Origin of the sequence: Pseudomonas sp. CF161 (assembly GCF_000416215.1) — a bacterium.
In the GTDB taxonomy this organism is placed as follows: domain Bacteria; phylum Pseudomonadota; class Gammaproteobacteria; order Pseudomonadales; family Pseudomonadaceae; genus Aquipseudomonas.
This window is the reverse complement of record NZ_ATLP01000117.1, coordinates 112,679-166,375: the sequence shown is the minus strand read 5'-3', so window position 1 is coordinate 166,375 and position 53,697 is coordinate 112,679. Positions and strand designations below refer to the sequence as shown.

Annotated in this window: 46 protein-coding genes and 2 pseudogenes (1 of these 48 running past the window's edge); 21 read left to right on the top strand and 27 right to left on the bottom strand. The window is 62.9% G+C overall.

Annotated features, from left to right (window positions below):
• The 4 genes and pseudogenes from CF161_RS28220 to CF161_RS28205 form a co-directional block, all read right to left on the bottom strand.
• Positions 1-370: pseudogene (locus CF161_RS28220) on the bottom strand (hypothetical protein); the annotation flags it as partial.
• Between the two features lie 38 nt (positions 371-408).
• Positions 409-822 (bottom strand): hypothetical protein, encoded by a 414-nt coding sequence (locus CF161_RS28215; protein ID WP_043230606.1) that lies wholly within the window; start codon positions 820-822, stop codon positions 409-411.
• 99 nt (positions 823-921) lie between these two features.
• Positions 922-2,694, bottom strand: coding sequence for an acyl-CoA dehydrogenase C-terminal domain-containing protein (locus CF161_RS28210; protein WP_020300047.1), 1,773 nt, complete (start codon positions 2,692-2,694; stop codon positions 922-924).
• 96 nt (positions 2,695-2,790) lie between these two features.
• Positions 2,791-4,413, bottom strand: coding sequence for an acyl-CoA synthetase (locus CF161_RS28205; protein WP_020300046.1), 1,623 nt, complete (start codon positions 4,411-4,413; stop codon positions 2,791-2,793).
• 181 nt (positions 4,414-4,594) lie between these two features.
• On the opposite strand from CF161_RS28205, the gene CF161_RS28200 reads away from it, so the two are divergent.
• On the top strand, positions 4,595-6,466 hold the full coding sequence (locus tag CF161_RS28200; protein WP_020300045.1) for a PAS domain S-box protein: 1,872 nt from the start codon (positions 4,595-4,597) through the stop codon (positions 6,464-6,466).
• Between the two features lie 4 nt (positions 6,467-6,470).
• Positions 6,471-7,103, top strand: a complete 633-nt coding sequence (locus tag CF161_RS28195) for a response regulator transcription factor (RefSeq protein WP_020300044.1) — start codon at positions 6,471-6,473, stop codon at positions 7,101-7,103.
• Positions 7,104-7,112: 9 nt separating this feature from the next.
• On the opposite strand, the gene CF161_RS28190 is transcribed toward CF161_RS28195, so the two are convergent.
• Positions 7,113-7,721, bottom strand: coding sequence for a TetR/AcrR family transcriptional regulator (locus tag CF161_RS28190; protein ID WP_043230601.1), 609 nt, complete (start codon positions 7,719-7,721; stop codon positions 7,113-7,115).
• The gene (locus CF161_RS28185) at positions 7,708-8,559 is read right to left on the bottom strand and encodes a 3-hydroxybutyryl-CoA dehydrogenase (RefSeq protein ID WP_020300042.1); all 852 of its coding nucleotides are present in this window, start codon (positions 8,557-8,559) and stop codon (positions 7,708-7,710) included. Before CF161_RS28185 ends, CF161_RS28190 begins: the two co-directional genes overlap by 14 nt.
• Before the next feature lie 209 nt (positions 8,560-8,768).
• Here CF161_RS28185 and CF161_RS28180 point away from each other — a divergent pair, with 209 nt between their 5' ends.
• Positions 8,769-9,785, top strand: coding sequence for an AraC family transcriptional regulator (locus CF161_RS28180; RefSeq protein WP_020300041.1), 1,017 nt, complete (start codon positions 8,769-8,771; stop codon positions 9,783-9,785).
• A 74-nt stretch (positions 9,786-9,859) separates the two neighbouring features.
• Here the strand turns inward: CF161_RS28180 and CF161_RS28175 are convergent, their stop codons facing one another.
• Complete coding sequence (locus CF161_RS28175; RefSeq protein ID WP_020300040.1) at positions 9,860-11,749, bottom strand: sigma-54-dependent Fis family transcriptional regulator; 1,890 nt, start codon at positions 11,747-11,749, stop codon at positions 9,860-9,862.
• A 342-nt stretch (positions 11,750-12,091) separates the two neighbouring features.
• Between CF161_RS28175 and CF161_RS28170 the strand changes: the two are divergent.
• The 6 genes and pseudogenes from CF161_RS28170 to CF161_RS28145 all read left to right on the top strand — a co-directional run.
• Positions 12,092-13,131, top strand: a pseudogene (locus CF161_RS28170) (ATP-NAD kinase family protein); the annotation flags it as partial.
• Between the two features lie 39 nt (positions 13,132-13,170).
• Positions 13,171-14,148, top strand: coding sequence for a thiamine pyrophosphate-dependent dehydrogenase E1 component subunit alpha (locus CF161_RS28165; protein WP_020300038.1), 978 nt, complete (start codon positions 13,171-13,173; stop codon positions 14,146-14,148).
• 33 nt (positions 14,149-14,181) lie between these two features.
• Positions 14,182-15,198 carry an alpha-ketoacid dehydrogenase subunit beta gene (locus CF161_RS28160; protein WP_020300037.1) on the top strand — a complete coding sequence of 339 codons (1,017 nt, stop codon included), beginning with the start codon at positions 14,182-14,184 and terminating at the stop codon, positions 15,196-15,198.
• A complete protein-coding gene (locus CF161_RS28155; protein WP_020300036.1) occupies positions 15,198-16,310 on the top strand; it encodes an acetoin dehydrogenase dihydrolipoyllysine-residue acetyltransferase subunit in 1,113 nt (370 codons plus the stop codon). The genes CF161_RS28160 and CF161_RS28155 overlap by 1 nt, the downstream gene beginning before the upstream one ends.
• Positions 16,311-16,403: 93 nt before the next feature.
• Complete coding sequence (locus CF161_RS28150; protein ID WP_256206964.1) at positions 16,404-17,468, top strand: 2,3-butanediol dehydrogenase; 1,065 nt, start codon at positions 16,404-16,406, stop codon at positions 17,466-17,468.
• 127 nt (positions 17,469-17,595) lie between these two features.
• Positions 17,596-18,345 carry a hypothetical protein gene (locus CF161_RS28145; protein WP_020300034.1) on the top strand — a complete coding sequence of 250 codons (750 nt, stop codon included), beginning with the start codon at positions 17,596-17,598 and terminating at the stop codon, positions 18,343-18,345.
• 620 nt (positions 18,346-18,965) lie between these two features.
• On the opposite strand, the gene CF161_RS28140 is transcribed toward CF161_RS28145, so the two are convergent.
• Positions 18,966-20,252 (bottom strand): MFS transporter, encoded by a 1,287-nt coding sequence (locus CF161_RS28140; protein ID WP_020300033.1) that lies wholly within the window; start codon positions 20,250-20,252, stop codon positions 18,966-18,968.
• A 66-nt stretch (positions 20,253-20,318) separates the two neighbouring features.
• Complete coding sequence (locus CF161_RS28135; RefSeq protein WP_020300032.1) at positions 20,319-21,698, bottom strand: M20 family metallopeptidase; 1,380 nt, start codon at positions 21,696-21,698, stop codon at positions 20,319-20,321.
• 118 nt (positions 21,699-21,816) lie between these two features.
• Between CF161_RS28135 and CF161_RS28130 the strand changes: the two genes are divergently transcribed.
• Positions 21,817-22,704 carry a LysR family transcriptional regulator gene (locus tag CF161_RS28130; protein WP_020300031.1) on the top strand — a complete coding sequence of 296 codons (888 nt, stop codon included), beginning with the start codon at positions 21,817-21,819 and terminating at the stop codon, positions 22,702-22,704.
• A 591-nt stretch (positions 22,705-23,295) separates the two neighbouring features.
• Here CF161_RS28130 and CF161_RS28125 read toward each other — a convergent pair.
• The gene (locus tag CF161_RS28125; RefSeq protein WP_020300029.1) at positions 23,296-23,697 is read right to left on the bottom strand and encodes a type II toxin-antitoxin system HicB family antitoxin; all 402 of its coding nucleotides are present in this window, start codon (positions 23,695-23,697) and stop codon (positions 23,296-23,298) included.
• A 32-nt stretch (positions 23,698-23,729) separates the two neighbouring features.
• Positions 23,730-23,912: a type II toxin-antitoxin system HicA family toxin gene (locus CF161_RS28120; protein WP_020300028.1), complete on the bottom strand. Its 183-nt coding sequence runs from the start codon at positions 23,910-23,912 to the stop codon at positions 23,730-23,732.
• 278 nt (positions 23,913-24,190) lie between these two features.
• Between CF161_RS28120 and CF161_RS28115 the strand changes: the two genes are divergently transcribed.
• On the top strand, positions 24,191-24,670 hold the full coding sequence (locus CF161_RS28115; protein ID WP_020300027.1) for a VOC family protein: 480 nt from the start codon (positions 24,191-24,193) through the stop codon (positions 24,668-24,670).
• A 126-nt stretch (positions 24,671-24,796) separates the two neighbouring features.
• Here the strand turns inward: CF161_RS28115 and CF161_RS28110 are convergent, their stop codons facing one another.
• Both CF161_RS28110 and CF161_RS28105 read right to left on the bottom strand, forming a co-directional pair.
• Positions 24,797-25,078, bottom strand: a complete 282-nt coding sequence (locus tag CF161_RS28110; RefSeq protein WP_020300026.1) for a hypothetical protein — start codon at positions 25,076-25,078, stop codon at positions 24,797-24,799.
• A 625-nt stretch (positions 25,079-25,703) separates the two neighbouring features.
• Positions 25,704-27,584, bottom strand: coding sequence for a hypothetical protein (locus CF161_RS28105; RefSeq protein WP_156882744.1), 1,881 nt, complete (start codon positions 27,582-27,584; stop codon positions 25,704-25,706).
• A gap of 600 nt (positions 27,585-28,184) precedes the next feature.
• On the opposite strand from CF161_RS28105, the gene CF161_RS28100 reads away from it, so the two are divergent.
• The 3 genes from CF161_RS28100 (at position 28,185) to CF161_RS28090 (ending at position 31,516) form a co-directional block, all read left to right on the top strand.
• Positions 28,185-28,739 carry a hypothetical protein gene (locus tag CF161_RS28100; RefSeq protein ID WP_020300024.1) on the top strand — a complete coding sequence of 185 codons (555 nt, stop codon included), beginning with the start codon at positions 28,185-28,187 and terminating at the stop codon, positions 28,737-28,739.
• A 589-nt stretch (positions 28,740-29,328) separates the two neighbouring features.
• Entirely contained in the window at positions 29,329-30,576 is a 1,248-nt protein-coding gene (locus CF161_RS28095; RefSeq protein ID WP_043230596.1) for a pyruvate carboxyltransferase, read from the top strand.
• The gene (locus tag CF161_RS28090; protein WP_020300021.1) at positions 30,569-31,516 is read left to right on the top strand and encodes an AEC family transporter; all 948 of its coding nucleotides are present in this window, start codon (positions 30,569-30,571) and stop codon (positions 31,514-31,516) included. The genes CF161_RS28095 and CF161_RS28090 overlap by 8 nt, the downstream gene beginning before the upstream one ends.
• Before the next feature lie 885 nt (positions 31,517-32,401).
• On the opposite strand, the gene CF161_RS28085 is transcribed toward CF161_RS28090, so the two are convergent.
• From CF161_RS28085 to CF161_RS28060, 6 genes are all read right to left on the bottom strand, one after another.
• The gene (locus tag CF161_RS28085) at positions 32,402-33,190 is read right to left on the bottom strand and encodes an amino acid ABC transporter ATP-binding protein (RefSeq protein WP_043230593.1); all 789 of its coding nucleotides are present in this window, start codon (positions 33,188-33,190) and stop codon (positions 32,402-32,404) included.
• A gap of 17 nt (positions 33,191-33,207) precedes the next feature.
• On the bottom strand, positions 33,208-34,449 hold the full coding sequence (locus tag CF161_RS28080; RefSeq protein WP_020300019.1) for an FAD-binding oxidoreductase: 1,242 nt from the start codon (positions 34,447-34,449) through the stop codon (positions 33,208-33,210).
• Positions 34,450-34,499: 50 nt separating this feature from the next.
• Positions 34,500-35,210 carry an ABC transporter permease gene (locus tag CF161_RS28075; protein WP_020300018.1) on the bottom strand — a complete coding sequence of 237 codons (711 nt, stop codon included), beginning with the start codon at positions 35,208-35,210 and terminating at the stop codon, positions 34,500-34,502.
• Positions 35,207-35,926: an ABC transporter permease gene (locus CF161_RS28070; RefSeq protein WP_020300017.1), complete on the bottom strand. Its 720-nt coding sequence runs from the start codon at positions 35,924-35,926 to the stop codon at positions 35,207-35,209. Before CF161_RS28070 ends, CF161_RS28075 begins: the two co-directional genes overlap by 4 nt.
• 108 nt (positions 35,927-36,034) lie before the next feature.
• Positions 36,035-36,790: a transporter substrate-binding domain-containing protein gene (locus tag CF161_RS28065; RefSeq protein WP_020300016.1), complete on the bottom strand. Its 756-nt coding sequence runs from the start codon at positions 36,788-36,790 to the stop codon at positions 36,035-36,037.
• Between the two features lie 12 nt (positions 36,791-36,802).
• Positions 36,803-37,678, bottom strand: coding sequence for a MurR/RpiR family transcriptional regulator (locus CF161_RS28060; protein WP_020300015.1), 876 nt, complete (start codon positions 37,676-37,678; stop codon positions 36,803-36,805).
• A 133-nt stretch (positions 37,679-37,811) separates the two neighbouring features.
• Between CF161_RS28060 and CF161_RS28055 the strand changes: the two genes are divergently transcribed.
• The 4 genes from CF161_RS28055 (at position 37,812) to nahK (ending at position 44,137) form a co-directional block, all read left to right on the top strand.
• A complete protein-coding gene (locus tag CF161_RS28055) occupies positions 37,812-38,843 on the top strand; it encodes an Ldh family oxidoreductase (protein WP_020300014.1) in 1,032 nt (343 codons plus the stop codon).
• 204 nt (positions 38,844-39,047) lie between these two features.
• Positions 39,048-40,232 (top strand): porin, encoded by a 1,185-nt coding sequence (locus tag CF161_RS28050; protein ID WP_020300013.1) that lies wholly within the window; start codon positions 39,048-39,050, stop codon positions 40,230-40,232.
• Between the two features lie 175 nt (positions 40,233-40,407).
• Positions 40,408-41,571: a nitric oxide-sensing protein NosP gene (gene nosP, locus CF161_RS28045; protein WP_020300012.1), complete on the top strand. Its 1,164-nt coding sequence runs from the start codon at positions 40,408-40,410 to the stop codon at positions 41,569-41,571.
• On the top strand, positions 41,501-44,137 hold the full coding sequence (gene nahK / locus CF161_RS28040) for a hybrid sensor histidine kinase/response regulator NahK/ErcS' (RefSeq protein WP_177326813.1): 2,637 nt from the start codon (positions 41,501-41,503) through the stop codon (positions 44,135-44,137). Before nosP ends, nahK begins: the two co-directional genes overlap by 71 nt.
• Positions 44,138-44,288: 151 nt before the next feature.
• On the opposite strand, the gene CF161_RS28035 is transcribed toward nahK, so the two are convergent.
• The 6 genes from CF161_RS28035 to CF161_RS28010 form a co-directional block, all read right to left on the bottom strand.
• The gene (locus CF161_RS28035) at positions 44,289-44,954 is read right to left on the bottom strand and encodes a response regulator transcription factor (RefSeq protein WP_020300010.1); all 666 of its coding nucleotides are present in this window, start codon (positions 44,952-44,954) and stop codon (positions 44,289-44,291) included.
• Between the two features lie 57 nt (positions 44,955-45,011).
• Complete coding sequence (locus CF161_RS28030) at positions 45,012-45,569, bottom strand: PQQ-dependent catabolism-associated CXXCW motif protein (RefSeq protein ID WP_020300009.1); 558 nt, start codon at positions 45,567-45,569, stop codon at positions 45,012-45,014.
• Between the two features lie 127 nt (positions 45,570-45,696).
• On the bottom strand, positions 45,697-46,488 hold the full coding sequence (locus tag CF161_RS28025; RefSeq protein ID WP_020300008.1) for an ABC transporter permease: 792 nt from the start codon (positions 46,486-46,488) through the stop codon (positions 45,697-45,699).
• Positions 46,485-47,228: an ABC transporter ATP-binding protein gene (locus tag CF161_RS28020; protein ID WP_020300007.1), complete on the bottom strand. Its 744-nt coding sequence runs from the start codon at positions 47,226-47,228 to the stop codon at positions 46,485-46,487. The genes CF161_RS28025 and CF161_RS28020 overlap by 4 nt, the downstream gene beginning before the upstream one ends.
• Positions 47,225-48,184, bottom strand: coding sequence for a YVTN family beta-propeller repeat protein (locus CF161_RS28015; RefSeq protein WP_020300006.1), 960 nt, complete (start codon positions 48,182-48,184; stop codon positions 47,225-47,227). Before CF161_RS28015 ends, CF161_RS28020 begins: the two co-directional genes overlap by 4 nt.
• A 30-nt stretch (positions 48,185-48,214) precedes the next feature.
• A complete protein-coding gene (locus CF161_RS28010) occupies positions 48,215-49,399 on the bottom strand; it encodes an ABC transporter substrate-binding protein (protein WP_020300005.1) in 1,185 nt (394 codons plus the stop codon).
• Between the two features lie 182 nt (positions 49,400-49,581).
• On the opposite strand from CF161_RS28010, the gene CF161_RS33495 reads away from it, so the two are divergent.
• The 3 genes from CF161_RS33495 to CF161_RS28000 are packed head-to-tail and all read left to right on the top strand — an operon-like array spanning position 49,582 to position 51,604.
• The gene (locus CF161_RS33495; protein WP_020300004.1) at positions 49,582-49,704 is read left to right on the top strand and encodes a hypothetical protein; all 123 of its coding nucleotides are present in this window, start codon (positions 49,582-49,584) and stop codon (positions 49,702-49,704) included.
• Positions 49,705-49,706: 2 nt separating this feature from the next.
• Positions 49,707-50,966 (top strand): histidine kinase, encoded by a 1,260-nt coding sequence (locus tag CF161_RS28005; RefSeq protein ID WP_020300003.1) that lies wholly within the window; start codon positions 49,707-49,709, stop codon positions 50,964-50,966.
• Positions 50,966-51,604 carry a response regulator transcription factor gene (locus CF161_RS28000; RefSeq protein ID WP_020300002.1) on the top strand — a complete coding sequence of 213 codons (639 nt, stop codon included), beginning with the start codon at positions 50,966-50,968 and terminating at the stop codon, positions 51,602-51,604. The genes CF161_RS28005 and CF161_RS28000 overlap by 1 nt, the downstream gene beginning before the upstream one ends.
• 780 nt (positions 51,605-52,384) lie before the next feature.
• On the opposite strand, the gene CF161_RS27995 is transcribed toward CF161_RS28000, so the two are convergent.
• Both CF161_RS27995 and exaA read right to left on the bottom strand, forming a co-directional pair.
• Positions 52,385-53,044 carry a pentapeptide repeat-containing protein gene (locus CF161_RS27995; protein ID WP_020300001.1) on the bottom strand — a complete coding sequence of 220 codons (660 nt, stop codon included), beginning with the start codon at positions 53,042-53,044 and terminating at the stop codon, positions 52,385-52,387.
• 186 nt (positions 53,045-53,230) lie between these two features.
• Positions 53,231-53,697, bottom strand: partial view of a quinoprotein ethanol dehydrogenase gene (gene exaA / locus CF161_RS27990; RefSeq protein WP_078473730.1) — the 3' end only. It continues 1,429 nt past the right edge of the window; 467 of the gene's 1,896 nt are visible here — the last part of the coding sequence; its start codon lies beyond the right edge, outside the window — the gene reads right to left on this strand; its stop codon occupies positions 53,231-53,233.

The following is a 53,697-nucleotide window of genomic DNA, read 5'->3' as shown; positions in this document are numbered from 1 at the left end:
TCGCCAGCCACATGGCCAGTTCAAGCTCTTTGGGCGGCGGGCTGAAGAGCCGGTTGCCGTTGAAATCATCCGGGTAGTTCAGGCGCCAGCCCAGGGCTATGCACAGCTGCACCATGCCGCCGGCGAACCACGCCAGGCGCGCCCCGGGCAGGCGCAACAGGGCCAGCAGTATCAGGCCGAGGCAGGCCCCGGCCCAGCCTGCCGCGATTGCGGCCGCCCCCATGGAGCCACCGAACAGCGTGCCGCCGATGTCCACGGGGGTCAGCAGCTCCCAGCAGAAGTAGCTGAAGTGGGCCACGATCAGCGCCGCGGTGAGCCCGCTCAGGGCGTCATACAGCCGTAACCACGAAGGGGATTGCAGAGGGGTCATTGATCCTGCTCGGTCGATAAAGAGGGAAAACCCATGGCTCAGGCCAGCAGCGACAGGGTGCCGAGGGCAAACAGCAGCAGCGCCAGGCCGATGCCCAGCAGCGGCACGCGGAACCAGTAGCGCTGCGCCAAAACCAGCATGGCGCCCAGGAACAGCAAGCCGATGGCCAGCAGCAAGGGGGCGTCGAGCAACATGTGCCGATGCAGCAGGCCCAGGTAGCCGTAGACGGCGCCAAACAGCATCGCCCCCAGGCTGTGGCTGGCGTTGAAGCCGATCCAGGCGCGCCACAAGGTGGTCTGCGGCGAGATGGCCGGCGACACGCACTGCATATGCGCGGTCAGGGCCGCGTCGCGGGGCACGAATTTGGCGCTGAAGTAGGTGAGTAACAGGTGCAGGGCGCCGAGCAGCAGCACAATGGCCGCGCTGGCCACGATCAGGGTTTGCGCCAACACGGTCGTTCCTTGGGTGTGTTTGGGGGCGCAAGTATGCCGTGCCCGGCGCCAATTTGCATGGGCAGGCGCCGGGCCCTGCGCCCGACGCCGGATGGCGCTCTAGAACTGGTCGGCGGGCAATTCGAACAACGGGCTGCTGCCGGCGCGAATGCTCTGTTCCAGGCTGAGGATGCGCGGTAGCAGGCGGCTGAAGTAGAAGCTCGCCGTGGCCAGCTTGGCGCTGTAGAACCCCTCATCCTCGGCGCGCCGATGCTCGGCGATCTGCGCCATGCGCGCCCAGAGGTAGGCGTAGGCCACATAACCGAACAGGTGCAGGTACTCGACGCAGGCGCTGCCAATCGCGTTCGGGTCGAGGGCGGCTTGCTGCTGCAGCCAGTCGCTGAGGGTTTCCAGGCGCTGCACCGCGTCCAGCAACGGCGCGGCGTAGGCGGCGCCCGGCAGGTAGGCGTAGGCGCGGATCTCGGCGGTAAACAGGCGCAGCGCCACACCGCCATTGCCCACCACTTTGCGTCCCAGCAAGTCGAGGGCCTGGATGCCATTGGTGCCTTCGTAGATCTGCGCGATGCGCACGTCGCGCACCAGTTGTTCCTGGCCCCACTCGCGGATATAGCCATGGCCGCCGAACACCTGCTGGCCGTGGATGCAGCTGTCGAGGCCGGTGTCGGTGAAAAACGCCTTGGCCACCGGCGTCAGCAGCGCCACCAGGGCCTGGGCGTTGTCGCGCTCGGTCGTCTGGTCGGAGAACTTGGCCAGGTCCAGCTGTTGCCCGACATAACTGGCGAAGGCCCGGCCGCCTTCGGTCATGGCCTTCATGCTGAGCAGCATGCGCCGCACATCGGGGTGGACGATGATCGGGTCGGCGATCTTATCCTTGGCCTGGGCCCCGCCCGGGGCTCGGCTTTGCAGGCGTTCGCGGGCATAGGTGCGGGCGTTCTGGTACGAGGCTTCAGCGCAGCCAATGCCCTGGATACCGATCGACAGCCGTTCGTAATTCATCATGGTGAACATCGCCGCCAGGCCCTTGTTGGCCTCGCCGATCAGCCAGCCGCTGGCGCCGTCGAAGTTCATCACGCAGGTGGCCGAGGCCTTGATCCCCATCTTGTGCTCGATGGAACCGCAGCTCACCGCGTTGGCCGCGCCCAGGGCTCCGTTGGCGCCCACCAGGACCTTGGGCACCAGGAACAGCGAAATGCCCTTGGGCCCGGGCGGTGCGTCCGGCAGTTTGGCCAGCACCAGGTGGATGATGTTTTCGGTCAGGTCCTGGTCGCCGCCGGTGATGAAGATCTTGCTGCCGCTGAGGCGATAGCTGCCATCGGCCTGAGGCTCGGCGCGGGTGCGAATCATGCCCAGGTCAGTGCCGGCATGGGCTTCGGTCAGGCACATCGAGCCGGCCCAGCGGCCTTCGTACAGGGCGGGCAGGTAGCGCTGTTTCAGCTCCTCGCTGGCGTGGGCGTCGATGGCCAGGCAAGCGCCGGAACTCAGGGCCGAATACAGGGCGAAGCTGGAGTTGGCGGCGTAGAGCATCTCTTCGAATTGCACCGCGAGCATCTTCGGCATGCCCATGCCGCCGAACGCCGGGTTGCCGCTCAGGCCCACCCAGCCGCCGGCGATGTAGGTCTGGTAAGCCTGCTTGAAACCCTCGGGGGTGGAGACCTTGCCGGCCAGCCACTGGGCGCCCTGTTCGTCGCCGCTGCGGTTGAGCGGGGCGATCAGGTTGCCGGTGACCTTGGCTGCTTCTTCGAGGATCGCATCGGCGGTGGCGCCGTCGACCGTTTCGGCCAGGGCCGGCAAGCGCGCCCACAGGGCCGGGGCGTCGAACAGTTCATGCAGGACAAAGCGCATGTCGCGCAGCGGAGGGTTGAATTCGGGCATTGCACAAAACCTCGTGTCAGGCGGGGCAGGCGGCCGCAACCGCCTGCTTCAAAAGGGGCCAGGCCGAGTGTCACCAGCCTGGCGTCGCAGGCGCAGTTAGAGCGCCTTGGCCATGTCGCGCAGGACGAACTTCTGGATCTTGCCGGTCGAGGTCTTGGGCAGCAGGGTGAAGACCACGCTGCGCGGGACCTTGAACCCTGCCAGATGCTCGCGGCAGAAGGCGATGATCTCGGCCTCGCGCACCTGCTGGTGATCGGCCTTGAGGGTGATAAAGGCGCAGGGGGTCTCGCCCCATTTTTCATCGGGCCGGGCCACCACGGCCGCTTCCAGCACCGCCGGGTGCCGGTAGAGCACGCCTTCGAGTTCGATGGTGGAAATATTCTCGCCCCCGGAAATGATGATGTCCTTGAGCCGGTCGCGGATCTCCACGTAACCGTCGGGGTGGGTCACCGCCAGGTCGCCGGTGTGGAACCAGCCGCCTTCGAAGGCTTCGGTGGTGGCGCTGGGGTTTTTCAGGTAGCCCTTCATCACCGTGTTGCCGCGCATGAAGATCTCGCCGATGGTCTGGCCGTCATGGGGCGTGGGTTCGAGGGTTTTCGGGTCGGCCACCATCACCCCTTCCAGGGTCGGGTAGCGCACGCCCTGGCGCGCCTTGATCTGCGCCCGCTGCTCCAGGGGCAACTCGTCCCAGGCCGCGTGCCAGGCACACAGGGTCACCGGGCCGTAGACCTCGGTCAGGCCGTAGACGTGGGTGACCTTGATGCCCATTTCTTCCACGGCGCCGATCACTTTGGCCGGCGGCGCGGCGCCGGCGACCATGGCATTGACCGGGTGATCGATGGCGGCCTTGGCCGAGTCCGGCATGTTGACCAGGGCATTGAGCACGATCGGCGCGCCGCACAGGTGAGTGACCTGGTGCTCGCGGATCAGGTGGAGGATCTTCTGCGGGTCGACCCGGCGCAGGAACACATGCACCCCGGCCAGGGCGGTCACGGTCCAGGGGTAGCACCAGCCGTTGCAGTGGAACATCGGCAGGGTCCAGAGGTACACCGGGTGGTTGCCCATGGCCCAGGTCATCTGGTTGCCCAGGGAATTGAGGTAGGCGCCGCGGTGGTGGTAGACCACGCCCTTGGGGTTGCCGGTGGTGCCCGAGGTGTAGTTCAGCGAGATCGCCTGCCACTCGTCATCCGGCCATTGCCAGGCAAAGTCCGGGTCGCCCTCGGCCAGGAACGCCTCGTAGTCCAGCTCGCTGACCGCCTGGCCTTCGCCGTATTCCGGGTCGTCGAGGTCGATCACCAGGGGCGGGTGATCGAGCATGCCGATGGCCGCCTGCACCACGTCATGAAATTCACGGTCGGCGATCAGCACCTTGGCTTCGCCGTGGGCCAGCATAAAGGCGATGGCCTCGGCATCCAGGCGCACGTTGAGGGCATTGAGCACCGCGCCGATCATCGGCACGCCGAAGTGCGCCTCCAGCATCGCCGGGATATTGGGCAGCATCACCGCCACCGTGTCGTTCTTGCCGATGCCGCGTCCGGCCAGGGCCGAGGCCAGGCGTCGGCAGCGGCGGTAAGTGTCGGCCCAGGTGCGGCGGATCGAACCGTGGATCACCGCCGGGTAGTCGGGGTAAACGCTGGCGGTGCGCTCGATGAAACTCAGGGGCGAAAGGGCGATGTGATTGACGGCAGTCGGCGCGAGGCCTTGCTCGTAGATGGACATGGTTCGGGTACCCGGTGGCTGATTATTAGCTCTATGGACCGAGGCTTTTTTAACGGCGCTCGGTGACTTATCCGGGGTCTTTTATATACTGTTTGCCGGTTGGTATGGAAGTACTACCTGAGTTGTATAGTAGTTGTACTATAATCATAATCCGCTGCTCCGGCTCACAGGTTGATCGACGATGCCCAGCTCCACTCCCTTGAACCGCTGGTTGCGCCAGCAACGTGAAGGCCGGCTGCCGGACACGCCCTGGCTTGGCCACGACCCGCAACCCAGTGTGCTGCTGGACGCCCAGGCGCAGCCCCTGGAGCGTAATCCGGCTCTGGAGCAATGGCTGGAAACAGCGGCGCCGTGCACGGTGTCGGCACTGTTGCCGGTCAACCACCCGGCCCTGGTGCGGGCCTGCCTGGAGCAGCAGCGGGCCATCGAAGACGTCGAGGCCCAGTGGGGCGAGCGGATCCTGCTCTGGAGCTTTATCCCCGACCCGCAACGGCAACGGGTCCTGGCCCGCTGCCGTGAAGCCACGGCGCAGATCCACGCCGAGCGCGAGTCGGCCCGGGCCCGGCGCCTGTACCGGCTGATCACCGAAAACACCACCGACCTGATTTCCCGGCACACCCCCGACGGCTGCTTCCTCGATGCCTCGCCGGCGTCCTTTACCTTGCTCGGCTACTGGCCCGAAGAGCTGCGCGGGCGCCTGGCCCGCAGCCTGTTCCACAGCCAGGACCTGGCCGAGCTGATGCAGCGCACCCGCGATGCCCTGGAACAGGACGGTTATCACACCATGACCTACCGCATCCGCCATCGCGACGGCCATTACCTGTGGTTCGAGACCGCCTGCCGCGCCATCCGCGAAACCTACACCGGGGCGGTGGTGGAGGTGGTCAGTGTGTCGCGGGACATCACCGCCCGGGTCCAGGCCGAGGAAACCAAGCGCCGCCTGGCCGAGGTGGTGGAAGCCCATACCGACCCGGTGCTGTTTATCCAGCCCAGCGGCGCCGTCACCTACCTCAACCCGGCAGCCCGGCGCACCCTGGGCCTGACCGCGCGCCAGGAGATGCCCAACCTCGACCGCCTGCTGGCCCCCGAGGCCCTGGCGCGCCTGCAGCGTGAAGGCTGGACCTGCGCCGAGCGCGATGGCCGCTGGAGCCTCGACACCCGCCTGCACCCCGTAGTCGATGGCCAGTCGGTGGCGGTGTCGCTGATGCTGCTGGCCCATCGTTCGGCCAGCGGCGAGCGCTTTTACTCCCTGGTGGCCCACGACCTGACCGAGCGTGAATTGCGCGAGGCCGAGCAACGCCATCACCAGGATGAACTGGCCCACACCGCGCGCCTGGTGACCCTGGGTGAACTGGCCTCGGGCATCGCCCATGAGATGAATCAGCCGCTGGCCGCCGTGGTCAACTACGCCAGCGCCAGCCAGCGTTACCTGCAAGCCCTGGGCAGCCAGCCCCAGGCGGCCGAGCGCGTGGCCCAGGGCCTGGAGCGGATCGTGGTTCACGCCACCCACGCCGCCGAAGTGATCAAGGGCCTGCGCGCCTTCCTGCGCAAGGGCCGGCGGCGCATGGAGGCGCTGGACATCAGCGAAGTGGCCCGGGAAACCGTGCGCTTGTGTGCCTGGGAGGCCGATGCCTGCCAGGTGACGATCAAGCAGCAGTTGCCGGATAATCTGCCGCCGATTTATGCCGACCGGGTGCTGCTCGAACAGGTGCTGCTCAACCTGCTGCGCAACGCCATCGACGCCAACCGCGAGGTGCACCCGGATGCGCCGTCGCGGATCATCCTCGGCGCCCAGGGGCTGCCTGATGGCGGGGTCCAGGTCAGTGTCAGCGACCAGGGCCCGGGCGTCTGTGAGGCGCAGTTGCAGCAGATCTTCACCCCGTTCTACACCAGCAAGGCCAATGGCCTGGGGCTGGGGCTGTCCATGAGCCGCAGCATTATCGAAGGCTTTGGCGGCGAGTTGCAGGCCCGGCCCCAGGCGGTCGGCTTGCAGATGTACTGCCGCTTGCCGGCCCCCGCGCTGGGCGGGGCAACCTCACAACAACAGGAGTAAGGCCATGGCAAATGTGGCGCAGCAGGTGGTGTATGTGGTCGACGATGACCAGGGCATGCTCGACTCCACCGTCTGGCTGCTGGAGTCGGTGGGCCTCAAGGCGCTGCCGTTCACCAGCGGCCGCGAGTTTCTGGACGCCTGTGACAGCCGGCTCAATGCCTGTGTGCTGCTGGATGTGCGCATGCCGGGCATGGGCGGGCTGAATGTGCAGGAAGAGATGCGCAGCCGCGAGTTGCGCCTGCCGGTGATTTTCGTCAGCGGGCATGCCGATGTGCCGATCGTGGTCCGCGCCTTCAAGGCCGGGGCCCATGACTTTATCGAAAAGCCCTACAACGAGCAGTTGCTGCTGGACAGCGTGCAGCAAGCCCTGAGCCACAGCGATGAGCGTCAGCCCGACGCGGGCCTGAGCGCGGTCCAGGCGCGCCTGCAAAGCCTCACCCCACGGGAGAACGATGTGCTGCTGCCGCTGGTGCAGGGGTACAGCAACCGCGAGGTGGCGGAGCAACTGGGGGTCAGCGTCAAGACCATCGACCTGTACCGGTCGCGGGTGATGAAGCGCATGCAGGCCGACAACCTGCCGCAACTGGTGGGCATGGCCATCGCCGCCGGCCTGGTCGATCCGCTGCAACTGCGCTGAAGGGCCGCTTCAGGCCAGTGCCACCTGCAGGCTTGGCTTGGCCGCCAGCACCCGTTCGATGGCCCCGGTCAGCAGGTTTTCCAGCAGTTCATCGCGTTCGCCTGGCTCCAGCGCCTGCTGGGCCAGCCAGCGGGGGGCGCTGTTGAGCAGAATGGCGATGGCATGCCCGGCCGCCTGTAGCGCGCCCGGGCTCAAGCGGCGCGGGCGGCCGAGCATCAGCAGCAACTGGCGTTCGTATTGCTCGCGCAACTGCCGCACCCTCAGCTGTTGATCGTCGTTGAGGCAACTGCTGTCGCGCTCCACCAGGCGAAAATGCCAGGGCATCTCCCGGTACAGCTCCAGGTGCGCGCGAATCAGCCGCTGCAGGTTGCCGCGCCGCGAGCGCGGTGTCTGTTCGATGCGCTCCAGAGTCGCCAGGAGCTCCTCGTAGAACTCTTCGATCAGGTCCAGCAGCAAGTGCTGCTTGCTCGGGTAATGGTGATACAGCGAGCCTGGGGTCAGCCCCAGGTAAGTCGCCAGCTCGCGCATGCCGACCTGGCCGAAGCCCTTGCAGGCGAACAGCTCCAGGGCCTTGTCACGGCTCTCGGCAAAACGCGAGCAGCGCTCAGCCATAGACATGGAAGCCGCGTCCGGTCTTGCGCCCCAGGTAGCCGGCGGCCACCATTTCCTTGAGCAGCGGGGCGGGGCGGTACTTGCTGTCGTTGAAGCCGTCGTAGAAGGCTTCGAGAATCGCCAGCAGGGTGTCCAGGCCAATCAGGTCGGCCAGGGCCAGCGGGCCGATCGGCTGGTTGCAGCCCAGGCGCATGCCGGCGTCGATGTCCTCGGCGCTGGCCAGGCCTTCCTGAAACACCAGGATCGCTTCGTTGATCATCGGCACCAGGATCCGGTTAACCACAAACCCCGGGCGGTTGCCGGCGGTGATCGCGGTCTTGCCCAGGCGCTGGGCCAGGTCCATGGCCAGGGCGTGGGTCGCGTCGCTGGTCTGCAGGCCGCGAATCACTTCGATCAGGCCCATCATCGGCACCGGGTTGAAAAAGTGCAGGCCGATAAAACGCTCGGGGGCGTTGACGCTGGCCGCCAGCTGGGTGATCGACAGCGACGAGGTGTTGGAGGCGATCACGCAGTCGGTGCCGACCACGCCGGCAATCTGTTGCAGCAGGCGCAGCTTGAGGTCGAGGTTCTCGGTGGCGGCTTCGATCACCAACTGCGCATCGGCCAGGCTGGCGTAGTCGGTGCTGGTGCGGATCCGGGCCAGGGCGCTGTGTTTTTGCTCTTCGGCCAGGGTCTGCTTGACGATCTGCCGGTCGAGGTTCTTGCCGATGGTGGCCAGGGCTTTTTCCAGGGCGCCGGCGCTGATGTCCAGCAGGGTCACCTCGAAACCGGCTAGGGCGCAGACCTGGGCGATGCCGTTGCCCATGGTGCCGGCGCCGATCACGCCAAGGGTGTGCAGATTCATAAAGGACAGTCCTGTGCAAACGGATTTCGAATGAGTGCGTATGGCCGAGGGGGCATCGTCGGTCGCCCGCGACTGGCGTACCATGGCGCGCGGCCCTCGACACGGGGTTGGGCGCCAGTCTAGAGGCCACCGTCTGGCGGGCCTATGCCATAACTGTTCAGTGATGCTGGCGTTTTTTGCCATTCGGCTGATGGGGAGAACCGGCTTTGATGCGGGAAAAGGATTCGGTCGCGGCGTATTTCGTGCACGCCATGATCCACGGGCTGCGTGATCAGCCCCAGCGCCTGGCGGCGGTACTGGCCGAGGCCGGCATCGACCCGGCGCTGATGGAGCAGCCCCACGCCCGGGTGCCGGCCAGTGCGTTCGCCGCGTTGTGGCTGATTCAGATCCGCGAGTTGCAGGACGAGTTCTTTCAGCTCGATGCCCATGGCATGCCCGTCGGCAGTTTCGCCCTGATCTGCCGCGCACTGATCCAGGAGCCCGACCTGGGCAAGGCGCTGCGCCAGTGCCTGGCCAATTTCGGGCTGTTCCTCAAGGACTTTCACGGCAGCCTCAGCGTGCGCGGCAAGCGTGCGGTGATCAGCCTGCACACCACGGCCACGGACCCGGACGCGCGGCGTTTTGGCGAAGAGACCTTCCTGGTGCTGATGATCAGCCTGCTGTGCTGGCTGGGCGGGCGGCGGATCCCCATCGACCGGGCGGATTTTCGTCAGACACGTGTCTCCTTGAGCGACGACGCGTTGCTCTGGGGGCCGAATTTGAGTTTTGGCGTCGAGCGCACCGAGATCGAATTTGCCAGCCGCTTTCTGCGTTTGCCGGTGGTCCAGGACCTGGCGTCGCTCAAGGTGTTTTTACGCAGCGCGCCGCAGTGGCTGGTGATCCGCTTTCGCAATCAGCATGGGTTGGCGACCCAGGTTCACCAGCGCTTGCGGCGCAGCCACTACAGCCAGTGGCCGACCCTGGATGCCTTTGCCGGCGAGCTGCAAATGAGCCCTAGCACCCTGCGTCGGCGCCTGGAGCGGGAGGGCTGTTCGTACCAGGAAATCAAGGACGAAGTGCGCCGCGGCATGGCCGTGCAACTGCTGCGCAACAGCGCCACCAGCATCGGCGAAATCGCCGAGCAGACCGGTTTCCAGGAACCCAGCGCCTTCCACCGCGCCTTCAAGAAATGGACCGGCGAAAGCCCCGGCCGCTACCGCGCGCGTTTCCAACCCGCCGCCCTGTAGCCGCTGCCACCAGGCTGCGCTGGCCGGTACGGACGCCGCAGCAATACGGCGCCCATCAGGGCTATCGCCAGCAGCTACAGGCGTCGGCCGGGCATTTCGATGCCGTGCTGGTGCACGCGGCGGTACAGGGTGGCGCGGGAGATACCCAGGGCCTTGGCGGCGGGCAGGGGTTTCCAGCGGTGGCGCACCAGAGCGTCGAGCAGGGCCTGGCGTTCCGGGCTGGCGTGGCTCTCGGTCGGGCTGTCGAGGGGCGTGCCGTCCACTGCCAGGCCTTGCAGCTGTTCGGGCAAATCCCGCAACTGGATCAGGTCGCCCTCGCACACCGCACAGGCGTAGCGCAGCACATGCCGCAACTGGCGCACATTGCCCGGCCAGCGGTAACCCAGCAGGCATTCCAGGGCGGCGCTGCCCAGTTGCACCGGCGCCCCGCACAGCTGCGACTCTTCCTGCACAATGCGCTGGATTAGCGCCAGGCGATCGCTGCGCTCGCGCAGCGGCGGCAACTGAAAGCGTGCGCCGCCCAAACGAAAATACAAATCCTCGCGAAACTCGCCCGCCGTCACCAGTTGCTCCAGGTCGCGGTGGCTGGCGCACACCACCTGGATATCCACGGCCTTGCGCTGCGAAGCCCCCAGCGGCGCCACTTCGCCCTCGGACAGCACACGCAGCAGCCGGGTCTGCAAGGCCAGGGGCATATCGCCGATTTCATCGAGAAACAGCGTGCCGCCATCGGCCTGCTGCAACAGGCCCTGCATGCCCTTGTTCGACGCCCCGGTAAAGGCCCCGGCGACATACCCAAACAACTCGCTTTCAATCAGGCTTTCCGGGATCGCCGCGCAGTTCACCGCCACGAACGGCCGCTCGCGGCGCTGGCTGGCCTGGTGCAACTGGCGGGCGAACACCTCCTTGCCGGAGCCGGTTTCACCCTGGATCAGCACCGGCAGGTTGCGGTCCTTGACCCGTACCGCCAGGCGCAGGCTTTCTGCCAGGCGCGGGTCGAGTTCGGCCGGCGCCAGGGCCAGGCGCTGGCGATTGCGGTTGACCCGGCGCGGGGCACTCAGGCGCCCGTGCAGCGCCTGGCGGCCGCCCACGCAGGGCAGCAGGCACAGCGACTCATCCCGGGCCCGGTGCAGCGACTGTTGCTCGAACACCTGGCCGATGTGCTCCGGGAGGCGCCCCAGCCCCTGCAACAACCACTGGCGCGCCGCCGGGTTCAGCGCGTGCAGGCGGCCATCGTCGTCCCAGGCCAGCAGGTAGTCCGGCTGGCTGTCGACATAGCCCGGGCTGTGGTGGGCCCGCAGCACCCAGAAGCCCTGGGCGCTGCTCATGAAAAACGCCTGTTCGATCTCCCGTGCGCTCTGCACCACCATCTGCCGGATCAGGTGCTGGGAGCGGCGCTCGTCCGGGGAGCGCACCGCCGACACATCGAGCACCCCGAGCAGTTCGCCCTGGGGGTCGAAGACCGGCGCGGCGGAGCAGGTGAGGCCGATAAAGGCGGCGCGAAAATGGTCGCGCTTGTGCACCGTCACCGGGGCCCGGGCGGTGAGGACCGCGGCCACGCCACAGGTGCCTTCCTCGCCCTCGGACCAGCAGGTGCCCAGGTACAGCCCGGCCTTGCGGCAGTCATTACGGATGGTGCTTTCGACCCGGTAGTCGATGGTCTGGCCCTGGGCGTCGGTGAGCAGCACGCAATAATCGGCGTCGCGCACCCGGCCGTGCAGGCGCGCGACCTCTTCGCTGGCGATGCGCAGAAACAGCTCGGAACGCTCGCGGCATTCCTGCAGCACATTCTGCGACAGGATCCGTGGCCCCTGCAGCGAGCCCGGGTCCAGGTGATGTTGCTCCATGGAGCGGCGCCAGGAATCGAGGATCAGGTCCGAGACCGGCAGTTGCGGCAGGTGTTCGGCGTTTCTCAAGACACGGCTGACGCAATCCACATGCGCCTTTGACTGTGCGCAAAGCATGAGGGCCTCCGGTTCCAGCTTCTTATCGTTGTGCGGGCATTAAGCGCCGAACACCGGCCGCCGACAAGCGCCCTCTGATCGCAGGTCGGGGTGAGACGCAACGTCTCAAGGTCTCGTCCAGGCCCCGTGCAGCCTGACATGCAGCGTCTCAGCCGGTGTCTTCCTTGAACACTCGGCCACTCCTTGCGCGAGGCCCTGGCGCGGGCCTTTGCGGGATTTTTCAGCGACCTGGCACCGGCCTTGCTCTAGCCCTGATACCCAGCCTGACTGGCCAGATAATAAGAAGAGGTGCCCTATGTCGTTCGTTCAAGGTTCGTTCGCCGTTGTGCCCGGGGTGGCGGCATGAGCCGTTTGCCCTTGACCGTGGGCATCATCGCCAACCCGGCCTCGGGGCGCGACGTGCGCCGCCTGACCGCCAACGCCGGGCTGTTTTCCAGCACCGACAAAGTCTCGGTGATCCAGCGCCTGCTGGCGGCCTTTGGCGCCACCGGTATCGAACGGGTGCTGATGCCCACCGACATGACCGGCATCGCCGCCGCGGTGCAGAAAAACAGCCACAGCCGCCAGGCCCGGGACAGCCACTGGCCGGCGCTGGAGTTTCTCGACCTGACCCTGCGCCAGAGCGTCGAAGACACACGCAAGGCCGCACGCTGGATGGCCGAGCGCGGGGTGGCGCTGATTGCCGTGCTCGGGGGCGACGGCACCCACAAGGCGGTGGCCGCCGAGGTCGGCGATATTCCGCTGCTGACCCTGTCCACCGGCACCAATAACGCCTTCCCCGAACTGCGCGAAGCCACCAGCGCCGGGCTGGCCGGCGGGTTGTTCGCCAGCGGGCGAATCCCGGCCGAGATCGCCCTGCGGCGCAACAAACGGCTGCTGGTGCGCGAGCCCGCACGGGGCCTGCACGAGATCGCCCTGGTGGATGTGGCGGTGTCCTCGCTGCCCTTTATCGGCGCCCGCGCCATCAGCCGCGCGGCGGACCTGGCCGAGGTCTTCGTGACCTTTGCCGAGCCCCAGTCCATCGGCCTGTCTGCCCTGTGCGGGCTGTGGCTGCCGGTCACCCGCCAGGAACCCTACGGCGCCTGGATGCGCCTGGAGCCCAATGCGCCCCAGGCCCTGCTGGTGCCCTTGGCCCCGGGGCTGTTGCAGGGCTGTGGGGTGCGCGACGCCGGTTACCTGCAACCCGGAGTGCCCCGGCCCCTGTCCCTGCCCAGCGGCACCCTGGCCCTGGATGGCGAGCGCGAAATCGAATTCAACCTGCATGACCGACCCACGGTCACCCTCGATGGCGGCGGCCCGCTGAGCATCGATGTCCAGGCGGCCCTGGCGTTCACGGCGCAAGAGCGCCTGTTGGCCATCGGTCGCGCACACCCGCAACACCCCGTGAACCTTCAGCACCAAGACACTCCTGGAGAATAAAAATGTCGACACCTTTGACCTCTGACCAGTTGCTGCATGCCTACCAGGTGATGCGCACCATCCGTGCCTTCGAAGAGCGCCTGCACGTGGAATTCGCCACCGGCGAGATCCCCGGTTTCGTCCACCTGTATGCCGGCGAAGAAGCCTCGGCCGCAGGCGTCATGGCCCACCTGGGCGACGACGATTGCATCGCCTCCAACCACCGCGGCCACGGCCATTGCATCGCCAAGGGCGTGGACGTGTACGGGATGATGGCCGAGATCTACGGCAAGAAAACCGGGGTCTGCCAGGGCAAGGGCGGCTCCATGCACATCGCCGATTTCGAGAAGGGCATGCTCGGCGCCAACGGCATTGTCGGCGCCGGCGCGCCACTGGTGGTGGGCGCGGCCCTGGCCGCCAAACTCAAGGGCACCGACAGCGTGGCGGTGGTGTTTTTCGGCGATGGCGGCTCCAACGAAGGCGCGGTGTTCGAGGCCATGAACATGGCCTCGGTGTGGAACCTGCCGTGCCTGTTTATCGCCGAGAACAACGGCTACGCCGAGGCCACGGCCTCCAACTGGTCGGTGGCCTGCGACCACATCGCCGACCGCGCCGCCGGCTTCGGCATGCCCGGGGTCACGGTCGACGGCTTTGACTTCTTTGCCGTGCACGAAGCCGCCGGCGCCGCCGTGGAACGGGCCCGGGCCGGGGAGGGACCCTCGCTGATCGAGGTCAAGCTGACCCGCTACTACGGCCACTTTGAAGGCGATGCCCAGACCTACCGCGCGCCGGATGAGGTCAAGCATTTTCGCGAGCACAACGACTGCCTGATGCAGTTCCGCGAGCGCAGCACCCGCGCCGGGCTGGTCCAGGCCAGCCAGTTGGACCAGATCGACCACGAGGTCGAACTGTTGATCGAAAACGCCGTGCGCAAGGCCAAGTCCGACCCCAAGCCGAGCCCTGCCGACCTGCTCACCGACGTCTACGTCTCCTACCCCTGAATACTCCCTATAACAAGAATCGAGACCTCTATCATGGCGAGAAAAATCAGTTATCAGCAGGCCATCAACGAAGCCCTGGCCCAGGAAATGCGCCGCGACCCCAGCGTGTTCATCATGGGTGAAGACGTCGCCGGCGGTGCCGGTGCCCCCGGTGAAAACGACGCCTGGGGCGGGGTGCTGGGCGTGACCAAAGGCCTGTACCACCAGTTCCCCGGGCGCGTGCTCGACACCCCGCTGTCGGAGCTGGGCTATGTCGGCGCGGCGGTCGGCGCGGCCACCTGCGGCGTGCGCCCGGTGTGCGAGTTGATGTTCGTCGACTTCGCCGGCTGCTGCCTGGACCAGATCCTCAACCAGGCGGCCAAATTCCGCTACATGTTCGGCGGCAAGGCCGCCACCCCGCTGGTGATCCGCACCATGGTCGGCGCCGGGCTGCGCGCGGCGGCCCAGCACTCGCAGATGCTGACCTCACTCTGGACCCACATCCCCGGGCTGAAAGTGGTGTGCCCATCCTCGCCCTACGATGCCAAGGGCTTGTTGATCCAGGCCATCCGCGACAACGACCCGGTGATTTTCTGCGAGCACAAAATGCTCTACAGCATGCAGGGCGAAGTGCCGGAAGAGCTCTACACCATCCCCTTCGGCGAGGCCAACTTCCTGCGCGACGGCAAGGACGTGACCCTGGTTTCCTACGGGCGCACGGTCAACACCGCGATGGACGCGGCGCGCAGCCTGGCCGGGCGCGGCATCGATTGCGAAGTGATCGACCTGCGCACCACCAGCCCGCTGGATGAAGACAGCATCCTCGAAAGCGTGGAGAAGACCGGGCGTCTTGTGGTCATCGACGAAGCCAACCCGCGCTGCTCCATGGCCACCGATATCTCGGCCCTGGTGGCGCAAAAAGCCTTCGGCGCGCTCAAGGCACCGATTGAAATGGTCACCGCGCCGCACACCCCGGTGCCGTTCTCCGATGCCCTGGAAGACCTGTATATCCCCGACGCGGCGAAGATCGAAAACGCCGTGCTCAAGGTCATCGAATGGAGCCAGCGCTGATGAGCCAGATCCATACCCTGACCATGCCCAAGTGGGGCTTGTCGATGACCGAGGGCCGGGTCGATGCCTGGCTCAAGGAAGAAGGCCAGGCCATCACCAAGGGCGATGAAGTGCTGGACGTCGAGACCGACAAGATCTCCAGCAGCGTCGAGGCGCCGTTCTCCGGGATACTGCGGCGGCAGATCGCGCGCCAGGACGAAACCCTGTCCGTCGGCGCCTTGCTCGGCATCGTGGTCGAGGGCGACGTCAGCGACGCCGAGATCAATGCGGTGATCGAGCAGTTCCAGGCCGACTTCGTACCCGGTGCCGGCGCCGAGGAAGACAGCGGGCCCAAGCCGCAGAAAGTCGAACTGGACGGGCGCCTGGTGCGCTACTTCGAGCGCGGCGAAGGCGCTGTGCCGCTGGTGCTGGTGCACGGTTTCGGCGGCGACCTCAACAACTGGCTGTTCAACCATGAAGCCCTGGCCGCCGGGCGCCGGGTGATCGCCCTCGACCTGCCGGGCCATGGTGAATCGGCCAAGCAGTTGCAGCGCGGCGACCTGGATGAACTGAGCGGCGTGCTGCTGGCGCTGCTCGATCACCTGGATATCCCCGAGGCGCACCTGGTGGGCCATTCCATGGGCGGTGCGGTATGCCTCAACGCCGCGCGCCTGGCCCCGCAGCGGGTGCGCTCGCTGACCCTGATCGGCAGCGCCGGCCTGGGCCCGGAAATCAACGGCAGCTACCTGCAGGGGTTTGTCGAGGCGGCCAACCGCAATGCCTTGAAGGCGCCGCTGATGCAGCTGTTCTCCAACGCCGAGCTGGTCAACCGGCAGATGCTCGAAGACATGCTCAAGTACAAGCGCCTGGAAGGGGTGGACAGCGCCCTGCGGCAACTGGCGGCGAACCTGTTCGGCGAAGGCCGGCAACAGCTCGACCTGCGCGCCGTGGTCCAGGACGGCGCGCAACCGGTGCTGGTGATCTGGGGCAGCGATGACGCGATCATCCCGGCGGCCCACAGCCAGGGCCTGGCGGCGCAGATCGAGATCCTGCCGGGCCAGGCGCACATGGTGCAGATGGAAGCGGCGGAACAGGTCAACCGGCTGCTGCTGGAGTTTATCCGCCAGCACTGAAGCTCGTGATGGCTGCGCCGGCCCCCTGGCTGCGCAGCCCTATAACAATAAGGAGTAGCCAAGATGGGTGTTTCTCTGAAATCGACTCAAAGCATGCGCGCCGCCGTGTGGCATGGCCGCAACGATATCCGCGTCGAAGACGTGCCGCTGCCGGGCGCGCCACCGGCCGGCTGGGTGCAGATCCGCGTCGAGTGGTGCGGCATCTGCGGTTCCGACCTGCATGAATACGTGGCCGGTCCGGTGTTTATTCCGGTGGATGCGCCGCACCCGCTGACCGGGATCAAAGGCCAGTGCATCCTCGGCCATGAGTTCTGCGGCGAGATCGTCGAGCTCGGCGCCGGGGTCCAGGGCTTCAGCGTCGGCGAGGCGGTGGCGGCCGATGCCTGCCAGCACTGCGGCACCTGTTATTACTGCACCCACGGCCTGTACAACATCTGCGAAAACCTGGCCTTCACCGGGTTGATGAACAACGGCGCCTTTGCCGAATGGGTCAACGTACCGGCCAATCTGCTGTACAAATTGCCGGCCAATTTCCCGGCCGAAGCCGGGGCGCTGATCGAACCCCTGGCGGTGGGCATGCACGCGGTGAAAAAGGCCGGCAACCTGCTGGGGCAGAACGTGGTGGTGGTCGGCGCCGGGACCATCGGCCTGTGCACCATCATGTGCGCCAAGGCCGCCGGAGCGGCCCAGGTCATCGCCCTGGAAATGTCCGGCGCACGCAAGGCCAAGGCCCTGGAAGTCGGCGCGACCCACGTGCTCGACCCCAAGGCGTGCGACGCCCTGGCCGAGGTCAAACGCCTGACCGGCGGCCTGGGGGCCGATGTCAGCTTTGAATGCATCGGCAACAAACACACGGCCAAGTTGGCCATCGACCTGATCCGCAAGGCCGGCAAATGCGTGCTGGTGGGCATCTTCGAAGAGCCCAGCGAGTTCAACTTCTTCGAGCTGGTGGCCACCGAGAAACAGGTGCTGGGATCCCTGGCCTACAACGGCGAATTCGCCGACGTGATTGCCTTTATCGCCGACGGCCGCCTGGACATCACGCCGCTGGTGACCGGGCGTATCCAGCTGGAAGAGATCGTTGGCCAGGGCTTTGAAGAACTGGTCAACAACAAGGAACACAACGTGAAAATCATCGTTTCACCGGGTCGCGTGTAGCACGCCCAAGCGGGCGATTTTGGCGATGGCCGTGGGTGGCCATCGCACTTTTTCAGGTTTTGCCGCTCTATTCATGGCCAGGCCGCGCTGATCCCCAGCTGTGCCAGTGAATATTGACCCGGTGCCGATGGCCTACGCCCCCTTCTTTTGCATGAAGCAATTGCTGCGCCGCCCCCTGCTGTTGGCAGGGCTGTTGGTGCTCTGTTCCAGTGGCTGCAGCCAGCAGCAAGGACGCGATATCGCGGAACAGTTTCGTAAAGGCAAACCCGACGAATTCTTCCAGACCAGCGTCGACCGCATGGCCACCCTGGGCATGCGCGACAACCTGCAAAGCCTGTACCTGCTGATGGGCAAGCTGTACCTGCGCAACCCGACGCAGTGGCGAAAATCGGGTTACCCCGACGGCACCACCGCCCAGCGCGAGATCCGCAACGCCATCGAAAAGCGCCAGCCGCTGCCTTCATTGGGTGATCGGCGGGATCTGGCGGCCTTGAGTTATTCCCTGAGCCCGGAATTTCAGGGGGATCGGGTCGGGGCGTTTATCTATGCCATTGGCAGCATGCTGGTGACGGCCCATGGCGGGCGCACCGAGTTTTATATGACGGATGCGATTGATCCGCAGTTTGTCAGCAATGCGGCGCGCAATATTGAGAAGGCTACCTGGCTGTTGAGTCAGCGGCAGGATGCCAATGGGGTGCTGTTGTTGTTTTCCAATGAGATTTCGGAGGAGGGCAGCAATCTGAGTTTTGCGGTGGAGTTTGGGAAGATTGTGGCGCGGTTGGATTTGCTGACGCAGATGTTGGATGAGCGGTATCGGCGGATTGGGTTGAATTATGCGCAGAGTTTGTTGCTCATGAATTTTTTGCCGGTGCAGTAACCCTGACCTCCCAGGCGGCCCTCCGGCCGGCCTGGCTCACGGCTTGCCCCGCATCCTTGTGGCGAGGGAGCTTGCTCCCGCTGGGTCGCGCAGCGGCCCCAAGACCGGGCGCCTCGGGTTTATGGGTGTACATATCCATTGCTGCGGGTGTGGCTGCCAAGGGTTCCGCCCTTACGGCGGGTCACTTTGGAACAGCCCCAAAGTAACCAAAGGGCTCTTGCCCCACCACTCGGTGCCTCGCTTCGGCTCGGCATGCCCGAACGAAGGCAGTGATCCGTGGGCCGCCGCGATGGGCCATCCCTGGCCCAGCGCGGCTAACCCGGCGTCCTGCCGGGTTGCCCACGGCTCACTGCCTGCGTTCGGCCATCGTGGTTTAACGGGGCGCCTCAGATCAAAATCAAAAGCAAAATCAAGACGGCGGCCTTCCGGCCGGCCTGGTTTTGGTTCGTTCGTGTCCTTGTCGCCGCTAGCCTGCGAGGCTGCGCTGGCCTTCACAGAGACACAAGACGCCTGATGACACACCTGCAGCATCCCTGCGCAGCCCAGCATCTGTGGCGAGGGAGCTTGCTCCCGTGGGCTCTCGGCAGGCCCTTTATCTCAACCTGTTCCCAAGCCCTATTTCACGTCAGCTTAAGTTTCTTTCCGGCCATGAAGATCGCGCCGACGCTCAGGCAGGCGGCCAGCATCAGGTAGAAGCTGGGCGCCAGTGGTGAGCCGGTGAGGGCGATCAGGCCGGTGGCGATGACCGGGGCGAAGCCGCCGAAAATGGTCACGCCCAGGTTGTAGCTCAGGGACATGCCCGTGACCCGGGTACGCACCGGGAAGATGTCGGCCATCAAGGACGGTAGCGGCGCAAAGTACACCGCTTTGATCAAGGCCATCATCGCCACCACCAACAGCAGGGAGCTGGCGCTGGGGCGGCTGTTGAGCCAGAAGAAGGCCGGCAGGATTGCTACGGCATAGACCACCGCGGCCCCGAGCATGATTTTCAAGCGGCCAATATGGCCGGATATGTAGCCGACGATGGGGGTGACGATGGTCAGGATCAGGCCGCCGGTGAGGGTCGCCAGGAAGCCCGAGGATTGGGCGATGTCCAGGCGGGTGGCGGCGTAGGACGGCATGTACTGAATCATGTAGTTCGACGCCGTCGACACCACCAGGGTGCCCATGGCGATCAGCAGCAGGGTTTTCTGTGTCAGCAGCACGTCGCGCAGGGGGCGCTCTCCGGGTTCGCAGGCTTTGAAGTCCGGTGATTCGTCGACGGTGCGGCGGATGTACAGGCCCACCGGCCCCAGCAGCAGGCCGAAGAAGAACGGCACGCGCCAGCCCCAGTCGAGCATTTGCTGAGGGTCCAGGTGAGTGGTCAGGACGTAGCCGAAGGTCGAGGCGATCACCACGCCGAAGCCTTGGCTGGCGAACTGCAGGCTGGCGACAAAATGTCGGGTGCGCTGCGGGGCGTGTTCCAGCATGAACGCGGTGGAGGTGCCGAACTCGCCGCCGGCGGAGAAGCCTTGCAGCAGTCGGGCCAGGAGAATGCCGATGGGCGCGGCAATGCCCAGGGTCGCGTAGCCGGGCATGATGGCGATCAAGAAGGTCCCGGCCAGCATGATCAGGATTGATAACGTCAGGGCCTTTTTGCGGCCCTGGCGGTCGGCATAGGAGCCGAGCATCGCAGCGCCTAAAGGGCGAATCAGGAACGAGATGCCGAAGGTGGCAAACGCCAGCAACAGGGAAAAGGTCGGGTCGGACGTGGGGAAGAACACCTGGCTGATGGTCAGCGCGAAGTAGGCGTAGATCGACAAGTCGAACCACTCCAGGGTGTTGCCGATCAATGCCGCGCCTACGGGTTTCCACAAAGACTTGTGTTGCATCTGGATGGCGGTCGAGGTGGCTGCTAACTCGGTCATAACGCACGCTCCTGCTTATTGTTGGATTTTGAGCGACAGATGCCCGGGGCGAACCGGGTCGTAATATCAGGCTTGCGGCAGGTCTCCCAGGTCCCAGAACAGTGCGGTCATGATCTCCAGGCCTTCGCGAATCACTGGCAATAGCAGGTGTTCGTCCGGCGCATGCTGCGAGCAACCGGGGTAGGAGTGGGGAATCCACAGCGTCGGTAACCCCAGCACTTCGGCAAAGATGTCGTTGGGCAAGGTGCCCGCCAGGTTTGGCAGCAGGGCCAGGCGCTGCGCACTGCTGCCGGCGATCGAGCGTTTGGCGAACTGCACCCAGGGGTTGTCAGGGTCCAGGCGAGTGGCCGGCGAGCAGCGCTCAACGATGACCTCGACCTGGCTGAAACCTGCGCGGTCCAGGTGCTCGCGCAGCAGGCTGTGCAACTGCTGCCAAGGGGTGCCCACCACGAAACGCAGTTGGCAGAAGGCCACGGCCCGAGGCGGAATGGCGTTCACCGGTTTCTGCGGGTTGCCGGTGCTGAAGGCGAGGATTTCCAAGGTGTTCCAGGCGAACAGGCGCTCGCCCAGGGTCAGCCCCGGTTCGCCCCAGTGTTCGTCCAGGGGGCGGCCCAGGGAGTCGCGCTCGATCTCCAGGTCGGCGATGGCGGCGCGCACGCTGTCGGGAATATTCGTTGGCACCAGCTCGCGGCAGAGGATGCGACCGTTCTGATCCACCAGGCTGGCCAGGGCGTTGGCCAGGACCACGCCGGGGTTGCACATCACGCCGCCCCAGTTGCCCGAATGCAGGCCTTTGTCGCGGGTATTGACCTCCAGGCGGAACTGCGCGGCGCCCCGCGAACCGAGGAACAGCGTTGGCCGCGAGGGGTTCAGGCGCGGGCCGTCGGAGGCGATAAACACATCGGCCCGCAGCAACTCGGCGTGCTCCTGGCACAGTTGGCGCAGCCCCGGAGAGCCGGCTTCTTCGCCCATTTCAAACAGCAGCTTGAGGTTGAAACACAGGCGCCCGTCGCGGGCCTTGAGCACTTGCTCCAAGGCGGTGAGGTTGATGCTGTGCTGGCCCTTGTTGTCGGCGGTGCCGCGGCCGTACCAGCGTTCGCCTTCCAGGGTCAGATTCCAGGGGTCGAGGCCCTCGCGCCATTGCTCGGCATAGCCCGGCACCACATCGCCATGGCCGTAGCTGAGCACGGTGGTCAGTGCCGGGTCTTCCAGGCGCGTGGCAATCAGGAACGGCCCACCGGCCTCAGGGTTGCGCAGCACCTGGCAGTCAAAACCCAGGCGCTGCAACAGCGGCTGGATTTCTTCCATCAGGTAACGCAGCAGTTCGCTGGCGTGGGCGGGGTCCTGGCTGTCACTGCGAAACGCCACCCGGCGCCGCAGGTCCTGTTCAAAGTGGCCGTCGTCCAGGTACTGGCGGACGCCGGCAAGGGCAGCTTGCTTGGTCATTGCAACTCCGGTCGGGCAGGGGAACGGGGCCATAGTGGAGTCGGTCAAGACATCTGTATATTGCTGTTTTTTGAAGCCGTGATTCTAATAATCAGATGCCTTGGGCAGGGGAAAACAGATGGACTATCGGTATTTTTTGGCGGTTATCGATGCCGGTTCCCTGGCAGCGGCGGGGGAGCGGCTGCACATTGCGCCCAGTGCCGTGAGCCGGCAGATTGCCCTGCTCGAGGAGAGCGTCGGCGTGCCGCTGTTCGAGCGCCGTCCGCGCGGCATGCAACTGACCGCCGCCGGCGAGGCACTGGCCGAACATGCCCGGCGTACCTGGCTGGAGCAGGAAAACATCCTCGCCGAACTACGGGGCGAGGGTTACCCGGGGGCCAAGGTTATTCGGCTGGTGTCCACCGAGGGCTTGTCGCGTTATTTCCTGCCACGGGCGTTGCTCGAACATCACCGCCTGCGCCCCGGGGCCGAGTACCGGCTGGATGTGATCTCGCCCCATGAGTGCGTGCAGCGCATTCGTCGGGGCGAGGCGGATGTGGGTCTGACGTTCAGCACCGAACCGGTGGAGGGGGTCAATGTGTGTTACTCGATCCGCTCGCCGATCCGCGCCCTGATGCGTGCGGGGCATCCGTTGGCTGGCGCTGGGTTGCTGTCCTTGGAAGACGTGCAGGCGTTTCCTGTGGCCCTGACCCCGAAGGGCACGACTCAGCGGCAACTGCTGGACCTGGTGTGCCAGATGGACGGCCTGAGTTTTAACCAGGTGATGACCTGTAACTTCTCCGGGGCTTTGCATGAGTTTGTGCGCCAATCCGACACGGTAGCGTTTGCCAGTGCCATCAGTGGCGAAGGGCAGGGGATGGATGGGCTGGTGTCGGTGCCGTTGTCCAACCCGCGCTTGGGGGATCGGGATGTTCAGGTGCTGACCATGCCCAAGCGGGTGCTGCCGGAGAGTTTGGTGTTTTTTATTGAGGCGTTGATTGTGGGGTTGCAGAAGGAGGGGGGGTAGATCAAACGTTAAACCCAGGCGGCCCACCGGCCGGCCTGGGAGGCTGCGCTGGTCCTATCAGACACTGCAGCAGCATCCAGTGGCGAGGGAGCTTGCTCCCGCTCGAGCGCGTAGCGGTCGTAAACCTGAACCCGCCGATCTTCTGGGTGTACATATCCATTGTTGCGGTTGTGGCTGCTATGGGTTCCGCTCTTACAGCGGGTCACTTTGGAACAGCCCCAAAGTAACCAAAGGGCTCTTGCCCCACCACTCGGTGCCTCGCCTAGGCTCGGCATGCCCTCACTCCGGCATTGATCCGTGGGCCGCCGCAATGGGCCATCCCTGGCCCAGTGCGGCTAACCCGGCGTCCTGCCGGGTTGCCCACGGCTCAATACCTGCGTTCGGCCATCGTGGTTAACGGGGCGCCTCAGATCAAAATCAAAATCAAAATCAAGACGGCGGCCTTCCGGCCGGCTTGGTGCGTCGCTCTGTAGTCGCTGCCGAGCCTGCGCTGGCCCTCCCAGTCACCCAACACATCCGCCACTGCCACCGCCCGAACGCCCCCAAATCCTCATCCGCAGCTACAGGTCAACTGCTCGCCGCCCTCGCTCCTCACCGCCCCAATTTCTCCATCGCCGCATCCGCCAGAAAAGACGACCGGCTCTTGATGTTGTGCTCGCGCACGAACCGGTCGATCCGCTGAATCACGTACCCGGGCAAGGTCACGTTGACCTTCTCGGTTTTGCCCAGGTAAGGCGCGACGTCGATGTCTAGCATGCCCCAGCCCATCCCCGCGAAATCGGGGTTGGCGCGGTGCTGGCCGATGGAGGTGGGCAGGGGAATGGCGTGTCCTGAGCGGGCCAGTTCTTCGAGCATGATGTGGGCGATTTCCATGGCGGCGCCGTACGCGGTCTCGAAGGTGTCGCCAGCGGTGACGGCTCCAGGAATGTCGGGAATCTGGATGCCGGTGGCGGTGTGTTCGTTGCCCCACTCGATGCAGATGGGATATTGCACGGGGATCTCCTCAATAAATGAAGGCTGAAGGGCTACATCAGTCCAGCCAGTTTCCGGATGGCCCTGACCGTGCCCCGTGGCAGGTCCTTCTTCGGGTGCGGCACCGGAACGGTCTCGGGCCGATAGGGATGCTTGAACAGGTTGTGGCTTCCGGTAACCCGGTCCAGTACCCATCCTGCGGCTTCAAGCTCCTTGATCAGCTGTCTGCTTTGCACCTCCATCTCCTTATCGGGGTGAGGGGTGCTTTATAACTCCAGGCGCATGGTAACGCAGGTTGAATTGTGTGTCTGGAGTTATGTATCGGAAAGTGTCGTTCAGGCGTCTTGGCAAACATCAAAGCGCTTTCGGCCAACGGCTGCCGGTCGCAAAGGGCTGCAAGGGGCCGATTTTTGAAAAAAACGCGCTTTGTACAACACTTAGGGTTCGCCTGTGGGTTTGCCTCGGTTCAGCGCGGCTGGAATGAAGGCATCAGGCCTGATTCTGGAGAAGAAAAATGCTCAACAAAAACACCATCTGCCTCTGGTACAACGGCACTGCGCAAGACGCTGCGCAGTTCTACGCCCAGACCTTCCCGGACAGCGCCGTAATCGCCGTTCATCACGCGCCTGGCGACTACCCGGCGGGCAAGCAGGGCGATGTCATAACGGTCGAGTTCACGGTCATGGGCCTCCCTTGCCTCGGGTTGAACGGCGGGGCAGGGATCACCCATAACGAGGCTTTTTCATTCCAGGTGGCGACCGACGATCAAGCCGAAACGGACCGCTTGTGGAACGCGATTGTCACCAACGGAGGCCAGGCAAGCGTCTGTGGCTGGTGCAAGGACAAGTGGGGCGTGTCATGGCAGATCACGCCCCGGGTGTTGACCGCCGCGATCATCGATCCCGATCCCGCGGCGGCCAAGCGCGCTTTCGACGCCATGATGACCATGACCAAGATAGACATCGCCGCCATCGAAGCCGCACTCGCCGGTTAGCCGGCCTGTGAGCCGCTGCCTTTTACTGTTGGCCGTCATCCGAACGCAGCGGCTACAGAGCCTGTAGCCGCTGCCGAGGCACGAGGCTGCGCTGGCCAGAGCCGACGCCGTGATACTTCAGGTGCATCAGGGCTCTTGTCCCGTACGCCACTGAATCACCTCCAACACCGCGCACCCTTCCTGGGTGAGCAGGTGCACCCCACGAGTGATCCGCGTCAGATCACAGTCGGCAATATCTTTCAGATTAAGCGTGGACAGCGTGTCCATCAGATCCCGCACCACAGTGAAACGATGGGCCGCACTGCTGGCCAGATCGTTCAGAGAGGCTTGGGTGTCGAGGTAGAAAACCGCTTGATCGGCGTCGTGGGTGTCGACAGGGGAGAAGCGGGAAAGCGATTGATCGTCCATGGTCGTTACTCGTTGTAGAGCTTCCACCCTTTGCGGCCAAGCAAATTGAGGGTGGCAGCTGTGCGAGGGTTGGCCGACCGGATACAACGACACCGGCACACCCGAAGGTGTCCCGCACACAGCCGCCATAACACAAAATCACAGGCACAAAAAAAGCGTCTGCAATGGTGTTTTGGACGCTGATGCGTCGTTGTAATTCGACCGGCCAAGGTCGTTCGCGGATTTTGCCGCGAGGGCGAACTATAGGGGCGGGGCGTGAGCGACGCAACCGAGTATTGATGGTGGTGTTTGAGTGATTGTGTCGTGGCGATAGCAGTGGCTATGGCGATCTGTAATTAGGTTGTGAGTCGTCCTTGGAATTTGAAGAAATATATGACGGATCGAGCTATCGGCCAAAAGCAGCCGCTCGCAATTGTCCGCTTTCGACCCTTTGTTGCTGATGATGAATAGCAGAGATCGACCAAACCAGAATGCTTACTCGCTAGCCTCCTATATACCCGTTAAAGCAAACGCTGTGAGTATATAGGGGGCATCTAGGCTGTATATTATTGCCGTGATTAATCACTCATCACACCCTTTCGAGAGAGGATCAGCGGTAATCGCCACCGACTATATAGAACTCATGCTAATCAGCACCCTTCGCACTTTCGTAATCTTCAATCTGGGAGACTCGTTCAAATATCACCCCGAAATTTGAAAAATCAAAATCTTTTGCGAATTCCGAATTGCCCTCTACCAAATCTGCAAACCTTGCCTTTGAATGCGCTCCGGCCAACTCAGAAACATTACTGTCGAAAATTTTCTTTATAGATTCCTCCGCTTCTTCGGGCTTCTGCCTAAGTTGAGGGACAGCTTTGCCTCTATTGACAGAGGCAGATTGAAAATAAAATATCTCATTGTCAAAATGCAATCGTTTTCCATCATGGGTTTTTTTTAGTTCATCATCGGTATAATAAAACTCGATAGAAATATTCGAGTATGCCTCTCGGCCAGAGGGTACAGGCAAGCAAAGCCCATAAACATTGTGCCCATAATTTTTGAACATCCGGCCTTTTTCTTCAATGCTTGCAACGATTTTTTCTACATCCCGATCAAATATACCGATAACTGTACAGCTTTGTTTAAGTTTAGATAGCTGTTCCAGTAGTTTTTCAAGCTTCGAATCTCCCCAGTCTGCGGGAACATCGAAGTAATTTAGTGAGCCGCCACATCCTAAAGACTTAGCCGCCGCCCTTAAATGTTGGATGTCAGTTTTACCTTCCGTTACTATCAAGGTTCTCTTGCTTTCCTCGCTCGCCGCCTTCAATTTCAGGAATTGCTCTCGAAAACTTACACTGTCACCGACCATCATGTCGTAGACCTCAGTGTAAAGATCGCTGTTATAAGGGTTCTTTGTTATTCCGAAATTGTCCAGGTCAATAATTTTGGAGCGACTTATAGCTTCGTCGGCCAACCCCATCGCCATAAATGGGGAGTGGGAACTTGTAACAAACTGTACGTTTGGAAAGATCGAAAACAATTTTGGCATGACTTCTTTTTGAAGTCGTATATGTAAATGTTTATCTGCCTCGTCAATGAGTACTATGCCGGATACGCTCGATATTGGGTTTTCACCTATAATAACATCCGCCTGCCGTATGATCTCTCCGGCCAAACACAATGCTGCCGCCTCGCCTGCGGAAATATGAAATATCGCCGGATAAAGGCATTCATTGCTATCAGAGTTTAATATCTGAATTCTCGTATTGCCAAACCCACGTGGACCAACGCCGAAACGAAATTTGGCTGAGGTTTTACCTTGCAAAATCAAGGTGATTATCTGATCAAGCAAAGATTTTATATTGGCTACGCCAGACTGTTGATATTGCATGTCCAATACAATATCCATTAGCCAATTTGAAAATGTGCGCAAGCCAGTAACCACCTCCAGTGGGTTAGGAAGTCTTCCCTTGAAATTATTTTCATTTCGGAAGGATAAATTTACCTCGTAAGGCTGATTGATATATCCCGGTGTTTCGTATCTATATGAAGGGAAATATGTGATGAGATTTGACTCGAAAATTAATTTTGCCTGAGCCTTTTCAATCTTCCAGTGCTTGACCATATTATTCTCAATAAGGCTATGAGACAGTGAATCGAAATCTATCTTGTTCTCGATCATTAAGTCTTGATATTCTGACTCATTCATGGATCCAAAAATATCTACATAATCAATTATTTCGCCATTCATGTTTAGGCGCATATAAAATATCGATGGACGACTCTCGTCTAACTTGTTCAAGCCCGATGTTACCCGGTAGAACTTATGTTCCTTACCTTCAAAGGACCCAGGAAACCAGTTTTTTGCCAACTCGTGAAAAGCGTCGGCTATGTGGGAAATTATAGTGGTTTTGCCACGACCATTTGCAGCTGTCAGTACCGCAATTTCGTTTTCTGATAAACTAACATCTAAGTAATCAAATGGAGATCTATTTTGAAATAATAGCTTTTCTATAAAAACTTTCATCAGTTAAATTCCCTAGCAAGTTGATTTTGGCTATAGTGCTCTGTTTACTCTTACTATCATCTGCCTAAGCTTTCTGATAAATCACCTACGCCCTGAGCTCGAACTGTTGACTTGGTAACCATCAAGAGAAGAGTTCTCAGACTCTCCCTAATTACCAAAATAAATCTAATAGTTAAAGTGGCTGATGATCATTGCCTATATCACAAGTCGCCCACGTCCACAGCGGATGGCGAACCAGTCTCGCAGAGAAACACGGAGACTAGAAGCGAAACGTGAACGGCGGAATCGGATCAAAACAGGTTACTTGTGAACGTCCGCTTCTGGCCGAAAGCAGCTAGTTGTAAACGGCTTCTATCGGCTCTAAGTCTTCCGTCTCTTAGAGGGCTATTGATCAGCGGCTGCTGGTCGACGTTTCTCAACCGTCACGCATAACCATCTCGCAAGACTCCGAACATTTCCTACACCAGAAAACCCCGTCTAGCTTTCCATGGACGCCCCCATGCCGCCCATTGCACTATTGCGCCGACTTTTCAGTCATCCACCATCCTCCCGTCAATGGCCGCCCCATCAACGGCCCACGCTAAGGAAGCAACCCGTTTTATGACCGTCTCCGAACTGTTCGCTGCTATTCGTAAACCCTATGTTGAGACGCTTTCACGTGTCGCTGCGCAGTGCGCGTCGCACGTTGAGCCGGCTTATAGAAACAGCGATGGCTCATTGGCCACGGAAGGTGCAATGGACACGCCCTGTCGGGTGGATTTGATTACAGCGGAGGGCGTTTCTGCTGGGCAGCTGGTGCAGGTCGATTCTGAAACCGAGCTGGCCTTTGAGCCTGTACGTTTTGAGCTTGGGCAGACGGCGGTGGTCATTTCGCCGTTTGGTTGGGACTGGTTGCCGTTGCAGGTGCGGGGTTTGAGTGGGGAGGTGGCTTCACAGGTGGTTCGGAGCTGGTTCTTTGAGTGGTTCGATGGGGAGGATGAGAACTCGCCTACCGAAGAAGGGCTGCAAGGTGTGGTGCATTTTGTGTCGGACCCGGAGGCGACGGAGGAGGGGTACAGGGTGAAGATTGATTTGGGGTCGGCTCCGGGGGAGGCGGTGGAGGGGCTGTTGTTTGAGTTGTCAGATGCGGGGGCTATTGGGGTTGCGCTTGGGTGAATGAGTACATCCGGAGAGGTACGGTATTTATGGGGGCCAGCGTAGCCTTCGGCAGCGGCTATAGGGGCGGATCAGGCCGTGCGGGAGGCTCCCTCGCCACAGAACCCACCCTTCCATAGCAACGGGTATCCAGCACCTGTTTTTCCTGACGTGGGCGCTCTTTTCAGTGACGTCTGTAGGCACTCCAGGCCCAGCAGGGCAATCCTGTCTAAGGGGAATGGCCAAAGGTCATATTCAACAGTTTCTGTCTTTATAGCGCTGTGCAGGCATTGCCCTGGAGTTACGGCACTTCAGCTTGAGTTTTTTCATCTTGAACACGGCGCGGCTCTTTAATGGGTCACTGCGTGATATGTGGTTACAGGAGGAGTGGGAGGGGTTTTTAATGTGCAAAGAGTGAACTGGATATAAGTGAATTTTTGCTCGTGGTTTTGCAGTTTAGTTAAAGGCCGATACTTGTGAGTATTTTGGCTTTTTATAAAAGAGTTTTTGGAGTGGTTCTTTAGGAATTGTCTTATGTGTCAGTGGTTTTTTGACTGCTACGCTGATGCCTGTTTGTAAAGGCAGTTGTTAATAATAATAAGGAAGGCTCATGAGTATTGAAAAGGCAATGCGTTATCAGGATTATTCTGTTCCTTATCTCGTAGATGAAACGTTGCGTGAAGGCATAGAGCGAACGGCGTTTCCCATCACCGTTGATGCGAAAGTATCTATTCTTAAAAAAATGATAGACGCTGGATTGCGCGACTTTGTTGTTGGGTGCGGTCCCGAAGAGCCATTGGTCTGGGATCGTTTGCATCAGGCACGAGAGGCGAATGAAATTCCTGCGAGTACCAAGGCCACCTTTATTGTTTTGCTGAACTGCTGGGAAACAGCTTTTCAGTATTTCAAAGCTCGTGAAAAACATGTTGGCTGGATTGCTGATACCGTATTCAGCTTTGGCATGATTACTTACAAACAAAGTGAGCTGGAGTTTGATCGTGCCGTAGCGGCCTTTCGAAGTATCGGTGCCACTAAATTCAAGGCCAGTGTTCTCAATAATTTCAGGAAGGGTATTTCTGAACCTCGTTATCAAGAGATCCGTCGACAGATCGATTGGGCTGTCAAACTGGGCGTCAGTGTTATTCGGATCAATGATTCTGTTGGGTCTTTACAACCACACGTTACTCAATGGTTGTGTTCAAAATTGGTAAAAGATTATCCGGAATTGGTTTTCTGTCTGCATGCTCACAATGATAACGGGTTGGCAGTGGCGAATACTATGCAAGCTATTAATTCAGGCTTTCAAATGGTCGAAGGTTCACTGGCTGGGTTCGGAAATCGCTCGGGTATTGCTCCGTTAGAGCAAGTGGTGAAAGTTTGCAATTCAAATAATATCACTTTGGGTGAGGGCGACCTTCGTTTGGGTAAATTAGTGGAGGCGGCTATTGCTTGTGAAGAGGCTTTTCTGCAGCTTCCTAATGTTTATCGTCCTGTGAGTGGCAGGTTTGAAACGGATTCCAACTACGGTGTCTTGAATATTCCTGATTTTCTCGAGACGGAAGATGATAAGGGGTATTTTGTGAATTATGTAGGTTTGCACCCTCATACGATTCGTCAAGCGCTTGAAAGTTACTCGTCTGGAGCGCTGGATGTATCTGGTATTTCAGATGATGTGCTATGGAAAATGGTCGGCCAGCTAAAGGTAGATATGAATCGGTCTATGTCGGGGTTGGAGTCTAATTACAAGAAGGTCATGAGTGATGTCATGGCTTTCTATCGCAAAAGCACGTATACGCCTCAGCAGTTGGCGCAGTATGCAGAGCGTGTTCTGTCACAAGAGAGTTCAACTCATGGATAAGGTCGCTACGGTGGTGCTGCCTTTATTTGCCATGATTTTTGCCGGGTTTTGGATCGTGCGTATAGGCGTTATTGGTAAGGAAACGGTAAAGGGCTTGGTCGGTGTGGTTTTCTGGTTATTCCTTCCTTGTTTTATTTTTATCAAGACACTTGGGACCCGTGATCACGCCGCGCTGGATTGGCGATTGTTGGGGGCTTACTACGCTGCCTGCTTAGTCACATTCATGATTGCCGCGCTGGGTGGTTGGAAGATTTGGGGTGGCGGCGCCAGGGTTGCTTGTCTGCGTGGCCTTTCGTCCATTTCCGGTGTGGTTGGGTACATGGGGTTGCCCTTGATGGTCATGGCCTTTGGCGATGAAGCAACGTTGCCAACGGTGATGATCACCATGGCCGACAACTTGGTAATTCTGGCGGGTGGGGCGTTCATCATGGAGATGACCGCTCAGCGCCGTGACGAGACCAGGCCCAGCATGCTCAGTGTGGTGAAATCCACGAGCAAGGCGATTATGACTAACCCGTTGATCCTTGCTGTGGCTTTGGCCGTGGTGTTTATCTTTGCCGAACTCTCGTTGCCGAGCCCGCTGCTGATATTCGCCACCCAAATGACTAATGCGACAGGGCCTCTGGCTTTGGTCGCCCTAGGGGCTGCATTTGCCGTGCACAAAAGTGAAAACCTGGCGAAGGCCGATACCCTTGCTTTAGCGATTTTGAAAGTAGTGGTATTGCCGGTGCTGGTGTTTATTTCAGCTAAGTACGTTTTTGAGTTAAGCGATTTTCTGGTGAAAATTGCGGTCATCATGGCGGCGTTACCCATTGCGGTTAACGTCTTTATCCTGGCGTCACGCTACAAGACATACGAGAGCGAAGTGTCCAGTAGCATGCTGCTTTCGGCAGTATTCGGCATTGCTAGCATCTCTTTGCTATTGGTCGTATTCGATTGATGGCTCTGTAAGGCTGTCAGAGGCTGAGTGAGCACTTCCACCTGTTGTTTTCGATGCTGTTCAGCCAGATGCGGGGGGAGATCCGCGTGTCGTCATTTGGCGGTATTGAGTGCTCGTGATGCTGGCTAAGATGCGGCTCTTTTCTCTTTAAGGACGAGAGCTGCATTGGCAGCGGTGCTGCGGAATCCATGGCCGTGGTACCAGCAGCAATGGATATGTAGACCTAGACGGTCGGGGGTGCAGGTTTGGGGCCGATGCGCGCTGCAGCGCCAGCCGGCTCAGCGGAAGCAAGATCTTATAGAAAAATTTTATCTCCTTAATTTTAAAGATAAATTAACTTCCGATTTATCGGCATGTTCTCTGCGCGACAGCGCAGCCTCGTTCCTCTGTAGCGGCTACAGGGCTGAAACCAGGCCGGCCGGAAGGCCGCCGTCTTGCCCTTGATTTTGATCTGAGGCGCCCCATTAAACCACGATGGCCGAACGCAGGCAGTGAGCCGTGGGCAACCCGGCAGGACGCCGGGTTAGCCGCACTGGGCCATGGATGGCCCATTGCGGCGGCCCACGGATCAATGCCTTCGTTCGGGCATGCCGAGCCTAGGCGAGGCACCGAGTGGTGGGGCAAGAGCGTTTTGCTTACTTTTGCGCTGTTCAAAAGTGAGCCGCTGTAAGAGCGGAACCTATAGCCGCCACACCCGCAGCAATGGATATGTACACTCATAAACCCGAGGCGTCAGGTCTTGGGGCCGCTGCGCGCTGGAGCGCCAGCCCGGCCCAGCGGGAGCAAGCTCCCTCGCCACAGCAAGCTCCCTCACCCCAACAAGCTCCACCCCCTTACAAAGGTCAGCTCGCCAGACCCGCAGATCCCAAATCTACACCCCAAAAATCAATGCACAATCTGCGCAAGAAACGCCTTGGCCCTCTCACTCTTCGGCGCCCCAAAAAATGCCTCCGGCGGCGCATCCTCCACAATCCGCCCCCCATCCAAAAACAACACCCGCTCCGCCACCTGCCTTGCAAACCCCATCTCATGGGTCACACACAGCATGGTCATGCCACTCCCCGCCAGTTTCACCATCACATCCAGCACCTCACTGACCATCTCCGGGTCCAGCGCCGAGGTCGGCTCATCGAACAACATAATCTTCGGCTCCATGCACAACGCCCGGGCAATCGCCACGCGCTGCTGCTGCCCGCCGGACAGCTGGCTCGGGTATTTGTCGGCCTGGTTCTCGATCCCCACCTTGGCCAGAAACCCCCGGGCCAGTTCCTCGGCTTTTTTGCGCGACAGGCCGCGAACGGTGATCGGCGCCAGGGTGCAGTTGTCGAGCACGCTCATGTGCGGGAACAGGTTGAAGTGCTGGAACACCATGCCCACTTCGCTGCGCACGCGGGCGGCTTCGCGGGTGGCTTGGGAGAGGTCGGTGTTGTCGATGAGGATCCGGCCTTTCTCGGCGATTTCCAGGCGGTTGATGCAGCGGATCAAGGTCGATTTGCCCGAGCCGGAAGGGCCGCAGAGGACGATGCGTTCGCCCTCGCGCACTTTAAGGTCGATGTCGTGCAGCACGTGGAACGCGCCATAGAATTTGTTCAGGCCGCTGATATCCACCACCACTTTGCGGGTGTCGGTGGCGGTGATCGGCGCGGTGGTCAACGGGGCAGTCTGGGTCAGCATGGTCGGGTCTCCGGCGATCAGTGGAAGCGGTCGGCGCTGTAGGGCGCAGGGTCGGTGAACGGCGCGGCGCCGGTGAGCATTTCCGCCAGCAGGCGGCCGCTGACCGGGCCCAGGGTCAGGCCGTGGTGGGCGTGGCCGAAGTTGAACCACAGGCCTTTATGGCGCGCGGCCGGGCCGATCACCGGGCACATGTCGGGCAGGCACGGGCGACGGCCGAGCCAGGGTTCGGCGTCGACCCGTTCGCCCAAGGGGTAGAAGCGGCGGGCCAGGGCTTCGCAGCGGCGCAGTTGGATTTCATTGATCGGGTCGTCGCGGTCGGCAAACTCAATGCCGGTGGTCAGGCGAATGCCGCCGACCATCGGCGCCAGCACGTAGCCGCCCACCGGGTCCAGCAGCGGGTGTTGTAAGTGAGTGCCCGGCAGCGACGCGTAGTGCATGTGGTAACCGCGCTTGATCGCCAAGGGGATCTGGTAGCCCAGGGGTTCGAAAATCCCCCGCGCTTCAGGGCCCAGGGCGACCACCGCCTGTTCGGCGCTGATCACGCCGGCCTCGCTCTGCACCTGCCACTGGCCGTCGACCTGGCGCAGGCTCAGGGCATCGCCGATCACGAAGCGGCCACCGCGCTGCTTGAACAGTTCGGCGTAGCCGCGGGTCAGGCCGCCCGGGTCGGTGACGGTCTTGGGGTCGAGCCAGTGCAGGCCGCCCACCACGTCGGGGTGCAGCCCGCTTTCCAGTTGGTGGATCTGCTGGCGGTCGAGCACCCGGTAGTTCAGGCCGTATTCCTCCAGGGCCAGGGCGTCGGCCTGGGCCTTGGCGAAGGCGGCCGGGTCGTTGAAGGCTTCGATCCAGCCTTCGCCTTGGATCAGGCCCTGCATCCCGGCGGGTTCGGCCAGTTGCATATGTTCGCTGACGCAGCGCTCGATCAGCGGCAGCATGGCGCGGGTGGCGAGGGCCAGGCCTTTGGGCGCGGAATGGCGCCAGTATTGCAGCAGCCAGGGGCCGGCCTTGGGCAGGTGGCTGAAGCTGTAGCGCACGTCCGATTGCTGGTTGAGGCCGTAGCGCAGCAGCTTCGACACTTCCCGGGGGAAGGCGTAGGGGATCACGCTGGCGCGCTCGATCAGCCCGGCGTTGCCGTGGCTGGTGCCGTTGCCCGGTGGCTGGCGGTCGAGCAGGATCACCTGCTGGCCGCGCGCTTGCAGGTGCAGGGCGGTGCTGACGCCGACGATCCCGGCGCCCAGAACGATGGTTTGGCAATGCATGGGGTCAATCCTTGGTACGCGGGCCGCCAGGGCGTCCCGCTGGAGTTCGGTCAGTTGAGGTGGCGGCTGAGGCGGCCTTCGAGAAGTTTCAGGCTGCGCCGCACCACTTCAACGATCACCAGGTACAGCACCGCGGCCCAGAGGTAGATCTGGAAGTCGAAGCTGCGGGAGAAGGCCAGTTTGGTCACGCCCATCAGGTCGTAGATGGTCACCAGGGAGGCGATGGCGCTGGCCTTGATCATCAGGATCAGCTCGTTGCCCAGGGGCCCGATGGCCACCAGCAGCGACTGCGGCAGGATCACTTTGCGAAAGCTGGTCCAGCGCGACAGGCTCAAGGCCTTGCACGCTTCGCGCTGGCCCTCGGCCACGGCCAGCAGGCTGCCGCGCAGGATCTCGGCCTGGTAGGCGGCGGTGTTCAGGGTGAACGCCAGCAGGGTGCAGAACCACGCGTCGCGGAAGAACCACCACAGGCCCACGTCCTGCCAGAAGCCTTTGAACGAGCCCAGGCCGTAATACAGCATGAACAGCTGGGCCAGCAGCGGCGAGCCGCGGAAGAAGTACACATAGGCGCCGCTGACGTTGCGCAGCAGGCGGCTGTTGGACAGGCGGGCGAGGGCGATCAGCAGGCCGAGCACGGCGCCCAGGCTGAAGGAGATCGCCACCAGCTTGCCGGTGACCAGCAGGCCGTCGATAAAACGCGCGCCGTAGCGGTCCAGCAGTTCGGGGCTGAGGAACAGGTTGAGCAATTCATCCAGGCTCATGGGCGCGCGCTCCGTTGATGACGGTTGAAGTACTGCTCAAGGAAGCGGAACAGCTGCCCGGACAACGCCGAGAAAAACAGATAGCCGAAGCAGGCCACGGCGTAGAACAGCATCGGTTCCTTGGTCACGCTGACGGCCAGGTTGGTCTGGCGCATCAGGTCCACCAGGGAGATGGTCGAGACCAGCGAGGTGTCCTTGAGCAGTGACAGCCAGTTGTTCGACAGGCCCGGCAGGGCGATGCGGGTCAACTGCGGCAGCACCACCTTGGTGAAGGTGGTACGGCGCGACAGGCTCAGGGCCGAGGCGGCTTCGTACTGGCCCTTGGAGATGGTTTTGAAGGCGCCCAGCCAGATTTCGCTGGAGAACGCGGCGAACACCAGGCTGAAGGCGATCATCGCGGCGACGAAGGTGTTGATCGCCACTTCGCCGGGGTAGCCCATGGCGCCGAGGATCTTCTGCGCCGCAATCTGGCAGCCGTAGTAGATGATCAGCAGGGTCAACAGCTCCGGCAGGCCGCGAAATACGGTGGAGAAGGTGGTGGCCCAGGCCCGCACCCAACGGTTTTTCGAGCGTGCGGCCAGGGCGACGGCGAGCCCCAGGGGCAGGCCGATGGGCACGCAGCTCAGGGCCAGGGCGATGGTGACCAGGGCCCCGGCCAGCAAGGCCGAACCCCAGCCGCCGCTGGCGAACGATAACAGTGACAGATGTTCGAACATGCTCGAACCCTCAGGACAAATTGAGCCTGCACGCCGGCGCCGCACTCAGGGGGTGAGTGCAGGGCAGGGGTACTCGAAAGAGGCGGGCCGCCACGCGGCCCGGGGCGGTCAGTAGATATCGAAGGCGAAGTAGCGGCTGGAGATCTTCTTGTAGGTGCCGTCGGCCACGATTTCGTCCAGGGCCTTGTTCAGGCGCTCGCGCAGGGCGTTGTCTTCCTTGCGCACGGCGATCGAGGCGTCGGCGGTGGTGCCTTGCACGTCACCGATGATCTTGCAGCAGTCCTTGCCGGCGGTTTCGGCCCAGGCCAGCAGCGGAAACTTGTCGGCGATCACGCCGTCGACACGGCCGGCGGCCAGGTCGCTGTTGGCTTCGTCCAGGGTCGGGTAGAACTTCACGTCGGCACCGGCCGGGCCGTAATGGTCTTCGGCGTAGATGGCCTGGGTCGAGGACGACTGGGCGCCGACGGTGCGGCCCTTGAAACTGGTCTGGGCGTCGGTGATGTCCGAGTCCTTGGCCACGGCGACCGACAGCGGGGTGCGGTAGTAGTGGTTGGTGAAGGCGATTTTCTTCTTGCGCTCGTCGGTGGCGATCATCGAGGCCACCACGGCGTCGTACTTCTTCGCCAGCAGCGCCGGGATGATGCCTTCCCAGTCCTGGGCGACGATGGTGCATTCGACCTTCATGCGTTCGCACAGGGCGTTGGTGATGTCGACGTCAAAGCCGTGCAACTTGTTGTCGGAGTCGACGTAGTTGAAGGGCGGGTAGGCGCCTTCGGTGGCGATTTTCAGCACTTCAGCCTGGGCACCGGTAGCACCGGCGAGGACCATGGCACATGCACTGGCAAAGCGAACGACATTCTTCATTTGGCACCTCGATTATTGTTTTGGTCTGGCAGAGGATGTGTAACCCACGAACTCGTTATGCAGGGCGGCGGTGGCTTCCAGGCGGCGCTCGACGTCCGGGCCCAGTTGCTTGCACACCTCGTTCACCAGCAGGTGCACCAGCGACAGCATGGCTGCGGTGGATTCCCAGAACAGGTTGAACTCGGTGGGCACGCGGAATACTTCATCGGCGTTCTGCTCGGCCCAATCGCAGAACGTGTCGGTGACCAGGGTCACCGCGATCCCGGCCTCGCGGGCCTTGCGGCACAGGTGCAGGGCGTGGCGCGAATAGCGCCGGGCCTCGAACACCACCAGGGCGCAATCCCCCGGCTGGCTCAGCAGCACCTCGGCGTAATGCCCGGCGGCGCCGTCCACCAGATGCACGTCATCGCGCAGGTACTGCAGCAGGTGGACCATGGACGCGGCGATACCGCGCTCGGTCTGGAACCCGGCGACAAACACCTTGCGCCGGGTGGCCAGGCGCTGGGCCACGGTGATCCAGGCCGGGGTCAGGCTGTATTCATAGACTTTCATCAGGGCGCCGACTTCCAGCTCGAAGCTGCGCGGCAAACCCTGGGGCGCCTGGTTCGGCTGCTGGCGAAATTCCTGCAAGCGATCGCCCACCAGCCACGGGCCTTCGCCGAGGTCGTTTTTCAGGTCGTTCTTCAGGTCTTTGAAGTGGCTGTAACCGATGGCGCGGCAGAAACGCCCAACGCTGGATTCGCTGACGCCGAGCTTGTCGGCAATGTCGGCGGCGGTCTGGAAGGGCAGCTCGTAGAGGTTGGCCAGCATGTAGCTGGCAATGGCCCGGCCCGAAGCGGTGGCGCTCGACAGACTGCTTTCAAGGCGTTGTTTGATGGGCTGGCTCACGGCGAATTCCTGTGGTTGGACAGCGCGTGGAGTGGAAAATGAATGTTTTCTGTCATTAAGTCAATGTTTGACAGATAACTGGCGTGACGCGATAGTCAGGCCACTTCCAATAACAACTCCAACGGAGCCTGCGATGTCCGAAGCCACCCCCGTGCATGCCGAAATCGAGCACCTTGAGCTGTCCGAATTGACCCAGTTGCTGCAGCGCATTTTCCTGCGCCACGGCACCAGCGCCGAGGTCGCCCAGGTACTGGCCGACAACTGCGCCCGGGCGCAGCGCGACGGTTCCCACAGCCATGGGGTGTTTCGCATCCCGGGTTACCTGGCGTCCCTGGCCAGCGGCTGGGTCGATGGCCAGGCGCGGCCGGTGGTGGAGGATGTGGCCAGCGGTTTTATAGCCGTGGATGCGGCCAACGGTTTTGCCCAGCCGGCCCTGGCCGCGGCCCGCGAGGCCCTGATCGAGAAGGCGCGCAGTGCCGGGATCGCGGTGCTGGCGATTCGCAATTCCCACCACTTCGCCGCGCTCTGGCCCGATGTCGAGCCCTTTGCCGAAGCCGGCCTGGTGGCCCTGAGCGTGGTCAACAGCATGACTTGCGTAGTGCCCCACGGCGCCCAGCGGCCGCTGTTCGGCACCAACCCGATCGCCTTTGCCGCGCCGCGCGCCGGCGCCGACCCGATTGTGTTCGACCTGGCCACCAGCGCCATCGCCCATGGCGATGTGCAAATCGCCGCACGCAAGGGCGAGCAACTGCCGCCGGGCATGGGCGTCGATCGCCAGGGCCAGCCGACCTGCGACCCCAAGGCGATTCTCGAGGGCGGCGCCCTGTTGCCGTTTGGCGGGCACAAGGGCTCGGCGCTGTCGATGATGGTCGAGCTGCTGGCGGCGGCGCTGACCGGCGGCAACTTTTCCTTTGAATTCGACTGGTCCCGGCACCCCGGCGCGCAAACCCCCTGGACCGGCCAGTTGCTGATCGTCATCGACCCGAGCAAGTCCGGGGGCGGGCGCTTTGCCAGCCGCAGTGACGAGCTGGTGCGGCAGATGCAGGCGGTGGGCCTGGAGCGCCTGCCGGGCGACCGGCGTTATCGCAGCCGCGCCCAGGCCCGCGAGCAGGGGATCCCCCTGGCCGCCGACGAACTGGCCAAACTGCGTCAGTTGGCGGGTTGAGCCGCAAGTCGTTCATCCTCTCGGGCCGGGGTCTGTAGGCCTTAAGTTTTGCTCCCGGTCGCGGTCCGGTCTTACGTCGAGTTTGCCGGGCCCTGCCAGCCACTCCAAAGCAGCCGCCATTCAGCGCCAAGGCAGCATGGGCCTGGCCGCAGGTCCTTTTGATAATCGCCTCCGACATCTCGTCCCCCGTTTGCGGAGCGCGCCATGCATAACAATAAGAACTTGCGGCAGTCTTTCCTGCCGGCCCTGATCGCCGGCTTTTCGACCCTCGGCCTGAGCGCCATCGCCGAGGCCGAGATCATGCTGTACGACAAGGACCAGACCACCTTTTCCACCGACGGCTACATCAACGCCTTCTACGTCAACAGCGATGTCGACCGTGCCGGCGATCAGTACGACCGGCGCCAGGCCCGGGTCAAGATGGGCTTTTTGCCAAACTACCTGGGCTTCAACATGGGCAAGCAGGTGGACGACTTGAAGCTCGGGGCCCGCGCCTCGTTCTGGGTGACCATCAACGACAGCGAAACCAACGGCACCGACACCGCCATCGACGTGCGCCAGTTCTACGGCACCGTGGCCAACCCGGAGTGGGGCGAGGTGCTGATCGGCAAGGACTTCGGGCTGTTCGCCCGCTCCAACATCCTGCTCGATGAACTGCTCGCCGGTTACGGCCAGGTCAGCGACAGCCTGGGCCTGGTGGATGGCGGCGGGGTGTCGTTCGGCAATATCGGCAGTGGCTACCCGTACCCGTTCCCGACCTCGCAGATTACCTATCGCACCCCGGTGATGGACGGCCTGCGGGTCGCGGTGGGGATCATGGACCCGGTGGACACCAACGACAGCAGCCCGACCGGCAAGGCCTACCAGGAGAACCCGCGCACCGAGAGCGAGATCACCTACCAGTTCGACCTGGGCGGGGCCAAGGTCTACAGCTGGCTCAACGGCAGTTACCAGCGCTCGGACAACACCGACTCCACGGTCAAGTCCGTCACCTCCAAGGGCCTGGGTTATGGGGTGCAGGCCAAGATGGGCGGCTTGTCCCTGACCGGCTCGGGGTTCCAGGCCAAGGGCATCAACCCGTTCTTCACCAACAACGCCGGCGAAGCCACGTTGCGCAATGTCGACAGCAGCGGCTACCTGTTGCAGGGCTCCTACAAACTCGGCAAGAACCGCCTGGCGCTGTCCTACGGCAAGACCCGTGACGACGGCAACGGCGTGGTCGGCAGCGGCGCCGACTATGAAACCCGCGGCATCGCGCTGTTCCACGACATCAACGACAACCTCAAGCTGGTGGCCGAGTACAACCAGTTCGAAATCGATGGCCACGACACCAGCGCCCAGAACGAAAACACCGACACCTTCGCCGTCGGCGCGGTCCTCACCTGGTAACCCCCTGGCCCGGATCACGCCGTGCGCATCGCGGCGTGGCCCGGGCCGTCTGCCTGGCGCCGGCGGTCGGCGTCTCATCCCATTGAAGCGCCCACCCACTACCCAAGTAGCATTCGTCGGGCACGGGTGACTTCGTACACTCATGCCTCATACAGCGCACCCGCGGGAGGCGAAGATGCAACAAGCCCAGAGCGAGGGTGTCGTCAGCGCGATGTCCCAGGCCACCGATGTGCAGCAGGTCGCCCAGGAGCTGGCGCGGCAGCTGTTGCACCCGCACCTGGGGTTCGTGCTGTTTTTCTGTTCGGCCGAATATGACCTGCAGGCCCTGGGCCAGGCGCTGCATCAGGGGTTTGGCGGAATCCGCCTGGTGGGCTGCACCAGCGCCGGGGAGATTACCCCCCAAGGCTACGGGCGCAATTGCGTGACCGCGATCGGCTTCGACCACCGGCACTTCTCCATCGCCACCGAGCTGATCGACCAGATGGAGCACTTCAGCCTGATCGACGCCCAGCAGATGGTCGAGCGCCTGGTCAGCGACTGTCGCAGCAACACCCTGGCGCCGATCAAGGGCAACAGCTTTGCCCTGACCCTGCTCGATGGTTTGTCCAGCCGCGAAGAAATGGTCCTGGCGGCGCTGAGCGCGGCCCTGGGGGATATCCCGCATTTCGGCGGCTCGGCCGGCGACGACAACTACCTGACCCACACCCACGTCTACTTCGGCGGCGAGTTTCACAGCGGCGCGGCGGTGGTGGTGCTGGTCAATACCTGGCTGGATTTCGAGGTGTTCACCACCCACCACATCCTGCCGCGGGAAGAAAAACTGGTGGTCACCGGCGTCGACAGCAGCTTGCGTCGGGTCTACGAGCTCAACGCCGAACCGGCCGCCGAGGAATACGCGCGGCTGATCGGGGTGCCGGTGGCCGAACTCGACCACCGGGTATTTGCCGCCCACCCGCTGGCGGTGCGCATCAACCAGCACTACTACGTGCGCGCGGTGCAACAGGTGCACCCGGACCTGAGCCTGAGTTTTTACTGCGCGGTGGAAAACGGCATCGTCCTTACGGCCATGACCCCGGGGCCCTTGCTGCCCAACCTGCAAGCGCTGTTCGACGGCCTGCAACAGCGCCTGGGCGGGCTGCTGCTGACCATCGGCTGTGACTGCTTTTTGCGGCGCCTGGAGCTCGAAGACCGCGGCAGCCTGGACGAGATCGGGGCCTTTTTGCGCGAGCAGCGGGTGATGGGGTTCAACACCTACGGAGAACAGTTCAATGGCATGCATATCAACCAGACCTTTACCGGGGTTGCCATTGCCCGCAGCCGAACCCCCGCCAGCCGCTGAGCTGCAAGCCCAGGTCGCCCAGCTTGCAGAAGAGAACCGCAAGCTGCGGCGGATCAACGCTGCGCTGATCGAGCGGGTCGAGTCCGGGGTCACCCGGGGCAACGACCCTTATGCGGCGTTCCAGCATTCGGTGGTGTTGGCCGAACAGGTGCGCGAACGCACCGATGCGCTGAACCAGGCCATGGCCGAGCTCAAGGCCGGCAACCGCCTGTTGAGCGAGGCGCGGCTGCGGGCCGAGACCGCTCATCAGTACCTGATCGATGCCATTGAGAGTATTTCCGACGCCTTTGTGCTGTTCGACGACGAGCAGCGCATCGTGCTGTTCAACAGCCGGTTCAAGGCGTTCTGGAGCAACAGCCGGGTGCGGATCATGGCCGGCATGCGCCTGGCGGAAGTCAAGCGGCTGATGACCAGCACCGGGATGTTCAGCGAAGAACCCCGGGGCCACGGCGACGAACACCTGCTGTATCGCTTGCAGGACGGGCGCTGGTTGCAGATCAGCGAGCGGCCGACCCTGGAGGGCGGGCGGGTGATCCTGTTCACCGACATCACCGAGGTCAAGCTCAGCGAAACCCTGCGCCGCGAGCAGGCGGTGGCGCAGAAATCCCACCTGCTGCAACGGGCGGTGGACAACCTGTCCCAGGGCGTGGCCATGGTCAACGCCGAGGGCATCCTCGAGCTGTGGAACCGGCGTTTCCTGGAACTCAGCGGCCTGGCCCCGGTGGCGGCCCACCGGCCATTCGCCGAGGTCATTGCCGACAGCGAACTGAGCCTGCTGACCCCCGCCAGCCGCGACAGCAACGGGCGGGTGATCCATGAGTGCGAGCAGCGCCTGTACGACGGGCGCATGCTGGAAATCCGCACCCATCCGCTGCCCACCGGCGGTTTCGTCAACACCTTCACCGACATCACCGAGCGCTACCAGCACGCCGAGGCCCTGAGCGAAAGCGAGCGCTGGATCCGCCTGATCACCGACCATGTGCCGGCGCTGATCGCCTACCTCAACGCGGACCTGGTGTACGAGTTCACCAACAAGGTCTACGAGGAATGGTACTGCTGGCCGCGCGGGGTGATGCTCGGCCAGAGCCTGCGCGAGGTCCACAGCGAACAGCACTACCAGCGCCTGGAGTCCTACGTGGCGCGGGCCCTGGCCGGGGAGAGCGTGACCTTCGAGTTTCCGGAAACCAACATCAACAACCAGGAGCGCTACATGCTGCGTTCCTACGTGCCCAACCGCTTGGCCACGGGCGAGGTGGTGGGGATTTTCGTGCTGATCCGCGACATCACCGAACGCCGGCGCACCGCCGAGGCGCTGCACCAGGCCTATCAGAACCTGGAGCTGCGGGTCCGTGAACGCACCGCGGAATTGACCACCCTCAACCAGCAGCTGCTGCGGGAAATCGACGAGCGCAGCCGGGTCGAATCGCGCCTGCGGGAAGCCAAGCTGGAGGCAGAGCAGGCCAACCTGTCGAAAACCAAATTCCTCGCGGCGGTCAGCCATGACCTGCTGCAACCCTTGAACGCGGCGCGGCTGTTCACCAGCGCGCTGCTGGAGCGGCGCGAGCCCCAGGCCTGCCAGGTGCTGGTGCGCAATGTCAGCAATTCCCTGGAGGATGTGGAAAACCTGCTGGGGACTTTGGTGGATATTTCCAAGCTCGATGCCGGGGTGATCAAGGCCGATATCGCGCCGTTCGCCCTCAGCGAGCTGCTGGACAACCTGGCGGTGGAATACGCCCAGGTGGCGCGCAGCGAAGGCCTGGAGCTGCATTTTGTCGGCTGTTCGGCGCTGGTGCGCAGCGACATCCAGTTGCTGGCGCGGATCCTGCGCAACCTGCTGAGCAATGCCATTCGCTACACCGGCAGCGGGCGCGTGGTGCTCGGCTGCCGGCGTCAGCGCCAGCGGCTGTCGATCGAGGTGTGGGACAGCGGCATGGGCATCGCCGAAAACCGCCTCGAGGAAATCTTCCAGGAGTTCAAGCGCGGCGATGTGCAGCGCCCGGACCAGGACCGCGGGCTGGGCCTGGGGCTGGCGATCGTGGAGAAAATCGCCGGCATCCTCGGCCACCGGATACGCGTGCGCTCGTGGCCGGGCCGGGGTTCGATGTTCGCCGTCGAAGTGCCCCTCAGCGCCACCGCGCCCAAGGCCCTGCCCAGCCTGAACATGAGCGAACCGATGCTCGAACGCCTGCGGGGTGCGCGGGTGTGGGTGCTGGATAACGACGCGGCGATCTGCGCCGGCATGCGCACCCTGCTCGAAGGCTGGGGTTGCCGGGTGGTGACCGCTTTGTCCGAGCAGGACCTGGCGCGCCAGGTCGACAACTACCACGCCGAAGCCGACCTGCTGATCGCCGACTACCACTTGGACAACGACCAGAACGGCGTCGACGCCGTGGCCCGGATCAACGCCCGCCGCGCGTCGCCGATCCCGGCGCTGATGATCACTGCCAACTACAGCAATGAACTCAAACAGCAAATCCGCGAACTGGGCCACACCCTTATGCACAAACCCGTGCGCCCGATGAAACTCAAAACCGCCATGAGCCACCTTCTGGGGCCCAACCCGTAGCCGCTGTGCCTCCCAGACGCCGAGGCACGCAGGTCAATTGGGGGTGGGTGTTATTGAGGGCCAGCGTCCGAACGCGGCCCGAGCCTATCGGCAGCGGCTACAGGAGGTCGCGGCTGCCGGTTTCGGGTTGCAGACGCGACGGGCTCTCGGCTCAACGGCGCAGATAGGCGCCGAAGTCGATGTCGCCGGCGCTGAGGATGGCCTGCACGCGGTTGTGGACGTTGAGTTTGCGCAGGATGGCCGAGACGTGGGCTTTGACCGTGGTTTCGGCGATGTCCAGGGTGTAGGCGATCTGTTTGTTCGATTCGCCCTTGGTCATGCGTTCGAGCACCAGCAGTTGCTTGCGGGTCAGGGCCTGGAGCAGTTCCGGCGGGAAGCTGGGGTTTTCGTTCATGCGCCGCCCGGAGCTGCTCTTCTGGGTGCGGATGATGTCCGGCGGCAGGTACACGTTGCCGTTGAGGATCTGCTCGATGGCTTCGGTCATCTGCGAGCGTGGCGACGACTTGGTGATAAACCCCACCGCGCCATAGGTGATGGCCTGGAGCACGATCTGCTTGTCCTGCTCGGCCGAGACGATCACCACCGGGATGGTCGGCGCTTCGTTGCGCAGGTTGATCAGGCCGTTGAGGCCGTGCATGCCCGGCATGTTCAGGTCGAGCAGGATCAGGTCCAGGTCGTCGTGCTGCTGGGTCAGGGCCAGGGCGCTGTCCAGGTCGGCGGTTTCCATGACTTCGCTGCCGGGGAAACCGTCGCTGATAACGTTGTGGATCGCTTCACGAAACAGGGGGTGATCGTCGGCAATCAGAATTTTGTACATGGCCTTTCACCTCGTTATTTTTTGATTGTGGTGGGGCTGGAGCACGCGGGTAATGGCTCAGGGAAAGGGTTCGGGCTGGGCTGGCGACACGGGCAGGTTGGCGGCTTGCCAGGCGTCGAGGCCGTCGCGGTACCAATACAGGGTTTTATAGCCCAATGCTGCGGCGCGTTTTACCGCGTTCCAGCTCAACCAGCAATCGGATCGGCAATAAAAGACCAGCGGTTGTTCCAGGCGGCCGGCGCTGGCCTGTTGCAGGTGGCGGGCGAAGTAGGCCTGCCAGGGCGCGCCGAGTTCGCCGTCGCCGGTATTGGCCAGCCACAGGCTGCCGGGCAGGTTGGCGTGGGGTTCGTCCTCGATGAAGCGGCCTTGCAGCCATTGCCGGCGATAGACATCCACCAGCACCGGGCGCGGGGTTTGTTGCAGCAGCTGTTGCAGGGCCGGGGTGTCGATGATCTGTGCGCCGTCCAGCTGGTTCGGCGTCGGGCTGCGGTACAGGCTGGTGCGATAACCCTCGGCGGAAAACAGCGGGGTTTCGGCGTGCGCCGGGCCGGCCAGCAGGCTCAGCCAGGCAAGTGCCAGGCAGGGGCGTAACAGACAACGCAGGGCACGTGGCATAGGGCTTTTATCCTTCTTGTTATAGGCCCATTACATGCCACGGATGGAGCTTTGTGAATGCGACGATAGACAGTAAAACCGCTACGAAAGTACTGTTTTCGGCCCTCGACAGCGCCCGGCGGCGCCCTCAGCCCTGCTTGCGCAGCGCCGCGTGCTGCGGGTTGAAGGTCAGCACCGCCAGCAGCGAGAACACCAGGGTCAGGCCCAGGCACACCGCCAGGGCCAACGGGTTGAAGCGCTGGTACAGGGCAAAGCGCACCAGTTCCACCCCATGGCTGAAGGGGTTGAGGGCGCACAGCCAGTACAGCCATGGGCTGGCTTCGAGCATCTTCCACAGCGGGTACAGCGCCGACGACAGGAAGAACAGCGGGAAGATCACGAAATTCATCACCCCGGCAAAATTCTCCAGCTGGCGAATCGCATTCGACAGCAGCAACCCCAGGGCGCTCAGCATCAGGGCCACCAGCAGCAGCGCCGGCAAGGCCATCAGCAGGCCCATGGCCGGCGGCTGCACGCCGTACAGCCAGGCGATGGCCAGGAAGGCATAGACCTGCAGCAACGAAATCAGCGAGGTGGCCAACAGCTTGCTGGCCAGCAGGAAGGCCCGGGGCAGGGGGCTGGTGAGCAGCACCCGCATGCTGCCCATTTCCCGGTCGTAGACCATCGACAGCGAGCCCTGCATGCCGTTGAACAGCAAAATCATGCAGGCCAGCCCGGGGATGATGTAGACCTCATAGGGGATGTAGGTGTCGTAGGGCTCGATGATGGCGATGCCCAGTGCCGCGCGAAAGCCGGCGGCAAACACCAGCAACCACAGGAGCGGGCGCACCAGGGCACTGAGAAAACGCGTGCGCTGCAACACGAAACGCAGCCATTCGCGCAGCACGATACCGCTGAAACATTGCCAGTAGGCGTTCATCGGCCTGCGACTCCAGAAGGGGATGGGGCGGTGAGGCGGGCGAAGGCCGAATCGAGGTCGCCGCCGTGTTCCCGGCTCAATGCCGCAGCCTGTCCGCTGGCCACCAGCCGGCCCTGATGCAGGATCAGCAGGTCGTCGCTGGCCTGCACTTCGTCCAGCAGGTGGGTGGTCCAGAGCACGCTTAACTGCTGCTCGCGGCACAGGTTGCGGATGTGCTGGTTGAGGGCCAGGCGGCTGGCCGGGTCGAGGCCGGCGCTGGCCTCGTCGAGCAGTAACAGGCGCGGTTCATGCAACAGCGCGCGGGCGATTTCCACTCGCCGCCGGTGCCCGCCATTGAGTTCGCGGACCCGCTCCCGGCGGCGCTCGGCGAGGCCCTGGCGCGCCAGCTCAGCCTCGATTCGGGCACTGCTCTGGCGCCGTGACAAACCGTGCAACGCCGCGTGGTAACGCAGGTTCTGCTCAATGCTCAGGTCCAGGTCCAGGGTGCTTTGCTGGAACACCACACCCAATTGGCGCAAGGCCGGGCGCGGCGCCTCGCGCAGGGAATGACCGCCGACCCGGATCTCGCCCTGCTGCACGTCATACAGCCGGGTGAGCAAGGCAATCAGGGTCGACTTGCCGGCGCCATTGGGCCCCAGCAGCGCGGCAAAACGCCCGGGCTCGAGGCTGAAGCTGACCTGTTTCAGGGCTTCGCGCGGGCCGTAGGCAAAGCTCAGCTGGCTGACCTCCAGGGCATTCATGGGGTGACCACCACGCCCCACGGATAACGCCCGACCTTGATCGATTTCAGCACCTTGCGGCTTTGCACATCGATCACCGAGACGTCGCCGCTGACGCCGTTGGTGGCCAGCAGTTGGCGCTGGTCCGGGGTAAATGCCAACTGCCAGACGCGCCGGCCCACCAGCAGGTAGTCGAGGATCTCGAAGGTCTTGGCGTCGATCACCGCCACATGGTTGGCCGGGCCCAGGGCGACGAAAGCGTACTGGCCGTCGGCACTGAGCTTGATCCCCACCGGCTGCACTTTGTCGGGGTGCACGCCCTTGATCTGGAAGTTCAGGGTCTTGAGGATCTTGCGTGTGGCGACGTCGAGAATGGTCACCGTGCCGCCGATTTCCGCCGAGGCCCAGAGCTGCGAACCGTCCTGGTTGAACTCGACAAAGCGCGGGCGCTGATCCACCAGGGTGCTGTCGGCCAGGGTCTGGGTGCTGGTGTCGATCCAGTGCAGCATGTTGGTGGTTTCACTGGTGTTGACCGCCCACTTGCCGTCGGGGCTGACCGCCATGCCTTCGGGCTCGACCCCGACATTGATCTGGCCGATGACCTTGGAGGTCTCGGTATCGATCACCGTCACCAGCGCATCGTCCTCGTTGGACACATACAGCCAGCGGTTGTTGGGGTGCAGGGCGAACTGCTCGGGGTCCTTGCCGGACGGCAGTTCCTTGATGATCTTGCGCGTGGCCACGTCCATCACCTGGACCCGGTCCGAGTCACTGGCGCAGATGTACAGCAGCTTATTGTCGTGGGACAGCAGCAACCCGCGCGGGCGCTGGCCCACGGGCAGGGTCTCGGTGACTTGCAGGGTCTGCATGTCGATCAGGCTCAGGCTGTTGTCTTTCTCGTTGGAGACCCAGGCGGTGGCGGCCGCGGCGTTTCCGGCAGCGAGCAGCAGGGCGCATGAGAGCAGGGTGCGGCGCATGGCGGATTCCTTGTTGTTGTGTTTATGGGATCAGGGGTAGCGGCAGGTCACCTCGGGCTTGTCGTAGCCCAGGCTGTCCATTTCATTGAAGGGGTGCAGGAAGCCGTCCTGGGGCGAGGTGCTGACCAGTGCCCGGGGTTGGACGATGGGGATCGGTTGGCGCAGCTGGCCGTTCCACGGGCGATAGCTGAGCTTGCGGCCCTTGAAGCCGTCCAGGGGCAACTGCTCGGACAGCTCCAGTTGCTGGATGGCCACGGGGTCGGCCTGGCGCAATTTGCTGACGGCGCTGGCGATGCTGCGCACGGCGATCCAGGCGGCGAAGTCCCGGTCGTTCATCCAGCGCCCGGCCAGGGCCTCGAAGCGTTTCTGCAATTGCGCGGCGCCGTAGGTTTCCACCGTCTTGTGCCAGCCGGTGGGCGTCAGGCCCTGGGTCCCGGCCACCGGCCGCGGGTACCAGGTCTGGTACGGCACGTACTCGCCGAAATCACCGCGTTCGTCGGCCACCAGCACCACGTCGTATTCGGCGGTCTGGGTGAACAGCGGCATGTCGGCCTGGGCGCTGCGGCGCTGGTCGTTGTCGAAGCTCCAGGGTTTTTCGGCGACGATCTTTACCCCGAAACGCTTGCTGGCGCGGCGCAGGGCGGCAGCATAGGCCTCGTCGTCCGGGGTCTGGCCGACGATCAGCAGCGCGCGCTGCCATTTGCGCACGGCCATGAATTGCACCAGTGCGTCGGCCAGCATGGCCCGGCTCGGCAGGCTGTGCAGCACGTTACCCAGGCAGGCGGTGCTGCGCAGGCTGTCATCGGCGCTGCCGGCGTTGAACAGCAGGCTGTCGGGCAGGGCGGCGCTGAGCTGGCGCAGGCTGGCCGCCGGCGCATTGACCACGAACAGCCGCAGGCCTTCGGCGTGCTGGGCCTGGGCGGCTTGCAGCAGGGCCTCGGGGCTGTCGACGCTGGCGCTGCGCAGTTGGTAGTCGTGCTTGAGAAAACGCCCGGTGCTGTTGCTGTCCTCAATCGCCAATTGCGCGCCGCGCTCACCGGCGTCCTTGGGCTCGGGGATGACGTTGGACAGCAGCGGGCCGGGGTCGGGGCGATAGCCCAGGTAGCCGATGCGCACGCTCAGGGTGCCCTCGTCGGCCTGGCTTTGGGTCGCCAGCAACGCGGCGCTGGCAATCGCCAGCAAGTAGATCAAGGCGTAACTGACGAGCTGGCGCATGGGGCACTCCGCTAGGGGAGGCGTCAGCATAGGAAGCCCTGGCGGGCGGGGAAATATGCAGAAAGTACCGCTCGGCCAGTACCAAGGTAGTACCCCGCTGGCTCCGGCGCGGTTTTAGCATGAGGGCAACGGTCACCTGGCGCGCCACCTTCCTTGCATCGCCACCTTGGAGAGCACCGAACATGCGGATTCTCAAAGCGTTGCTGTTGCCGCTGTTACTGATCCTGAGCCTGATCGGCGTCGACAAACTGCACCCGGCGCGACCCTTGCAGACCCTGGTCGCGCCTGCAGTGCCGGGGCGTTAGGGATGTCGGCACTGTGGCGAATCAACCTCTGGGTGACGGCGTTTTTCGCCCTGGTCACGTTGGCCTGCATGGCGCTGCTGCTGCACCAGGCGGTGGCGGATGTGGAGCGCGAGCTGCAATCGGCCGAGGCGGTGGTGCAGTACCTGGGGGAAACCGCCGAGCGCGATCCGGCCAGCCTGCAACCGCGCCTGACCCGCAGCCTGCGCCATGTGCGGGTGCACTGGCTGGCGCCGGGCGAGTCCCTGGAACTGGCGCCTGAACAGGGGCTGGATGGCTGGCTCGGTCGCCAACTGTTCGACGGCAGCCGCCGCAGCCATAAGGTGCTGGACTTGAGCGATGGGCGCCGGGTGCTGATCGGCGTCGACCCCAGCGATGAGATCGATGAAGTCTGGGATTCATTGCAGCAACTGCTGAGCCTGTGTGGCCTGGCGCTGTTGCTCAGCCTGCTGACCATCCGCTGGGCGGTGCGCCGCGGCATGGGCCTGCTGGATGACCTGCTGCGCGCCTTGCGGCAAGTGTCGGGCGGGCAACTGGCGGTGCGCCTGCGGGCCGAGGGCCTGCCCGAGGCGCGGCAGCTGGCCGGCCACTTCAACCACATGGTCGAGGCCCTGGAACAGGCCCGGGCCGATAACACGCACCTGACCCAGGCCCTGCTGGCGGTGCAGGAACAGGAGCGCACCCACCTGGCCCAGACCCTGCACGATGACCTCGGGCAATACCTGGCGGGGATTCGCGCCCAGGCCTGCCTGCTGCGGGTGGTGACCGACCAGCCGGCGCTGCTGGCGCAGACGGTGCAAGCGCTGGAATCCAACTGCGAACACCTGCAACAGGGCTTTCGCGCCCTGGTGCACGACCTGTATCCGGTGGTGCTGCAACACCTGCCGCTGGACCAGGCCCTGGGCCTGTTGGTGGAGCATTGGCGGGGCAGCCAGGGCATCGATTGCCAACTGCGGGTGGATCAATACCTGCCGCCGCTGTCGATGCCGAGCAAGACCCATCTGTACCGGCTGCTCCAGGAAGCCCTGACCAACGTCGCCCGCCACGCCGGGGCGAGCCAAGTACGGGTGCGCCTGCAACACCGCGCCGGGCGCCTGCGCCTGTCGATCCGCGACAACGGCCGTGGCGCCCGGCAGCCGCAGCAGCCAGGGGTGGGCCTGCATTCGATGTTCGAACGCGCCCGCAGCCTGGGTGGCGAGCTGCGCATCAACAGTCAGCCCGGCGCCGGTTGGGCGCTGGCCTTGAGCATTCCCTTGGAGGCGTGATGAATATTTTGCTGGTCGATGACCACGCGGTGGTCCGCCAGGGCTATGCCAGCCTGCTGCGGGCCTTGTTGCCGGCGATCCAGGTCCGCGAAGCGGCCACGGGCGAGGAAGCCCTGGTTCGAGTCCAGGAAGAGGTGCCGAACCTGGTGATCATGGATTTCGGCCTGCCCGGCATCAGCGGCCTGGAAACCACTCGGCGCCTGCGCCAGCGTTTGCCGCAGCTGCGGGTGCTGTTCTTCAGCATGCATGACGAGCTGCCGCTGGTGCGCCAGGCGCTTGATGCAGGGGCCTCAGGCTACCTGACGAAAAACTCAGCACCTGAGGTGTTGATCGAGGCGGTGCGCAGAATCCTCGCGGGGCACGCCTACATCGAACAACCCCTGGCCACGCAACTGGCCTGCACCCCCCAGCAGAACGCCAGCGACCCGCGCCTGCAAAGCATGACCCAGCGCGAACTGGAGATTTTTGTGATGTTGGCTAAGGGCACACCGGCGCGGTTGATTGCGCAGCAGCTGTGTATCAGTGCGAAAACGGTGTCCAACTACCTGACCATGCTCAAGAGCAAATTGCAGGTTAGTTCTCATGCGGAGTTGGTGCATTTGGGGATTGATATGGGGGTGGTGAGGGTGGCTGGGTGATTTTTTGGGGGGGGAGGCGGATCCGTTGCTGCGGTAACGGCTACTTAGGGTTTCGCCCTTACGGCGAGTCCCTTTTGTCAAACGCCCGGAATGCCGGCCCAGCCAAAAGGAACCAAAAGGTCTCGCCCCGAGCGTACGGCCCTCGCTGCGCTCGGGTTCCCTCGTTCCGGCGTCCCTCAGGGGGCATCGCTTCCAGCGACGTCCTCGACTGCGTCGAGGGGCGCTACGCGCCAATCCCCTGATGAACACCTCCACTCGGCCTGCCGAAGGGGCGGGTGGATCAAGATCAAAAGCAGATCAAAAGCCAAAGCCAAAGCCAAAGCAAGGCACGCAAGTCCTGTAGCCGCTGCTGAGGTACGAGGCTGCGTTGGCCGGTGTGGGCGCCATGTTTTTATCCGGATTTATTGTGTGCCTGTGAGGGCCAGCGTCCGAACGCGCCCCGAGCCTGCGGCAGCGGCAGATGGTCGAGGGAGGTGTCGCTCCAGGCCGGCCAAATTTTGATCTGAGCGCCCCGTTAAACCACGCTGGCCGAACGCAGGCAGTGAGCCGTAGGCAACCCGGCAGGACGCCGGGTTAGCCGCGCTGGGCCAAGGATGGCCCATCGCGGCGGCCCACGGATCAATGCCTTCGTTCGGGCATGCCGAGCCGAAGCGAGGCACCGAGTGGTGGGGCAAGAGCGTTTTGCTTACTTTTGCGCTTTTCAAAAGTGAGCCGCTGTAAGAGCGGAACCCATAGTCGCCACACCCGCAGCAACGGATCTACCCCCAATCCCAAGCCCCCCTACTTACCCCAACTCCCCGGACACCCCCCACACCCCTCCATATTCGCATCCTGAAAATTCGCATAATGCTGCCTTGACCCACTCAAATTCGCCCCCTCCAGATTGCTCTCGCCAAACTTGGCCTCCTGCAAATTGGCATCCCTCAAATCCGCCCCCTGCAAATCCGCCTTGCTCAACCAGGTCATTTCCAGGTCGGCAGCCTGCAGATTGGCCTGGTGCAACTTGGCCCCGGACAACCTGGCAAATTGCAGATACGCACCGCTCAAATTGGCGTTCTGAAACTGCGCCCCCTGGGCAAACATCCCCCAGCCCTGAATCGACATCAGCTTGGCACCCGTAAAATCCGCCAGGCGCAGGTTGCTCTGCTGCAAGCTGGCGCGGGTCAGGTTGGCGCCTTGCAGCTGGGCTTTTTCCAGGTTGGCCAGGTCCAGCTGGGCATGGCGCAGGTCGGCATCGCGCAGGTCGGCGCCGGCCAGGTTCATCTTGCGCAGGTCCTGGTTGGCCAGGTTGGCCCCGCGCAAGTTGGCGCCAGGGCACTGGCTGGATTCGTCGATCAGGCAACCGTTGACGGTCAGGGGGACATCGTTGCCGTCGTCGTCGACATTCACCGCGAAGGCAGGGGAGAGGGTCAGCAGCAGGGCCAGTGGCAGATAGTTCATGGTGCGGTTCTCCAGGCTGGAGTGAAGGCGGGTGTGGTGAGGGCGCTGGCTGCCGCTCGACTGGCCGGCGCCCCGGGGCGTAGCCGGGGGGCACCCGGCCCACGCGCTATGCCTGAGCTAGCGTGTGGGCGGGTTTCGAGGCCGCAGCGCGACCCAGAGGGGGCAAGCGCCCTCGCCACAGGTCGGTTAGCGTTGGGCGGTCTTGGTGTCCCAGCTCGGGATCTTGAACACCCAGAACGAACCGCCTTGCGCCACCGGCTTGGTCAGCTCAGCCATGTCGCCACCCCACAGCGGCACCGCGCCGCCATAACCCACGGTCACGCCGATGTACTGCTCGCCATCCTGTTCCCAGGTGATCGGTGGCGAAACGATGCCGCTGCCGGTCTGGAACTTCCACAGCTCCTTGCCGGTTTTCGCGTCGAAGGCCTTGAAGAAACCGTCGCCGGTGCCGGTGAACACCAGGTTGCCCTTGGTCGCCAATACGCCCGCCCACAGCGGCAGGTGTTCCTTGTGCTCCCACACCACCTTGCCGGTGGTCGGGTTCATCGCGCGCAGGGTGCCGACGTGGTCGTCATACATGCGCTTGATGCGGAATCCCATCCCCAGGTAGGCCGAGCCTTTCTTGTAGTTGACCTCCTCGGTCCAGTACTCCT

What these genes read in the sequence shown, in the direction of transcription:
- CF161_RS28075 (WP_020300018.1), bottom strand. Translation starts at nt 35,210, where the DNA reads ATGAGCCTGGATGAATTGCTCAACCTGTTCCTCAGCCCCGAACTGCTG.
- CF161_RS28175 (WP_020300040.1), bottom strand. Translation starts at nt 11,749, where the DNA reads ATGCTTTGCGCACAGTCAAAGGCGCATGTGGATTGCGTCAGCCGTGTC.
- CF161_RS28140 (WP_020300033.1), bottom strand. Translation starts at nt 20,252, where the DNA reads ATGACCGAGTTAGCAGCCACCTCGACCGCCATCCAGATGCAACACAAG.
- CF161_RS28150 (WP_256206964.1), top strand. Translation starts at nt 16,404, where the DNA reads ATGCGCGCCGCCGTGTGGCATGGCCGCAACGATATCCGCGTCGAAGAC.
- CF161_RS28070 (WP_020300017.1), bottom strand. Translation starts at nt 35,926, where the DNA reads ATGTTCGAACATCTGTCACTGTTATCGTTCGCCAGCGGCGGCTGGGGT.
- CF161_RS28160 (WP_020300037.1), top strand. Translation starts at nt 14,182, where the DNA reads ATGGCGAGAAAAATCAGTTATCAGCAGGCCATCAACGAAGCCCTGGCC.
- nosP (WP_020300012.1), top strand. Translation starts at nt 40,408, where the DNA reads ATGCAACAAGCCCAGAGCGAGGGTGTCGTCAGCGCGATGTCCCAGGCC.
- CF161_RS28155 (WP_020300036.1), top strand. Translation starts at nt 15,198, where the DNA reads ATGAGCCAGATCCATACCCTGACCATGCCCAAGTGGGGCTTGTCGATG.
- CF161_RS28015 (WP_020300006.1), bottom strand. Translation starts at nt 48,184, where the DNA reads ATGCGCCGCACCCTGCTCTCATGCGCCCTGCTGCTCGCTGCCGGAAAC.
- CF161_RS28090 (WP_020300021.1), top strand. Translation starts at nt 30,569, where the DNA reads ATGGATAAGGTCGCTACGGTGGTGCTGCCTTTATTTGCCATGATTTTT.
- CF161_RS28195 (WP_020300044.1), top strand. Translation starts at nt 6,471, where the DNA reads ATGGCAAATGTGGCGCAGCAGGTGGTGTATGTGGTCGACGATGACCAG.
- CF161_RS28205 (WP_020300046.1), bottom strand. Translation starts at nt 4,413, where the DNA reads ATGTCCATCTACGAGCAAGGCCTCGCGCCGACTGCCGTCAATCACATC.
- CF161_RS33495 (WP_020300004.1), top strand. Translation starts at nt 49,582, where the DNA reads ATGCGGATTCTCAAAGCGTTGCTGTTGCCGCTGTTACTGATCCTGAGC.
- CF161_RS28020 (WP_020300007.1), bottom strand. Translation starts at nt 47,228, where the DNA reads ATGAATGCCCTGGAGGTCAGCCAGCTGAGCTTTGCCTACGGCCCGCGC.
- CF161_RS28180 (WP_020300041.1), top strand. Translation starts at nt 8,769, where the DNA reads ATGCGGGAAAAGGATTCGGTCGCGGCGTATTTCGTGCACGCCATGATC.
- CF161_RS28135 (WP_020300032.1), bottom strand. Translation starts at nt 21,698, where the DNA reads ATGACCAAGCAAGCTGCCCTTGCCGGCGTCCGCCAGTACCTGGACGAC.
- CF161_RS28005 (WP_020300003.1), top strand. Translation starts at nt 49,707, where the DNA reads ATGTCGGCACTGTGGCGAATCAACCTCTGGGTGACGGCGTTTTTCGCC.
- CF161_RS28110 (WP_020300026.1), bottom strand. Translation starts at nt 25,078, where the DNA reads ATGGACGATCAATCGCTTTCCCGCTTCTCCCCTGTCGACACCCACGAC.
- CF161_RS28035 (WP_020300010.1), bottom strand. Translation starts at nt 44,954, where the DNA reads ATGTACAAAATTCTGATTGCCGACGATCACCCCCTGTTTCGTGAAGCG.
- CF161_RS28030 (WP_020300009.1), bottom strand. Translation starts at nt 45,569, where the DNA reads ATGCCACGTGCCCTGCGTTGTCTGTTACGCCCCTGCCTGGCACTTGCC.
- CF161_RS28080 (WP_020300019.1), bottom strand. Translation starts at nt 34,449, where the DNA reads ATGCATTGCCAAACCATCGTTCTGGGCGCCGGGATCGTCGGCGTCAGC.
- CF161_RS28050 (WP_020300013.1), top strand. Translation starts at nt 39,048, where the DNA reads ATGCATAACAATAAGAACTTGCGGCAGTCTTTCCTGCCGGCCCTGATC.
- CF161_RS28185 (WP_020300042.1), bottom strand. Translation starts at nt 8,559, where the DNA reads ATGAATCTGCACACCCTTGGCGTGATCGGCGCCGGCACCATGGGCAAC.
- CF161_RS28115 (WP_020300027.1), top strand. Translation starts at nt 24,191, where the DNA reads ATGCTCAACAAAAACACCATCTGCCTCTGGTACAACGGCACTGCGCAA.
- CF161_RS28085 (WP_043230593.1), bottom strand. Translation starts at nt 33,190, where the DNA reads ATGCTGACCCAGACTGCCCCGTTGACCACCGCGCCGATCACCGCCACC.
- CF161_RS28055 (WP_020300014.1), top strand. Translation starts at nt 37,812, where the DNA reads ATGTCCGAAGCCACCCCCGTGCATGCCGAAATCGAGCACCTTGAGCTG.
- CF161_RS28105 (WP_156882744.1), bottom strand. Translation starts at nt 27,584, where the DNA reads ATGAAAGTTTTTATAGAAAAGCTATTATTTCAAAATAGATCTCCATTT.
- CF161_RS28100 (WP_020300024.1), top strand. Translation starts at nt 28,185, where the DNA reads ATGACCGTCTCCGAACTGTTCGCTGCTATTCGTAAACCCTATGTTGAG.
- CF161_RS28165 (WP_020300038.1), top strand. Translation starts at nt 13,171, where the DNA reads ATGTCGACACCTTTGACCTCTGACCAGTTGCTGCATGCCTACCAGGTG.
- CF161_RS28025 (WP_020300008.1), bottom strand. Translation starts at nt 46,488, where the DNA reads ATGAACGCCTACTGGCAATGTTTCAGCGGTATCGTGCTGCGCGAATGG.
- CF161_RS28130 (WP_020300031.1), top strand. Translation starts at nt 21,817, where the DNA reads ATGGACTATCGGTATTTTTTGGCGGTTATCGATGCCGGTTCCCTGGCA.
- CF161_RS28000 (WP_020300002.1), top strand. Translation starts at nt 50,966, where the DNA reads ATGAATATTTTGCTGGTCGATGACCACGCGGTGGTCCGCCAGGGCTAT.
- CF161_RS28095 (WP_043230596.1), top strand. Translation starts at nt 29,329, where the DNA reads ATGAGTATTGAAAAGGCAATGCGTTATCAGGATTATTCTGTTCCTTAT.
- CF161_RS28200 (WP_020300045.1), top strand. Translation starts at nt 4,595, where the DNA reads ATGCCCAGCTCCACTCCCTTGAACCGCTGGTTGCGCCAGCAACGTGAA.
- CF161_RS28145 (WP_020300034.1), top strand. Translation starts at nt 17,596, where the DNA reads ATGGCCTACGCCCCCTTCTTTTGCATGAAGCAATTGCTGCGCCGCCCC.
- CF161_RS28065 (WP_020300016.1), bottom strand. Translation starts at nt 36,790, where the DNA reads ATGAAGAATGTCGTTCGCTTTGCCAGTGCATGTGCCATGGTCCTCGCC.
- nahK (WP_177326813.1), top strand. Translation starts at nt 41,501, where the DNA reads ATGGCATGCATATCAACCAGACCTTTACCGGGGTTGCCATTGCCCGCA.
- CF161_RS27995 (WP_020300001.1), bottom strand. Translation starts at nt 53,044, where the DNA reads ATGAACTATCTGCCACTGGCCCTGCTGCTGACCCTCTCCCCTGCCTTC.
- CF161_RS28010 (WP_020300005.1), bottom strand. Translation starts at nt 49,399, where the DNA reads ATGCGCCAGCTCGTCAGTTACGCCTTGATCTACTTGCTGGCGATTGCC.
- CF161_RS28190 (WP_043230601.1), bottom strand. Translation starts at nt 7,721, where the DNA reads ATGTCTATGGCTGAGCGCTGCTCGCGTTTTGCCGAGAGCCGTGACAAG.
- CF161_RS28210 (WP_020300047.1), bottom strand. Translation starts at nt 2,694, where the DNA reads ATGCCCGAATTCAACCCTCCGCTGCGCGACATGCGCTTTGTCCTGCAT.